The sequence below is a fragment of the Microvirga terrae genome (assembly GCF_013307435.2).
GTDB lineage: Bacteria > Pseudomonadota > Alphaproteobacteria > Rhizobiales > Beijerinckiaceae > Microvirga > Microvirga terrae.
This window is the reverse complement of the sequence record NZ_CP102845.1, coordinates 2,055,001-2,110,838: the sequence shown is the minus strand read 5'-3', so window position 1 is coordinate 2,110,838 and position 55,838 is coordinate 2,055,001. Positions and strand designations below refer to the sequence as shown.

General features: G+C 65.0%; 50 protein-coding genes, 3 tRNA genes and 2 rRNA genes (2 of these 55 only partly in view). 28 read left to right on the top strand and 27 right to left on the bottom strand.

Annotation, left to right across the window (positions count from 1 at the left end):
- Positions 1–1,195: the 5' portion of a glycosyl transferase family protein gene (locus HPT29_RS10025; RefSeq protein WP_173946546.1), read on the bottom strand. It extends 272 nt beyond the left edge of the window; only the first 1,195 of its 1,467 coding nucleotides appear in the window; the start codon lies at positions 1,193–1,195; the stop codon falls past the left edge of the window.
- Positions 1,196–1,517: 322 nt separating this feature from the next.
- Here HPT29_RS10025 and HPT29_RS10020 point away from each other — a divergent pair, with 322 nt between their 5' ends.
- The 7 genes from HPT29_RS10020 (at position 1,518) to HPT29_RS09990 (ending at position 9,390) form a co-directional block, all read left to right on the top strand.
- On the top strand, positions 1,518–3,641 hold the full coding sequence (locus tag HPT29_RS10020) for a TonB-dependent receptor domain-containing protein (protein ID WP_259060532.1): 2,124 nt from the start codon (positions 1,518–1,520) through the stop codon (positions 3,639–3,641).
- Between the two features lie 107 nt (positions 3,642–3,748).
- On the top strand, positions 3,749–4,681 hold the full coding sequence (locus tag HPT29_RS10015; RefSeq protein WP_173946566.1) for a siderophore ABC transporter substrate-binding protein: 933 nt from the start codon (positions 3,749–3,751) through the stop codon (positions 4,679–4,681).
- 104 nt (positions 4,682–4,785) lie between these two features.
- Positions 4,786–5,748: an ABC transporter permease gene (locus HPT29_RS10010; protein WP_173946545.1), complete on the top strand. Its 963-nt coding sequence runs from the start codon at positions 4,786–4,788 to the stop codon at positions 5,746–5,748.
- Between the two features lie 16 nt (positions 5,749–5,764).
- On the top strand, positions 5,765–6,703 hold the full coding sequence (locus HPT29_RS10005) for an iron chelate uptake ABC transporter family permease subunit (RefSeq protein WP_173946544.1): 939 nt from the start codon (positions 5,765–5,767) through the stop codon (positions 6,701–6,703).
- On the top strand, positions 6,700–7,458 hold the full coding sequence (locus tag HPT29_RS10000) for an iron ABC transporter ATP-binding protein (protein WP_173946543.1): 759 nt from the start codon (positions 6,700–6,702) through the stop codon (positions 7,456–7,458). The genes HPT29_RS10005 and HPT29_RS10000 overlap by 4 nt, the downstream gene beginning before the upstream one ends.
- An 82-nt stretch (positions 7,459–7,540) precedes the next feature.
- Positions 7,541–8,395 carry an alpha/beta fold hydrolase gene (locus HPT29_RS09995; RefSeq protein WP_173946542.1) on the top strand — a complete coding sequence of 285 codons (855 nt, stop codon included), beginning with the start codon at positions 7,541–7,543 and terminating at the stop codon, positions 8,393–8,395.
- Entirely contained in the window at positions 8,380–9,390 is a 1,011-nt protein-coding gene (locus HPT29_RS09990) for an ornithine cyclodeaminase family protein (RefSeq protein ID WP_259060531.1), read from the top strand. The genes HPT29_RS09995 and HPT29_RS09990 overlap by 16 nt, the downstream gene beginning before the upstream one ends.
- Positions 9,391–9,396: 6 nt before the next feature.
- Here the strand turns inward: HPT29_RS09990 and HPT29_RS09985 are convergent, their stop codons facing one another.
- The 8 genes from HPT29_RS09985 to HPT29_RS09950 form a co-directional block, all read right to left on the bottom strand.
- On the bottom strand, positions 9,397–10,293 hold the full coding sequence (locus HPT29_RS09985; protein ID WP_173946541.1) for a DMT family transporter: 897 nt from the start codon (positions 10,291–10,293) through the stop codon (positions 9,397–9,399).
- Between the two features lie 294 nt (positions 10,294–10,587).
- Entirely contained in the window at positions 10,588–11,481 is an 894-nt protein-coding gene (locus HPT29_RS09980) for an NAD-dependent epimerase/dehydratase family protein (protein ID WP_173946540.1), read from the bottom strand.
- Positions 11,482–11,539: 58 nt separating this feature from the next.
- Positions 11,540–12,694: a mandelate racemase/muconate lactonizing enzyme family protein gene (locus tag HPT29_RS09975; protein WP_173946539.1), complete on the bottom strand. Its 1,155-nt coding sequence runs from the start codon at positions 12,692–12,694 to the stop codon at positions 11,540–11,542.
- A gap of 12 nt (positions 12,695–12,706) precedes the next feature.
- The gene (gene manD, locus HPT29_RS09970; protein WP_173946538.1) at positions 12,707–13,915 is read right to left on the bottom strand and encodes a D-mannonate dehydratase ManD; all 1,209 of its coding nucleotides are present in this window, start codon (positions 13,913–13,915) and stop codon (positions 12,707–12,709) included.
- Positions 13,916–13,919: 4 nt separating this feature from the next.
- Entirely contained in the window at positions 13,920–15,620 is a 1,701-nt protein-coding gene (locus HPT29_RS09965; protein ID WP_173946537.1) for an ABC transporter ATP-binding protein, read from the bottom strand.
- On the bottom strand, positions 15,617–16,771 hold the full coding sequence (locus tag HPT29_RS09960) for an ABC transporter permease (protein WP_173946536.1): 1,155 nt from the start codon (positions 16,769–16,771) through the stop codon (positions 15,617–15,619). Before HPT29_RS09960 ends, HPT29_RS09965 begins: the two co-directional genes overlap by 4 nt.
- On the bottom strand, positions 16,768–17,754 hold the full coding sequence (locus tag HPT29_RS09955) for an ABC transporter permease (RefSeq protein WP_173946535.1): 987 nt from the start codon (positions 17,752–17,754) through the stop codon (positions 16,768–16,770). Before HPT29_RS09955 ends, HPT29_RS09960 begins: the two co-directional genes overlap by 4 nt.
- A 72-nt stretch (positions 17,755–17,826) precedes the next feature.
- A complete protein-coding gene (locus HPT29_RS09950) occupies positions 17,827–19,767 on the bottom strand; it encodes an ABC transporter substrate-binding protein (protein ID WP_173946534.1) in 1,941 nt (646 codons plus the stop codon).
- A 169-nt stretch (positions 19,768–19,936) separates the two neighbouring features.
- Here HPT29_RS09950 and HPT29_RS09945 point away from each other — a divergent pair, with 169 nt between their 5' ends.
- On the top strand, positions 19,937–20,635 hold the full coding sequence (locus tag HPT29_RS09945) for a GntR family transcriptional regulator (RefSeq protein ID WP_173946533.1): 699 nt from the start codon (positions 19,937–19,939) through the stop codon (positions 20,633–20,635).
- Positions 20,636–20,846: 211 nt separating this feature from the next.
- Here the strand turns inward: HPT29_RS09945 and HPT29_RS09940 are convergent, their stop codons facing one another.
- A complete protein-coding gene (locus HPT29_RS09940) occupies positions 20,847–21,623 on the bottom strand; it encodes a hypothetical protein (protein ID WP_173946532.1) in 777 nt (258 codons plus the stop codon).
- A gap of 136 nt (positions 21,624–21,759) precedes the next feature.
- Between HPT29_RS09940 and HPT29_RS09935 the strand changes: the two genes are divergently transcribed.
- Positions 21,760–22,770: a zinc-binding alcohol dehydrogenase family protein gene (locus HPT29_RS09935; RefSeq protein WP_173946531.1), complete on the top strand. Its 1,011-nt coding sequence runs from the start codon at positions 21,760–21,762 to the stop codon at positions 22,768–22,770.
- A 123-nt stretch (positions 22,771–22,893) separates the two neighbouring features.
- Here HPT29_RS09935 and HPT29_RS09930 read toward each other — a convergent pair whose 3' ends face one another.
- The gene (locus HPT29_RS09930) at positions 22,894–23,559 is read right to left on the bottom strand and encodes a class I SAM-dependent methyltransferase (RefSeq protein WP_173946530.1); all 666 of its coding nucleotides are present in this window, start codon (positions 23,557–23,559) and stop codon (positions 22,894–22,896) included.
- Positions 23,560–23,831: 272 nt separating this feature from the next.
- Here HPT29_RS09930 and HPT29_RS09925 point away from each other — a divergent pair, with 272 nt between their 5' ends.
- Positions 23,832–23,984 (top strand): hypothetical protein, encoded by a 153-nt coding sequence (locus HPT29_RS09925; RefSeq protein WP_173946529.1) that lies wholly within the window; start codon positions 23,832–23,834, stop codon positions 23,982–23,984.
- 37 nt (positions 23,985–24,021) lie between these two features.
- Complete coding sequence (locus HPT29_RS09920; RefSeq protein WP_371823179.1) at positions 24,022–24,174, top strand: DUF1127 domain-containing protein; 153 nt, start codon at positions 24,022–24,024, stop codon at positions 24,172–24,174.
- A 41-nt stretch (positions 24,175–24,215) separates the two neighbouring features.
- On the opposite strand, the gene HPT29_RS09915 is transcribed toward HPT29_RS09920, so the two are convergent.
- Positions 24,216–24,836 carry a class I SAM-dependent methyltransferase gene (locus HPT29_RS09915; protein ID WP_173946528.1) on the bottom strand — a complete coding sequence of 207 codons (621 nt, stop codon included), beginning with the start codon at positions 24,834–24,836 and terminating at the stop codon, positions 24,216–24,218.
- A 301-nt stretch (positions 24,837–25,137) separates the two neighbouring features.
- Here HPT29_RS09915 and HPT29_RS09910 point away from each other — a divergent pair, with 301 nt between their 5' ends.
- From HPT29_RS09910 to HPT29_RS09900, 3 genes are all read left to right on the top strand, one after another.
- On the top strand, positions 25,138–26,295 hold the full coding sequence (locus HPT29_RS09910) for a DUF2778 domain-containing protein (RefSeq protein ID WP_173946527.1): 1,158 nt from the start codon (positions 25,138–25,140) through the stop codon (positions 26,293–26,295).
- A gap of 186 nt (positions 26,296–26,481) precedes the next feature.
- Complete coding sequence (locus HPT29_RS09905) at positions 26,482–27,639, top strand: alginate lyase family protein (protein WP_173946526.1); 1,158 nt, start codon at positions 26,482–26,484, stop codon at positions 27,637–27,639.
- 1,042 nt (positions 27,640–28,681) lie between these two features.
- A complete protein-coding gene (locus HPT29_RS09900) occupies positions 28,682–29,938 on the top strand; it encodes an alpha/beta hydrolase (protein WP_173945502.1) in 1,257 nt (418 codons plus the stop codon).
- Between the two features lie 10 nt (positions 29,939–29,948).
- Here HPT29_RS09900 and HPT29_RS09895 read toward each other — a convergent pair whose 3' ends face one another.
- Positions 29,949–30,344 (bottom strand): DUF6455 family protein, encoded by a 396-nt coding sequence (locus HPT29_RS09895; RefSeq protein ID WP_173945500.1) that lies wholly within the window; start codon positions 30,342–30,344, stop codon positions 29,949–29,951.
- A 201-nt stretch (positions 30,345–30,545) separates the two neighbouring features.
- Between HPT29_RS09895 and HPT29_RS09890 the strand changes: the two genes are divergently transcribed.
- Both HPT29_RS09890 and HPT29_RS09885 read left to right on the top strand, forming a co-directional pair.
- Complete coding sequence (locus tag HPT29_RS09890) at positions 30,546–31,487, top strand: carbohydrate kinase family protein (RefSeq protein ID WP_173945499.1); 942 nt, start codon at positions 30,546–30,548, stop codon at positions 31,485–31,487.
- Positions 31,484–32,407 (top strand): pseudouridine-5'-phosphate glycosidase, encoded by a 924-nt coding sequence (locus tag HPT29_RS09885; RefSeq protein ID WP_173945498.1) that lies wholly within the window; start codon positions 31,484–31,486, stop codon positions 32,405–32,407. The genes HPT29_RS09890 and HPT29_RS09885 overlap by 4 nt, the downstream gene beginning before the upstream one ends.
- 5 nt (positions 32,408–32,412) lie before the next feature.
- On the opposite strand, the gene HPT29_RS09880 is transcribed toward HPT29_RS09885, so the two are convergent.
- The 3 genes from HPT29_RS09880 to HPT29_RS09870 are packed head-to-tail and all read right to left on the bottom strand — an operon-like array spanning position 32,413 to position 34,450.
- Positions 32,413–33,324, bottom strand: coding sequence for a histone deacetylase family protein (locus tag HPT29_RS09880; RefSeq protein WP_173945497.1), 912 nt, complete (start codon positions 33,322–33,324; stop codon positions 32,413–32,415).
- A 27-nt stretch (positions 33,325–33,351) separates the two neighbouring features.
- A complete protein-coding gene (locus tag HPT29_RS09875; RefSeq protein ID WP_173945496.1) occupies positions 33,352–34,242 on the bottom strand; it encodes an MYG1 family protein in 891 nt (296 codons plus the stop codon).
- 1 nt (position 34,243) lies between these two features.
- Positions 34,244–34,450, bottom strand: a complete 207-nt coding sequence (locus HPT29_RS09870) for a hypothetical protein (protein WP_173945495.1) — start codon at positions 34,448–34,450, stop codon at positions 34,244–34,246.
- Here HPT29_RS09870 and HPT29_RS09865 point away from each other — a divergent pair.
- The 4 genes from HPT29_RS09865 to HPT29_RS09850 all read left to right on the top strand — a co-directional run bounded on the left by HPT29_RS09865 (position 34,449) and on the right by HPT29_RS09850 (position 36,700).
- On the top strand, positions 34,449–34,661 hold the full coding sequence (locus tag HPT29_RS09865; RefSeq protein WP_173945494.1) for a heavy-metal-associated domain-containing protein: 213 nt from the start codon (positions 34,449–34,451) through the stop codon (positions 34,659–34,661). The two genes, HPT29_RS09870 and HPT29_RS09865, sit on opposite strands and share 2 nt — an antisense overlap.
- Before the next feature lie 92 nt (positions 34,662–34,753).
- Positions 34,754–35,134, top strand: coding sequence for a CopM family metallochaperone (copM, locus tag HPT29_RS09860; protein WP_173945493.1), 381 nt, complete (start codon positions 34,754–34,756; stop codon positions 35,132–35,134).
- A gap of 135 nt (positions 35,135–35,269) precedes the next feature.
- Positions 35,270–35,572 carry a hypothetical protein gene (locus tag HPT29_RS09855; RefSeq protein WP_173945492.1) on the top strand — a complete coding sequence of 101 codons (303 nt, stop codon included), beginning with the start codon at positions 35,270–35,272 and terminating at the stop codon, positions 35,570–35,572.
- A gap of 117 nt (positions 35,573–35,689) precedes the next feature.
- A complete protein-coding gene (locus HPT29_RS09850) occupies positions 35,690–36,700 on the top strand; it encodes a ribonuclease Z (protein ID WP_173945491.1) in 1,011 nt (336 codons plus the stop codon).
- A 4-nt stretch (positions 36,701–36,704) separates the two neighbouring features.
- Here the strand turns inward: HPT29_RS09850 and HPT29_RS09845 are convergent, their stop codons facing one another.
- On the bottom strand, positions 36,705–37,166 hold the full coding sequence (locus tag HPT29_RS09845; protein WP_173945490.1) for a DUF2726 domain-containing protein: 462 nt from the start codon (positions 37,164–37,166) through the stop codon (positions 36,705–36,707).
- 146 nt (positions 37,167–37,312) lie between these two features.
- Between HPT29_RS09845 and HPT29_RS09840 the strand changes: the two genes are divergently transcribed.
- Positions 37,313–38,020 carry a L,D-transpeptidase family protein gene (locus tag HPT29_RS09840; RefSeq protein WP_173945489.1) on the top strand — a complete coding sequence of 236 codons (708 nt, stop codon included), beginning with the start codon at positions 37,313–37,315 and terminating at the stop codon, positions 38,018–38,020.
- 306 nt (positions 38,021–38,326) lie between these two features.
- On the top strand, positions 38,327–39,358 hold the full coding sequence (locus HPT29_RS28705; protein ID WP_349774719.1) for a YcbK family protein: 1,032 nt from the start codon (positions 38,327–38,329) through the stop codon (positions 39,356–39,358).
- Here the strand turns inward: HPT29_RS28705 and HPT29_RS09830 are convergent.
- Positions 39,339–39,770, bottom strand: coding sequence for an RNA polymerase sigma factor region1.1 domain-containing protein (locus HPT29_RS09830; RefSeq protein ID WP_173945487.1), 432 nt, complete (start codon positions 39,768–39,770; stop codon positions 39,339–39,341). The two genes, HPT29_RS28705 and HPT29_RS09830, sit on opposite strands and share 20 nt — an antisense overlap.
- Positions 39,771–39,937: 167 nt before the next feature.
- Positions 39,938–40,195, bottom strand: a complete 258-nt coding sequence (locus tag HPT29_RS09825) for a hypothetical protein (protein WP_173945486.1) — start codon at positions 40,193–40,195, stop codon at positions 39,938–39,940.
- A gap of 126 nt (positions 40,196–40,321) precedes the next feature.
- On the opposite strand from HPT29_RS09825, the gene HPT29_RS09820 reads away from it, so the two are divergent.
- Positions 40,322–42,289 carry a PhoX family protein gene (locus HPT29_RS09820; RefSeq protein WP_173945485.1) on the top strand — a complete coding sequence of 656 codons (1,968 nt, stop codon included), beginning with the start codon at positions 40,322–40,324 and terminating at the stop codon, positions 42,287–42,289.
- A gap of 139 nt (positions 42,290–42,428) precedes the next feature.
- Here HPT29_RS09820 and HPT29_RS09815 read toward each other — a convergent pair.
- From HPT29_RS09815 to HPT29_RS09785, 7 genes are all read right to left on the bottom strand, one after another.
- Positions 42,429–42,505 (bottom strand) — tRNA-Asp (locus HPT29_RS09815).
- 128 nt (positions 42,506–42,633) lie between these two features.
- Positions 42,634–42,858, bottom strand: coding sequence for a hypothetical protein (locus HPT29_RS09810; RefSeq protein WP_173945484.1), 225 nt, complete (start codon positions 42,856–42,858; stop codon positions 42,634–42,636).
- 35 nt (positions 42,859–42,893) lie between these two features.
- Positions 42,894–43,397 carry a peptide deformylase gene (locus HPT29_RS09805; protein WP_173945483.1) on the bottom strand — a complete coding sequence of 168 codons (504 nt, stop codon included), beginning with the start codon at positions 43,395–43,397 and terminating at the stop codon, positions 42,894–42,896.
- A gap of 40 nt (positions 43,398–43,437) precedes the next feature.
- Entirely contained in the window at positions 43,438–43,833 is a 396-nt protein-coding gene (locus tag HPT29_RS09800; protein ID WP_173945482.1) for a VOC family protein, read from the bottom strand.
- Positions 43,834–44,325: 492 nt separating this feature from the next.
- Positions 44,326–45,366, bottom strand: coding sequence for a hypothetical protein (locus HPT29_RS09795; protein WP_173945481.1), 1,041 nt, complete (start codon positions 45,364–45,366; stop codon positions 44,326–44,328).
- Positions 45,366–48,254: a penicillin-binding protein 1A gene (locus HPT29_RS09790; RefSeq protein WP_173945501.1), complete on the bottom strand. Its 2,889-nt coding sequence runs from the start codon at positions 48,252–48,254 to the stop codon at positions 45,366–45,368. Before HPT29_RS09790 ends, HPT29_RS09795 begins: the two co-directional genes overlap by 1 nt.
- A 207-nt stretch (positions 48,255–48,461) precedes the next feature.
- A complete protein-coding gene (locus tag HPT29_RS09785) occupies positions 48,462–49,220 on the bottom strand; it encodes an SDR family oxidoreductase (protein WP_173945480.1) in 759 nt (252 codons plus the stop codon).
- A gap of 197 nt (positions 49,221–49,417) precedes the next feature.
- On the opposite strand from HPT29_RS09785, the gene HPT29_RS09780 reads away from it, so the two are divergent.
- Positions 49,418–49,837 (top strand): DUF1236 domain-containing protein, encoded by a 420-nt coding sequence (locus tag HPT29_RS09780; protein WP_173945479.1) that lies wholly within the window; start codon positions 49,418–49,420, stop codon positions 49,835–49,837.
- A gap of 75 nt (positions 49,838–49,912) precedes the next feature.
- Here the strand turns inward: HPT29_RS09780 and HPT29_RS09775 are convergent, their stop codons facing one another.
- On the bottom strand, positions 49,913–52,459 hold the full coding sequence (locus tag HPT29_RS09775) for a DNA translocase FtsK (RefSeq protein WP_259060530.1): 2,547 nt from the start codon (positions 52,457–52,459) through the stop codon (positions 49,913–49,915).
- A 1,186-nt stretch (positions 52,460–53,645) separates the two neighbouring features.
- Between HPT29_RS09775 and HPT29_RS09770 the strand changes: the two genes are divergently transcribed.
- The 4 genes from HPT29_RS09770 to HPT29_RS09755 form a co-directional block, all read left to right on the top strand.
- A 16S ribosomal RNA gene (locus HPT29_RS09770) occupies positions 53,646–55,132 on the top strand.
- 167 nt (positions 55,133–55,299) lie between these two features.
- Positions 55,300–55,376: transfer RNA gene (locus tag HPT29_RS09765), tRNA-Ile, on the top strand.
- Positions 55,377–55,388: 12 nt separating this feature from the next.
- Positions 55,389–55,464: transfer RNA gene (locus HPT29_RS09760), tRNA-Ala, on the top strand.
- A 255-nt stretch (positions 55,465–55,719) separates the two neighbouring features.
- Positions 55,720–55,838: ribosomal RNA gene (locus HPT29_RS09755) — 23S ribosomal RNA — on the top strand; it runs 2,690 nt beyond the window's last position.
- The 16S and 23S rRNA genes sit together here with 2 tRNA genes alongside, the layout of an rRNA operon.

Below are 55,838 nucleotides of genomic sequence, written 5' to 3'. Positions count from 1 at the left end.
TGCTCGAGCGGAAGGGCGTCGACTCGGCCGTGTCGCGGCTCGATCCGAGAACGGTCATGGTTCCGCATCCGAGGAGCATTCCCGCATCCCGATGCAGCTCACGATAGGCGGGGCGTACGACCCCCATCATGGTCGTGGGTGCCCCGAACGGGTTGAGGAGCGGCATCAGGGAGTTGATCGGCGAGCGCGTCTCCAGCACGCCGTAGAGGGAAAGCAGCCGGTGGATCTGCGAGGACAGGGCCGCGACCGGAATGTAGGCGACCCCGTGCTCGGCAGCGGCGACGCCGGCAGCCGCCGGATTCGAGCAAATAGGGATGCCGATGCTCTGTGCCGCCGACACAAGGCTGCCCCGGATGCCGCCGCCTCCATCGCTGCCGTGAAGCAGGATGCGACGCCCCGACTGCGCAAGCAGCAATGCGGCCTGGAGAAACCAGGGCACTCTCCTGGACTTCGGCGAGATGTAGGCCGGCCAGTCCAGTTCCACGGACGATGACCCCGATCCTGCGACCCCAATGTGAGTGCGCGCAGCCTGAGCGAAACCGGCAAGTTCGGCGGCAGTCTCACCTCTGAAGTGCATGACGGTCAGCAGCGCCCCCACCTGTACAGGGTCCGCCTCGCCGTCGAGAATGACCGAGAACGCATCTTTCGCCTCGTCCATCGTCAGGGGTCGGCTGTGCCCGAGTCCGGCTCCGATCGTTGCGATGTGCTTTGCAAGCCGCTTCCGTCCGTCGTCGGCCCCTCCGATCACTGCGAGCTTGCGTGCGAAGGACTCGGGAAGCGGCTCGCCTTCGAGCAGAATGCTCCGCCTGGTCGTCAGCGGGGCTGCTTCGATCACCGGCTTGCCTGACCACGCCTCCGGGTCGATGTTCAAGCCATCCGGGGGTCGCTCCTGCGGTCGAAGAAGATCCTCGGCCTCCGCGGCCAGCGCACGAACGCGCTGTCGCATGCTTTCCGCAAACGGCGTCGGGATCAGGCGTCTCGCAGAGCGAACGAAGATTGGATCGCCATAGATCTCGCGGATCTGCCCGAGCAGCCTGCTCATGGCCGGCGTTCCCATCCCCATCCGTTCAGCCGCCCTGCTGACGCTGCCCTCCATAAGCAGGGCGTCCAGCGCCAGGAGGAGACGAAGCTGACCGAGTTTCAGAAAGGGTTCTTCAGGTGTGGAGGTCACAATGATGCTGTCGTCAAATCCCATTCGCACAACACCGGGCAATCATATGACTGTCTTTCGAGGCAGAATGGCTATTCCCCATTCCGACAGATCTTTCAAGCTGCACGCAACTACTTTAGAGCCGTTATAGTTTGCGTTTTTCTGAACTCAGAATGAGTCTGAAACATAGGCGTTGACCTCATTCTCCTGCAAAACCTAGTAGCTGCCTCACCATTCTGCGACGTGAGAGGCATGAGGACAGATGAGAGGCAACGACGCTTCGGCCAGCCGTGATTCAGCGACGGAACTCGCGAGCTCTAAAGTCTGCGCATTCAGCTCTCCAAAACCTGATCTCGCTGCGCATCGCATGAAGGGTGCTCGACGCCCCGTGCGCCGGCTGCTCGCTGTACTCTTTGCCTGCACCAGCCTGTCAACCGCGCTTCTCCTCATGCCGGACGCGGCCTTCGCGCAGGCGACCGACAGCACTGTGACGTCCGGTAACGACGATGCGATCAATCTGGATCAGGTCGTCGTGACGGCATCCGGCTTCGAGCAGACCGTGAAGGATGCTCCGGCGAGCATTTCCGTCATCACCCGCGAGGAGCTTGAGAAGGGCTCGTTCCGCGACCTGGCGGACGCCCTGCGGGAAGTCCAGGGCGTGACGGTGACCGGTGTCGCCAACGAGAAGGACATCTTCATCCGCGGCCTTCCGGGAACCTACACGCTGATCCTGGTCGATGGAAAGCGGCAGAGCACGCGCGACGCCCGCACCAACGGAAATTCGGGCTTCGAGCAGAGCTTCATCCCGCCGGTCACGGCGATCGACCGGATCGAGGTGGTGCGCGGCCCGATGTCCTCCCTCTACGGCTCGGACGCCATGGGCGGCGTCATCAACATTATCACCCGCAAGGTGTCCGACAGCTGGACGACCTCGGGCACGGCGGACGCCACGCTCCAGCAGCACGAATATTTCGGCAACTCGGCTCAAGGGTCGTTCTACACGAGCGGGCCGCTCATCCATCGCATGCTGGGTCTTCAGCTCTGGGGCCGCGGCTTCGGCCGTGCCGAGGACGAGATCCTGAGCGGCATCACGGGAGCGCGTGAAGGGAATGCGGGTGGACGGCTGACGTTCACACCGAACGAGAACCACGACATCATGCTCGAAAGTGGGTTCACGCGCATCCGCCGCAACGCGTCCAAGTGGGGCACGCTCGAGACATCCGCCAACGACACCTACAACGACAACGACCGCAAGTACTGGTCGCTGACCCACGAGGGACGCTGGGGTCGCACGACTTCGACCTTCTCGGTCCTGCAGGAATGGGCGGAGCGCAGGAATTACACGGAGAATCCACGCACCTCTGCATTCGCCAAGAATCCCCGTTCGCCCGAGATCCGGAACACGATCGTCGACGGCAAGTTCACGACGCCGTTCGACCTTCTGGGGACCCACACGCTGGTGACCGGCGGGCAGTTCACGAACGCCTCTCTAAGCGACCAGAATCCTGGTCGCCGAACGGGAATCGACGAGACGTTCTCCATCAACCAGTGGGCTCTCTTCGCCGAGGACGAGTGGCGTCTGACCGAGACGCTGTCGTTCACGAACGGGTTGCGCATGGATCATCACGAGATCTACGGCGCCCATTTCAGCCCCCGCAGCTACGCGGTCTGGCACGCCACCGAGAACCTGACCCTGAAGGGCGGCGTGTCGACCGGTTTTCGCGCGCCCGAGATCCGCCAGATCGCACCAGGCTACGCCTACACGACGGGCGGCGCAGGCTGCACCTACGGTCCCGACGGGACCTGCGGGGTGATCCTGGCGGATCCCAACCTGCAGGCGGAGACGAGCACCAGCTACGAGGTTGCGGCCCTCTGGGACAGCCTCGACGGCTTCACCGCGAGCGCGACCTATTTCTACACGGATTTCAGGGACAAGATCAGCAACGCGCTGGTGCTCGACGACGCCGGCAATCCGGTGCGGTGGTCCGAGGATCCGAACTACCGCCTCTGGTACAACTACAACATTGACGATGCGATCATCCAGGGTGTCGAGTTGGCGGCCAGCTGGAGGGCCACGGACACGATCTCGATCCGCGGCAGCTACACGTTCACGGATTCCGAGCAGCAGACCGGAGACTTCGCGGGCTTCCCCCTCACCCGCACGCCCAGGAACATGGCCAATGCCCGCATCGACTGGATCACGCCCGTGGTGGGTCTGTCGGCCTGGACGGCGGTGAACTACCACGGCTCCGAGATCGTCGGCGGTGCCCGCATCGGGACCAACGGCACACCGGTTCTCATCAACGACGTCACGGGACGGAAATACGATGCCTACGCCACGATGGATGCCGGCATCACCTACAACTTCACGGAAAAGCTCGCCCTGAACGCTGCCATCTACAACATCTTCGACAAGGAGATCGAACCCACCGACTACAACACGGTGGTGGAAGGACGCCGCCTCTGGCTGGGCATGTCCGCAACCTTCTGATCAAGGAATGGCGAATGAACACCCCGATGCAGGAGTGGCCACAACCACGAGGACGACTGAGCCCCCGAGCGGGCAGGATGATCGATAACAGGAGAATTGGAGTCATGATGACTGTCTCAGCCCGCTTCCCTCGCCGCATGGCAGCCCTCATTGCCGGAACCCTCGCCCTCGGGTTCCTGACGGTCGGCGCTCATGCGCAGGACCTGACGATCCAGCACAGCAAGGGCGTGACGAGCGTTCCGGCGAAGCCGAAGAAGGTTCTCGCCTTCGACTTGGCGTCCCTCGATACGCTGAACGCCCTGGGGGTCGAGGTGGCGGGCGTGCCGACCGCCCGCTTCCCCGAATATCTGGCGAAGTACGGCTCCGACAAGTACCAGAAGGTCGGCACCCTGTTCGAGCCGGATTACGAAGCCGTCAATGCGGCCGAGCCGGACCTGATCATCGTGGGCGGCCGTTCCAGCGCCAGATACGCGGATCTGGCCAAGATCGCCCCCACCGTCGACCTGACCGTCGATCCCAAGGACGTCATGGGCAGCGTGAAGCGCAACGTTCAGCTTCTCGGCAGGATCTTCGACAGGCAGGCCGAAGCCGACGCCCGGCTCGCGAAGCTCGAGACATCCATGGCCGACCTGCGTCAGGAGACGGCCAAGGCCGGCAAGGGTCTGCTCGTGCTGACGACGGGGGGCAAGATGAGCGCCTACGGGCCGGGTTCGCGCTTCGGCATCCTTCATGGCGAGTTCGGCGTGGTGCCTGCCGTGGAGGGGCTGGCCACCACCAACCACGGCCAAGCCGTGACGGCTGAATTCATTCTCAAGACCAATCCCGACTGGCTCTTCGTGATCGACCGCGACGTCGTGGTCGGGCGCGATGGCGGTGCGGCCAAGAAGGTCCTGGAGAACGAACTCGTGGCCCAGACCACGGCCTGGAAGAAGGGTCAGGTCGTATTTCTGGATCCCGTCAACTGGTACCTGACGGGCGGCGGCATCACGGCCCTGCAGGCCAGCGCTGACCAGATTGCCAAGGCGGTCGCGAAGAAGTAACCCGCTGCCCCGGATATCGATCGAGCGCGGATCGCCCCCTGGCGGTCCGCTTTCGCGTGTGAAACCCCGGGCCGGATGGCCCGCCCGAAGTTCTCTGAGCAACCGTGAGATCCCTCCTCCTTGCCCTGGCCGTCGTCGTGGTCCTGACCCTGATCAGCCTGCTGATCGGAGCCGGCGACCTGTCACTGTCCGCGCTCCTGTCACCGCAGGACGGAGACCGCTCCGCCCAGATCCTCGTGGTGTCGCGCATCCCCAGGACGGTCGCCCTCGTGCTGGCCGGGATGGCGATGGCGGTCGCCGGCTTGCTCATGCAGATGCTGACCCAGAACCGCTTCGTCGAGCCGTCCACGGCCGGCACGGTCGAGTCGGCGAGCCTCGGCCTCCTCGTCGTCACGCTGTTCGCCCCCGACATGCCGGTCTTCGGGAAAATGCTCGTGGCGACGGGCTTCGCCCTAGCTGGAACGGCCCTGTTCCTCCGGATCCTGCGGCTCGTCCCGCTGCGCTCCGTCCTGACCGTGCCGCTGGTCGGCATCATGCTGGGCGGCATCATCAGCGCGGTCACCACGTTCTTCGCCTATCGGTTCGACCTCATGCAGTCCCTGAACGCCTGGACGACCGGCGACTTCTCCGGGGTTCTGCGCGGCCGATACGAGCTGCTGTGGGTGACGTTCGCCCTGACCCTCCTGGCGTATCTGGCGGCCGACCGGCTCACCCTGGCCGGGATGGGGCGGGACTTCGCTACCAATCTCGGGCTCCACTGCCGCAGCATCGTGTCCTTCGGCCTCGTCATCGTGTCCATGGTGACGGCGACCGTCGTCGTCACGGTCGGCATGATGCCGTTCCTCGGCCTGATCGTTCCGAACGTCGCGAGCATGCTGGTCGGCGACAACATGCGTCGCGCCCTGCCCTGGGTGGCCGTGATGGGGGCCGGCCTCGTGCTCGTCTGCGACGTGGCAGGCCGGGTGGTGTACTACCCCTATGAGGTTCCCATCGGGACGATCATGGGGATTGTCGGCAGCGCCCTCTTCCTGGTCCTCCTGCTCAAGGGGCGCACGCGCCTTGCCTAGGACAGACCGGCGACCGATGCGAACGCTCCTGATCCTGGCCGCGATCGCGACCGGGGTGATCGTGCTGTTCACGACCCTGAATGCCAAGGGACGGTGGGACTTCATCCTTGCTTTCCGCGGCACGAAGATCCTGTCCATGGTGCTCGTCGCCCATGCGATCGCCGTGTCGACCGTGCTGTTCCAGACCGTGAGCCACAACCGGATCCTGACGCCCTCGATCATGGGCTTCGATGCGCTCTACGCGCTGATCCAGACCGGGCTGATCTTCGCCCTGGGGTCTGCCGGCGTGAGCGCCCTCGACCCGCGTCTGCTGTTCGGGGTCGAGGTTGCCGCCATGGTGGCGTTCTCGGGCCTGCTCTACCGGTGGCTCTTCTCCGGCAGCAGCCGCAGCCTTCACTTGCTCCTGCTCGTCGGCATCGTGTTCGGCGTGCTGTTCCGCAGCCTGTCGGGCTTCATGCAGCGGATCATCGATCCCAACGAGTTCGTGGTGCTGCAGGACCGGCTGTTCGCCAATTTCAACAGCGTCGACGGGAACCTGCTGACCATCTCGGCCGCCGCGGTCGTTGCCGTGTCCGTGGTCGGGTGGCGCCTGATGCACGCTTACGACGTGCTGGCTCTCGGCCGCGAGACCGCGATCAATTTGGGCGTCGACCACGGCCGGGTGACCACCATCGTGCTCATCCTGGTGGCGGTGCTCGTGTCCGTGTCCACGGCTCTGGTCGGACCGGTGACCTTCTTCGGGCTCCTTGTGGCCAATCTCGCGTACCAGATCGCCGGAACGCACAAGCACCGCTTCGTCCTGCCGGTCGCCAGCCTGATCGCGGTCATCTGCATCGTCGGCGGACAGCTCGTCCTGGAGCGGATCTTCGCCTTCGACACGGCGCTCAGCATCGTCATCGAATTCTTGGGCGGGATCGTGTTCCTCGCCCTCCTGATCAAAGGAACGACCCGTTGATCGAGATCTCGAACGTCAGCAAGGCCTATGGCGACACCATCGTGGTGCGCGACATCTCGCTGAACCTGCCCCGCAGCGGCGTCACGTCCATCATCGGGCCCAACGGGGCCGGCAAGTCGACACTCCTGTCGATGATCAGCCGTCTTCTGCCTCTGAGCACCGGCACGGTGGCGGTCGACGGGCTCGACGTGACGCAGACCCCCTCGGACGTCCTGGCTAGGCGGCTGTCGATCCTGCGGCAGGACAACCGCGTGACGTCCCGCCTGACGGTCCGGGATCTCGTCGAGTTCGGCCGCTATCCATATTCCAAGGGCCGGCTCACGCAGAAGGACCGGGCCCTCGCGGCCAAGGCCATCGGATATCTGGATCTCGAGCCGCTGGCCGACCGCTTCCTCGACGAGTTGTCCGGCGGCCAGCGCCAGCGGGCCTATGTGGCCATGGTGCTCTGCCAGGACACGGAATACGTGCTCTTCGACGAACCCCTCAACAACCTCGACATGAAGCACGCGGTCGGCATGATGAAGCTGCTGCGGCGGGCCGCCGACGACCTGGGCAAAACCATCGTCCTCGTGCTTCACGACATCAACTTCGCGTCCTGCTACTCGGACTACCTCGTCGCCATGCGCGACGGCGCCGTCGTCCGCCACGGCAGACCGGCCGACATCATGACGAGCGATGTCATCCGCGCGGTCTACGACATGGATGTCGAGGTGCAGGAGGTCCGCGGCTACAGGATCTCGAATTATTACCTGTGAGCCCGGGACGGTACCCGGCCTATCGAGCGTACAAAGCTCCAGTTTGGTGTAGACTGCGTGGGACCGTGGAGGCCTCGACCGCATGCCCAACCGCCTGATCGCAGACCGCGAACGCTTCGCGGCGCTCCATCCCGAACGGCGGATCCTCATCGGCGGCCGGGACTGGGGATACGTTGAGGCCGGCGACAGCGGCCCTGCGCTGCTGCTCATCCCGGGCACGCTCGGCCGCGGCGACATCTTCTGGCAACCCATCGAGGCGCTGAAGGACCGCGCCCGCATCGTTGCCGTCACCTTTCCGGCGAGCGGCGGCGTGATCGAGTGGGTGGGCGATCTCGCCGAGCTGTGCAGCCGGCTCGGCCACGACCGGGTCACCGTGCTCGGCTCGTCCCTCGGCGGTTACGTGGCGCAGTACTTCGCTGCAGCCCATCCGCACCTCGCCGAGCGTCTGATCGCCGCCAATACGCTCCATTCCGTCGCCGATGTCGGGTCCCGACCACCCTACTCCTCGGACCTCGACCATGCGCCCATCGAGGAGATCCGCGCCGGGTTCGGCCGCGGCCTCGGCGCCTGGCGCGAGAGACATCCCGAACAGACTGAACTGATCGACCTCCTGATGGCCGAAGTCGAGGGACGCATCCCTGAGCCGGAACTGCGCACGCGGCTGAATGCGTTGAAGCGCGGACCCGAACTGCCCCCGCTCGACCTGCCGTGCGACCGGATCGCGACGATCGAAGCCGCCGATGACCCGCTGATCCCACAGCCCATGCGCGACGCGGTGCGGGCGCGGTTGAAGCCATCGGTCGCCTATTGCTTCGAGTGGGGTGGACACTTTCCCTATGTCGTGCGACCGGAACTCTATGTCTCACTGCTCGAGGAGCAACTCGGCCTCCCTGTCACGGGCGACGGCTGGGACAACGGGGAATGGCGCTCACGATGATCGTACTTTCCGACAGGGACGTTCGGTCCCTCCTGCCGATGGCCGACGCCATCGAGATCGTTGAAAAGGCGATGATCGCCGTGTCCGCCGGGGCCGCCAACCTGCCGCTTCGGTCGGTGGTCGACGTGGGAGAGCCCAACAGGATGGGCGTCATGCCGGGCGCCCTCCTGCCGGGTCACGGACAGACCGAGGCGTGTTTCGGCGTCAAGCTCGTGAGCCTGTTTCCGGGCAATCCGGACGCCGGATTTTCGTCGCACCAGGGCGCGATCGTCCTGTTCGAGCCAGAGCACGGCTCGGCGATCGCCATGATGAATGCCGGCCTCCTGACGGCGATCCGCACGGCCGCCGCCAGCGCTGTTGCGACGCGGGCGTTGGCCCGGCCGGATTCCAGCACTCTCGCAATGATCGGAGCCGGCGAGCAGGCCGAGCACCATCTCGAGGCCATGCTCTGCGTGCGGCCCTCAATCCGGCACGTTCGGGTCGCCGGGCGCCGGCGCGAGAAGGCTGAGGCCTTCGCGGCCCATGCTGCGGAACGCCACCCCGGCGTCACGATCGAGGTCTTCGACGATGTCCGCTCGGCCGTCGGAAGCGCTGACCTCGTCTGCACGGTCACGTCGTCGTCGGAGCCGGTCCTGATGGGCGGGTGGGTGGCACCGGGCACCCATCTGAACGTGGTCGGCGCTTCGATCCCGTCGAAGCGCGAGATCGACGAGGAGATGGTGGCGCGTTCGCGGCTCTTCGTCGACTACCGCGCCTCCACCTTCGCCCAGGCCGGCGAGGTCATTCGGGCGATCGAGAGCGGCCGCATCGGACGCGACCACGTCCTGGCCGAGATCGGCGAGGTTCTCGCCGGCAAGGCAGCCGGCCGCGGTTCGGCCGACGACATCACGCTCTACCGCTCCCTCGGCATCGCCGCCCAGGACCTCGCCTGCGCGGGTCACTGCTGGCGTGAGGCGAGAGCCCGAGGCCTGGGCGTCGAGGCATCTCTCGATTGAGCGTCGCTACCGCTGGCGGTCCCACACGAGAGCCGCCAGGGGCATGACGTGGTTGCGCCTCAGGGTGATGATGAGCACGCCGCAGAGCGCGATGCCGGTGCCGATCGCCATCCGCAGATCGAAATGGTCGCCCGTGATGAGGATCCCCATGCCCACGGTCATCAGCGGGTTCATGATCGTCAGCGGCGCGATCAGGTTGGCCGGATACTTGCCGATCAGCCCGTAATAGATGGTGTGCGCCACGAGCGACACGATCAGGGCGGAGAACAGCAGGGCCGCCAGGAAGGCCCAGCCGGCATTCGTGGCCTTGAGAAACTGATTGGCTTCGAGCCCGGCCGACAGGAAGGTCAGCGGCAGCACGGAGGCGAGGCCGATCCAGGCCTGGAAGCGCAGCGGCTTCACGCCCTCCATCTGCTTCATCAGAACGGCCGCCAGCGAGCCCGCCGCGGCGGAGCCCAGAATGAGCGCGAGCCCTCCGGAAATGGGAAAGCCGCCCGCGGGATCCCACATGACGAGGACGCCCCCGATGAACGTGAGCGCGATGCCCAGGCCTCGCCTCCAGTAGACCTTTTCCCCGAGCAAGATGACCGACAGGAGCGTGGTGATCGGCAGGCCGAGCTGCGACACGATGGCGGCGCTCGAGGGGCTCGCCGTCCTGATGCCAAGGAAGAAGAGCGCGAATCCGCCGCCTCCCATCAGGAACCCGACCAGAAGGATGCGCCAGGTCGGACGCGGCATGGGCAGGAGCCAGGGCAGCGCCAGCATGGCGACGATCCCATAACGGATGGCCGCGTAGAACAGCGGCGGGATCGCCATGTCCGTCACGACGATCTTGCTTACCACCGTATGAGCCGCCCACAGCAGGCAGACCAGGATCATCAGGGAGAAATCACGCAGGGTCATGATGATGGATAACGTGGCCCCGGGCTTCGCCACAAATGCCGGTTCGGTAGGGCTGGCATGTCCTTCCGGGTTGGGGACGTTCACCCCACGGCAACGATTCCGCAGCCGGATCTCCCCCACGTCGGAACCTGCCCGAACATCCTCTCCTTCATCATCACCGGCCCTGTGCCGGTGATCTCGATCCGGAAGGCGCGGCACGCTTCGTATCGGGATGACCGGGACAAGCCCGGCCATGGCGGCGCGGATCGGTACACGAGGCCCGTCGGCCCCTGCCTCTCGATCCCGGACCGAGCCTCACCCGACATGATCCCAGATGTCGTCCTGCGGCTCATAGCCGATGAGCCGGCGGGTGGTCTCGATGTCCCAGGGCATGCCGCGATTCGCCGACATGCCGTTCACCACGATGCCGGGCTGCGCCCAGGATCCGGCGTCGGCGAGGAGCGCCCGCTCCATGACGGCCGTGAAGTCCCGGTTCGAGAGCCACATGTTGCGGAACCAGCGCAGATCCCGCTCCGTGTCCGGACCGACGTTCGGCTCCTCACCGGGCAGGCCGGACGTGTTGATCGTCTCCGGCCGGTTCTCCCCCGGCTGGCACCAGCCGATCCGCACGCAGACGGCGGTCAAAGCGCCGTTCGAGCGATGCGCCTCGGCCAGGCAGGCGCGCTCGCCCATCAGCTTGGACGCCGCATAGGCCGTGCCCTGGAGCATCTCCCGACCGTTGAACCAGCGCGTTCCGGGCCCCGGCTGCAGGGACGTCGTCAGACTGCCGGGCGTTAAAGTGTCGGCGAGAGGCGCATCCTTGTACTGCCCCATCACGTGGTTCGACGAGGCGAACACGATCCGCCGCAGGCCTGCCCGTCCGGCCGCTCCAAGCAGGGCCAGGGTCATGTCGAAGGACGCGCAGGCATCGCTCCAGGGCGCATCCGGATAGGGGTTCTGCGCGGAGAAATGCACAGCAGCATCGATCCCGGCCAAAGCTCGATGCCATTGCGTGTCAGAGGGATCGGCAAGGTTGCCTGCGACCCATTGCACCCGGTCCTCGGAGGGGGGCGCTGCAGGCACCGAGCGATCGAGCGCGACGATCCGCTCGCACCATTCCTGTGTCAGGAGATGCGCGATGAGCTTCCGGCCGAGATTGCCGCCCGCGCCCGTGATGAGGACCGAGCGGACTGGTTTTGAGGACGTCATGATCGAGCGGACCCTCCGGGATGGTCGAACGTCAGTATCGCGCTGCGGCGTCCGCGTGTCACCAATTGGTCACCGAGCCGTCCCGCCGCCTCAGATGCGGCGCCTCCCAGAACTCGAAGCTCTGGCGGGCGATCAGTTCCTCGTTCACCTCGATTCCGAGACCGGGCGCATCGGACACGATGTAATGCGCTCCCGCGAGCCGCGGCTGGACCGGGAAGAACTCCGAGTTGTCGAAGCCGAGATGCGTCTCCGCCGGGCTCGCACGGGTTTCGAGCCAGGAGAAGTTCGGCACCGCCGCCGAGAAATGGATGGTCGCGGCCGTGCAGACGGGCCCGAGCGGATTATGCGGCATCATGTCGACGTAGTGCGTCTCGCTCCAGGCGGCGACCTTCATCGACTCGGTCAGGCCGCCGACATTGCATACGTCGAGGCGGTTATACTGGTGGATGTCGCGCTCGATATAGGGTTGGAACTGCCACTTCGAGGCGAATTCCTCGCCGATGGCGAAGGGGATGTCGGTGAGGCGGCGCAGCGCTTCATAGGAACCCGGCGACTCGTCACGGATCGGCTCCTCGAGGAAGTCGAGGGTGCCGGACGGCATCTTCTGGCAGAAGCTCGCGGCTTCCGCGACGCTGAGGCGGTGGTGGTAGTCGATGCCGAGAACGACATCGTCGCCGAGCGCCTCCCGGGCCTTCACGCACCATTTCGCCGTGGCGGCGATGTGCTCGCGCGGCTCGTAGATGTCCTTGTTCTCATGGCCCGCGGGCGAGAGCCGCATGGCCGTCCAGCCGTGCTCGACGAGCATCTGCGCCTGTTCGATCATGGCCGGGCCGGGCTCCGCGAAGGTGGTCGCGAAGGTCGGGATCCGGTCTCGCTGCTTGCCGCCGAGCAGCTCGTAGACCGGCACCTCGAGGGCTTTGCCCTTGATGTCATGAAGCGCGATGTCGATGGCCGAGATCGCCGCCTGCAGCACGCGGCCGCCCTCGAAATACTGGCTGCGGTACATCTCCTGCCACAGGGCCCCGATCCTGAACGGATCGCGCCCGCGCAGGAACTCGGCGTAGTGTTCGAGCGCGCCGACGACGGCCTTCTCGCGGCCGGACAGGCCGCTCTCGCCCCATCCGAAGATGCCCTCGTCGGTCTCGACCTTCACCAGAAGCTGGTTGCGGATGCCGACCTTGACGGCATAGCTCTTGATCGCGGTGATCTTCATCGTGTCCTCGGTTTACCAATGCCACAGGGTGCCGTCTTCGAGACGGTTCACCGGCAGATAGGCGCGCTGGTATGGGTATTTCTCGGCCAGTCTCTCGTCGATGTCGACGCCATGGCCAATCGCCTCGCCGGGATGCAGGTAGCCGTCGGATAGGCTCCAGGCGCCCGGGAAAACCTCGAGGATCTCCGGCAGATAGCCGGAATATTCCTGGATGCCGAAATTGGGCACCCACAGGTCGAGATGCAGGTTGGCGCCGAGGCAGATCGGCGACATGTCCATGGCGCCGTGGCAGGCAGTGCGCACGTTGTAGACGCTGGCGAAATCCATGATGCGGCGCAGCGCCGTGACGCCGCCCGCATGCACGGTGGTCATGCGGATGTAGTCGATCAGCTGCTCCTCCATCAGAAGGCGCGCATCCCAGATGGTGTTGAACACCTCGCCGACCGCGAGGGGCGTCGTCGTGTGCTTGCGGATCAGCCGGAAGCCCTCCTGGTGCTCGGCCGCCATGGCGTCCTCAAGCCAGAACAGGCGTGCGAATTCCAGATCCTTGCCGAGCCGCGCGGCCTCGATCGGCGTGAGGCGGTGATGGGCGTCGTGCAGGAGCTCGACGTCCCAGCCATGGGCCTCGCGCACCGCCGTGAACAGCTCGGGCACGTAGCGCAGGTATTTCGACGTCGACCAGGTCTCCTCGTGCGGGACGGCGTCGTCGAGGGCGTTGTTCGTGACCGACTTCGCGCCCGTGCCGTAGACGTCCGGGAGCCCGGGGATGCCGACCTGGACGCGGATCGCCCTGTAGCCCTGCTCCTTGCGCCGTCCGACCGCCTCGACGGCCTCGGCGATGTCGCGGCCCTGGGCGTGGGTATAGCACAGCACCTTCTCGCGGCTCGCGCCGCCGAGGAGCTGATAGAGCGGCATGTTGGCCGCCTTGGCCTTGATGTCCCACAGCGCCGTATCGATGCCGGCGATCGCCGCCATGGTGACCGGGCCGCGGCGCCAGTAGGCGCCCCGGTAGAAGTACTGCCAGATGTCCTCGATGCGGCTCGGATCGCGACCGATCAGGAGCGGCGCGAGATGGTCCTTGAGGTAGGAGGCGACGGCGAGCTCCCGGCCGTTCAGCGTCGCGTCGCCGACCCCGGTCAGTCCCTCGTCGGTGACGATCTTGACCGTAACGAAGTTGCGCCCGGGCGAGCAGACGATGATTTTGACGTCGGTGATTTTCATCGGTTTATCCGTTGGCAGAAAGCGTGCGACCGGGTTCGTACCGGAAGCGGTTGTGCATGCGCCGATTGCTGGGATCGGGATGGGGAATGGCGGAGAGCAGCGCCCGCGTGTAGCCGTGCTCCGGATCGTTGACGACCTGGTCGGTGTCGCCCACCTCGACGATCTTGCCGCGATACATGACCGCGACGCGGTCGCACATGTAGCGGATCACCGACATGTCATGGGAAATGAACACGTAGGAGAGGCCGAGCTCGTCCTGCAGCTTCATCATGAGATCGAGCATCTGGGAGCGCAGCGAGACATCGAGCGCCGAGGTCGCCTCGTCGGCCACGATGAGGCGGGGTTTCAGCGCGATGGCCCGGGCGATGCCGATGCGCTGGCGCTGGCCGCCGGAGAAGGCGTGCGGATAGCGCTCGCGCCAGGCGGGCTCCAGCCCGACCTGCTGCATGAGGTCGGCGACACGCTCGTCGAGCGCCCTGCCCTTCACGCCGGCGATCTTGAGCGGCTCGGCGATGATCTGGCCGACGGTCTTGCGCGGGCTCAGCGACCCGACCGGGTCCTGGAAGATCATCCGGACCTCGCGGCGGACCTTCTCCAGGTCCGCCTTGTCGGCCGTGCGGATATCCACCGTCCGGCCGTCGGGGCGGCGGTAGTCGATGGCGCCTTCCTGCGCGTCGTAGATGCGCAGCAGGCAGCGCCCCATCGTGGTCTTGCCGGAACCGGACTCGCCCACGATGCCGAGCGTCTCGCCGGGCCGCACGGTCAGCGATACGTCGTCGACCGCTTTGACGCCCGACGGGAAGGTGAGCGAAAGGTTGCGCACCTCGAGCAGCGGCGGCGTCCCGGCCGGGATCGGACCGCGCGCCAGCCGGGCTTCCGCCTTCGTCTCCAGCTTGACGACCGACCCGATGAGCCGACGCGTATAGGCGTCCTGCGGGGCGTGGAAGATCTGCTCGACCGGTCCTCGCTCCATCACCTTGCCGCGATACATGACCAGGACCTCGTCGGCGATCTCGGCCACGACCCCCATGTCGTGGGTGATGAAGAGCACGGCCATGCCGTGGCTCTTCTGAAGCTTCTTGATGAGGTCGAGGATCTCGGCTTGCGTCGTGACGTCGAGCGCCGTGGTCGGCTCGTCGGCGATCAGCACCGACGGGTTGCAGGCGAGCGCCATGGCGATCATCACGCGCTGGCGCATGCCACCCGAGAACTCGAAGGTATAGCGGTCGATGGCCGATTCCGGACGCGGGATCTCGACCTGGCGCAGCAGCTCGAGGACGCGCTCGCGCTGCTCGTGCTTGGGCGTGCCGAAATGGATGCGCAGGGCCTCGCCGATCTGCGTGCCGATGCGGTGAACCGGCGAGAGTGAACTCATCGGCTCCTGGAAGATCATGGCGATCTCCTTGCCGCGCACGCCGCGGATCTCCCGGCCGCGCGGGTCGAGCTTGGCGAGGTCGGTCTTCGAGCCGTCGGGCCGGGTGAGCAGGATCGAGCCGCTCTCGATGCGGCCGGGCCGGTCGACGATCTGCAGGATCGACCGTGCCGTCACGGACTTGCCCGAGCCGGATTCGCCGACGACGCAGAGGGTCTGACCCCGCTTCAGGTCGAACGAGACCCCGTCCACCGCCTGGAAGAGGCCGGTGCGGGTCGGGAAGACCGTCTTCAGGTCCCTGACCTCCAGGATCGTGTCCATGGTCGTGCTCATGATACCGACTCGTAGGGATCGGCGGCATCGCGCAGGCCGTCGCCGAGGAAATTGAGGGCAAGGACCGAGATCACGATCGCGGTGGCCGGCGTGAACAGCAGCCACGGCGCCTGCGCAACCGCGCGGATGTTCTGCGCCTCCTGCAGGAGGACGCCCCAGGAGATGATCGGCGGCTGCAGGCCGATGCCCAGGAACGAGAGCGCCGTCTCGGCCAGGATCATCGACGGAATCGCGAGCGTCAGGGTGGCGATGATGTGGCTGATGAAGGATGGAACCAGATGGTGGAAGATGATGCCGATCTCGCTCATGCCGTCGAGGCGGGCGGCGATCACGAAATCTTCGTTCCTGAGCGACAGGAACTTGCCGCGCACCTCACGCGCGAGGCTCGTCCAGCCGATCAGCGAGACGATCAGCGTGATGACGAAATAGGTTCGCAGCGGCGGCCAGCCGACCGGAATCGCGGCTGCGAAGCCCATCCAGAGAGGAATGGTCGGGATGGAGCGCAGGAGTTCGATGAGGCGTTGGATCGCCAGATCGACCCAGCCGCCGAAGAAGCCCGAGATGCCCCCGATGGTCACCCCGAGGATCAGGCTGATGAAGACGCCCACGAGTCCGATGGAGAGCGAGATCTTGGCCCCGTGGACGACGCGCGAGAAGATGTCGCGTCCAAGCCGGTCGGCGCCGAAGACGTAGAGGCTGTCGCCGGGCTTCGGGTTCGCGAGGCCGAAGAGCTTGGTCTTCATCGGGATGAAGCCCAGGAGATAATAGGGCTGCTGCGCCGGCACGAAGAACGAGACCGGGAGCGGCTTCGTCGGATCGGGCGTGAACTCACGGCGCATCGACTCGGTGTTGAGCGTCATCTTGAGCTGGTTCACATGCGGCTGGAAGGAGCCGTTCGGGAACAGCGAGAGGCTTTGCGGCGGCGCGTAGGTGAAGCGCGAGTTCGTGGCGTTGGGATCGAGAGGCGCGATGAAGTCCGCGAAGGCCGCAACCAGATACATGAACACGATCACCACGAGGCTCAGAAGCGCGACCTTGTGCTTCTTGAACTTGAGCCAGAACAGGCGCCATTGGCCGGCGACGGCCATGTCCCGGCCGTGCAGGTCGAGCGACGTGGTGGTTTCGGGCGGAAGGCTGGTGATGTCGGTCATTGGAGCCGGATCCGCGGGTCTGTGATGGCGAGCAGGATGTCCGAGATCAGCGTGCCGATGATGGTGAGCACCGAGATCAGCAGGATCAGCGAGCCGGCGAGATACATGTCCTGGGCGAGCAGCGCCCGGAGCAGCAGCGGTCCCGTGGTCGGCAGGCTCATGACCACGGACACGATGATCTCGCCCGAGATGACGGCCGGCAGGATCCAGCCCAGGGTCGAGATCAGCGGGTTGAGGGCAAGGCGCACGGGATAACGCAGCAGGAGCTCCAGCTCCGACATGCCCTTGGCCCGGGCCGTGGTGACATAGGGCTTGGAGAGCTCGTCGAGCAGGTTGGCCCGCATGATCCGCACGAGCGCCGCGAGCGACCCGAGGCCGATCACGATCACCGGCAGCCAGACATGCTGGGCGAAGTCCACCAGTTTCCCGAAGCTCCAGGGAGCATCGACGTAATCGGGCGAGAACAGCCCGCCGACGCTCTGACCGAACCAGGCGGACATGATGTACATGGCCGAGAGCGCCATCAGGAAGTCGGGCACGGCCAGGAAGAAGAAGGCCAGGAAGGTCGCCGCATAGTCGGAAATCGAGTACTGGCGCACCGCCGACAGGATCCCGATCGGGATGGCGATCGCCCAGACGAAGCAGAGCGTCAGCACCGAGAGCAGCAGCGAGAAGCCCAGCCTGTTCCAGATGAGTTCAGTGACCGGCTTGCCGAGCTCGAACGAGATGCCGAAATCGCCCCTCGTCAAAATCCCGGCGATCCACTTGTAATATTGGAAGTAGATCGGCTGATCGAGGCCGTAGCGCTCGCGCATGGCCGCGACCGTGCCGGCTTCCACGGCGCCGCCCTGGCTGGCCCAGTCGGCCATGAGGGTCGTGAGATAGTCGCCCGGCGGGAGCTGGATGATGATGAAGGCCACGATGGAGACGGCGAACAGCGTCGGAATCGCGAACACCATTCGCTTGGCAATGTAGCGAAGCATGAACCTGACCGTTCGATGGAATCGAAGAGGGTTCCGGCGGCAGCGAACCTGCCGCCGGAACCGGACGGCGCCTTACTTGGCCGGCTTGTCGAAATACCACTGGGTCAGCGTCGGAGCCGGGTGCCAGAGGTTGCCGGTGATCGGAATGCCGTTGACGACGTTCTTCAGGTTGTTCGACGTCATCATGTATTTCGGCATGGGCCGCGAGATGCCGATGTTGAGGAAGTTGTCGGCCGACAGATTGAGGAACTCCTTCATCTTCTGGCGGCGGTCGTCGTCCGTGACGGCGGCGTTCACCTTGTCATAGGCGGCCATCAGGGCCTTGATCGATTCCGGCGGCTCCTCGCCTGTGGCGTGGTTCGAATACCACTCGCTCCACTTCATGGCGAAGAAGATGTCGGCCTTCTGGAACGGCATGTAGCAGCGCGGGTCCGTGTAGACCTCGGAGAGGCCGCCGACGCAGTTCCAGATATAGGCGTCCTGCTCGTTCGCCGACCACATGGTGTTGAGGCGTGCGCGGTCGGTGGTACGCAGCTGGATGTCAACGCCGACGTCCTTGGCATATTGCTGCACCATCTGCATCACGTCCGGGTAGGACAGGCCGAACACGTCCGCGACCATAAAGTTGATGGTGAAGCGCTTGCCCGTTTCATCGAGGCGGAAGCCTTCGGCGTCCTTCTTCGGCATGACCTTGTCGAGGATCTCGGCGGCGCGCTTGGGATCGTACTCGGTGTACTGCTTCGCCTCGCGCTCGTTGAAGAGCTCGTGCTCTGGCTGAACGGCCACCTGGGCCGGAGCGCCCTGCCCCACATAGACGAGATCGATGATCTCCTGCCGGTTGATGGCATGGCTGAGCGCGATGCGGAAATCCTTGTTCTGGAAGATCTTGCGCTTGACCGGATCGGTCGAGTTCAGGTTGAGCAGGAGGACCGCGTCGTTCGCCGGCAGGTCCTTCACGTCCACGAAATGGTAGTTGCCGGTCTTCTGGCCGTCGAAGAGCACAGACTTGAAGGTGGAGTTGTTGATGTGGCGGAATGCGAAATCGAACTCGCCCGAGGTCATCTTGAGCGCCATGAGCTGCGGGTCGTCGAGCTTCGCCCAGGTGATGCCGTCGATGTAGGGGAGCTGGTTACCGGCCGTATCGACCTTCCAGTAATAGGGGTTGCGGGTCGCGACCACGCGCTCGCTGTCCGCGTAGGGAACCGTCAGCACCCAGGGATTGAGAGTGGGCAGCGCGAGGTTCTGCCAATAGGGCGGCTGGAAGGTCAGCGAAACCTTGGAATTGAACAGCGCCACCCAGTCTCCGGCCGCCGGATTGGCCTTCAGCAGCGCCGGGATGCCTTCCTTGTTGTACTTCTCGTGGAACTGGCTGAGGTAGTGCTTGGGATAGATGACGGGCAGATGGCCCTGGCCGTAGGCGAGCTGCTGCAGGAAGAGCCCGTAGGGCGACTCGAACTTGAACTCCACCGTCAGGTCGTCGATCTTGGTCACCTTCACGGGCTTGCCGGCCACCGTGAAGGTCGGGTTCTTGGCGGGCGACAACGCGTTGTTCATGAACACGTCTTCGTACCAGAACATGATGTCGTCGGTCGTGAAGGGCTTCCCGTCGCTCCACTTCAGGCCCTTGCGGAGCTTGAACGTGTAGGTGGTCGCATCGTCGGAGGCCTTGAACTCCTCGGCGAGCGACGGCATGACCTTCTTCCATTGCGGATCCCAGCGCACGAGCAGCTCGTTGGCGATGGTGCGGGTCAGGTTGTACTGGTCGCCGTTGGCGAGGATCGTGGTACGCAGGGTGCCGCCGTACTTGCCGACGCCCTCGACCATGGTTTCCACATAAGGATGTTCGGGAAGGCGGCTCGCGACGTCGGGCAGCTTTCCTGCCTTGACCTGCTCGTCGAGCATGGGAGCCTGCTTGTAATCCGCCGCCCCGGCCGGGGACAGCGCGCCCAAAAGCATGGCGCCCAGCAGACCCGTCGACATGACGAGGCCGGGCAGCTTGTGCGGATAGCCCATCGCGTTTTCTCCTCTTGGCCGGCTTTCCGCCGGTTTCCTCCCGAACGGCCGCCTTGGAGCTGCCGTACCGGGAGGCTTTCAAATCGTACATTATTTGTCAATGCGAATGTATCGTTTATGATGTTTCGTCCTTGGCAGAGCCAGGAAATGCGAATAAAGAAACATGGCCATGAGAACGATCGCCAGCATCCGACAAGCCGCCCCTGAGCGTGACGACGAGGAGTCCGGGTCTTCGGTCTACGACCGCCTGCGGGACGACATCATCCATGGGCGCGTCAAGCCGAACGAGCGCCTCAAGGTGTCCGAGCTGGCGACCCGCATGGGTACGTCGACCAACCCCGTCAGGGAGGCCCTGCAGCAGCTGCGCGGGGAAGGCTTCGTCATCATGACGCCGAACCGCGGCGCACGCGTACGGCCCATCGACGAGGATTTCGTGCGGGACATCTGCGAGATCGAGGTCCTCATCGAGCCGGCCCTGACCCGCTGGTTCGTCGGGATCGTCACGAAGGCCGAGATCGAGGAGCTGGAGCGCATTCAGGCGGAGATCGAGGCGCTGAACTTCGGCGACGAGATGAAGCACTCCAATCTCGACCTCCAATTCCACCAGCTCATGTACGACCGGCACTACAACCGCCATGCGGTCGACCTGTGGGTGCGCCACCGGCAGATCCTCTGGGCGATCAGCCGGCGCTTTCCCACGTCGCTCAGCCGCCAATCGAACGTTCTCGACGAGCATCGCGAGCTGATTGCCTGCATCAAGGCGCAGGATGCCGAAGGCGCCGCCCAGGTGATCGCCCGGCACGTGGGCGGGTCCGGCCGTCACATCATGGAACGCATGCGCCTCGCCCGCCTGTCCACGCCGACATGAAAAAGCCCAGGCTCCGGGGCGAACGGGCAGGATGCCTTCGCATCTCCGCCTCGCGCACTACGGGCCTGGGCTAATGGGGTCCAGACGGGCGCCTGCATCGTCAGGCAAGCGCAGGAACGGACCATGCCGGAGTACATCCGTCCTGGCACGGTCCCATCGACGCTGGCGGTGACGCCCGCCGCTGTCGAAGTCCACAACAATGTCCGCTGGGTCAGCCTGATATGGGGATCGGATCGCCATCCGCAAGGGGCGCGGCGAACTCTTCTTCCAGGGTGGGTTCAAGCTCGGAAATCCGCCGCCTGGCCCGGCCCGCGGCCTCCTCGGCGTTCTTCTCCACATGCGCCGCCCGGTTGATCACCTGCAGGTTGGGCGCCCCCCAGAAGGAGAGCAGCGCCGGCCACGGCGTCGAGCGATGCTCGGACCAGATGGCGAAGAGCGGAACCCGGTGATCGACCTCGGCGGTCTTGAGCAGGCGGCGTCCGCTCGTCGCGCAGCGCCGCTGCTGGCGCAGCTTGAGGATCCGGAGGTGATCGGGCGGCGACGTCCAGAACTGCCAGGCGACCACGCAGGCGGCGTGCCAGGTGGCGTTGCGGTTCGGCTTGCCGTCATCCCAGAGGTCGCGATGCCAGCCCAGCCGGTAGACCGGCTGCCCGCACACGCAGCAATGCCCCGGTCCCCGGGCGAAGGCTGCTTCCCGATACGGCGCCGGCGGCGCGCGGAAGGACAGCGGCAGCCCGGTGTCCTTGTCGGAGCCGAGACGCCATTGCCAACCGGCCGGCTGGCCGCTCCGGGCCGCGAGCGCCCGGGCGAGCCGGTCGGCCAGGAGCGGGCGATGGCGCCAGTAGGATTCCACGGCGCGGCGCTGGGTCGGCGGAATCAGCGGCTGCCGCAGCGCGTGTGACAGGACGCAGGCGGGAAAGAGCGCCGAGAGGCGCTTCTCGAGTCGCGCCCTCGCCTTCTGGTTCTTCTCGTCTCGCCAGGTCGACATGCGGATGGCCGTCTCGTGTGAATCGCCACCCGTCTGTAGCGGCAAGACGCGTCGAGGTGAATATGGGCATTGCGCTTTGCCGCTCCCGCCATAAGCTCACGCAATACGAGCAAGAGACCCGCTGGGAGAGACGCCAATGAAAGCCCTACGCTGCGACGAGCCCGGACGCCTGAGCGTGATCCAGCGGGATGTCCCGAGCGCAGGCCCAGGCGAGGTGCTGGTGCGCATCCGGCGGGTCGGGATCTGCGGAACCGATTATCACATCGTCCAGGGCAACCAGCCCTACCTCGAATACCCGCGGGTGATCGGCCACGAGCTTGCGGGCGAGATCGCCGAGGCACCGAGCGGCAGCGCGTTCAAGACCGGCGACATCGTCTGCATCGAGCCCTACCTGTATTGCGGCACGTGCCGCGCGTGCCGCCAGGGCAAGACCAATTGCTGCCAGCACCTGCAGGTGCTCGGCGTGCATCGCGACGGCGGTGCCTGCGAGTACATCGCCGTGCCGGAGCGCAACGTGGTGCCGGTGACGGGCCTCGGCCTGGACGAGGCCGCCATGGTCGAATTCCTGGCGATCGGCGCTCACGGCGTGCGGCGTTCGGGAGCGGGCCCCGGAAGCCGCGTCGCCGTGGTGGGGGCCGGCCCGATCGGAATCGCGGCGGCGATCTTCGCGAAGGCCCGCGGGGCCGAGATTTCGGTGCTCGACATGAATGCCCTGCGGCTCGCCTTCTGCCGCGACGAGCTCGGCGTCGACCACGTGGTGGAGGTGTCGCCCGATGTAGGCGACCGCCTCAAGGCGATCACCGACGGCGACTTCTTCGATGTCGTCATCGACGCGACCGGGAACCCGAACGCGATGATGAAGGGCTTCTCCTATGTCGGCCACGGGGGCACCTACGTGCTGCTGTCGATCGTGCGCGCCGACATCACGTTCAACGACCCGGAATTCCACAAGCGCGAGACGTCGCTGCTCGGCAGCCGCAATGCCACGCGGCAGGATTTCGAGACCGTGCTGGACGTCATGCTCGGCGGCGGCGTGCCGACGGCCGCGCTGGCGAGCCACCGCGGCGGCCTCGACGACGCGCCGGGGCTCATTCCCCTGTGGTCGGCTCCCGAAGCCGGGGTCATCAAGGCGCTGGTCGAGATCTAGCGCATCGTGCGGAAAAGTGGATCCGGCTGTCCGCGCCCGATGATCCGCTCATTCAGAAAGAAGCATCGGACCCAAAAGTGCAAGTCCACTTTTGGGTCCGATGCTTTAGCCGGTCGCAGGAGATCAGGCCGGGTCCTTGAAGATCCGGCACTTAGGCGGATCGAACTCGAACGGGACCTTGCCCTTGGGGGCGAAGAACTCGTCGAACGCCTGCTTGACGCCGGGCCAGTGCGGATAATCGTCGCCGATGAGCACGCCGCCGGGCCGGATCATCGGCCACCATTCGCGCAGGTCCGACGTGACCGCGTGCTCGTCATGGCCGCCATCGATGTGGACCACGTCCGGCCGGACGTCGTTGTGCTTCAGCACATGCACGGCATTCACCGAGTCGAGCGGCAGGGGCAGCACGTAATCCTGCAGGCCTTCCCCGACGATGTTGGCCGCGAAGGTGTGGTAGAGCGCCGGATAGCCGTTGATGAAGTTCAGGTGTGCGAACCACTCGTCGTTGTTCCAGTGATCCCAGGCGCCGAGCCAGGTATCGACCGCGATCACGACCCCGTCGAGCTCCAGCGCCTTCATGGTCGAGGCGAGCGAGATGACCGAACCGCCCTTCCAGACCCCCACCTCGACCACCACCGACGGCCGCAGCGTCTCGATCGCGTCGGTCAGGTAGGGGTGCTGCGAGCCCCAGCCCTGCTGGTCCTGCCGGTACAGCCGGGCCGGAAAGTTCCGGAACGGATCCTGACCGCGCCACATCCGGTTCACCAGCGCCTCGCGGATCTGCGTCATTCCAGGCCTCGCTCCTCATGGATGGTGGGCATCCTGCCCTGCAGGAACAACAGCGTTCCTCCCGACAAGGTTCAGGAAGACCGGACGAGACGGTTGCACCCCGCTGCTCAACACCGAGGCAGTCTGCCTTCAGAACGGGCGCATGGCGCATAGCAAGAAAGCGTTTACCATTATAGCATGCGAACAGTGCATATCGATCATGCCGATAATCGGTCTTTTGCGGCGCACAAAAACATCCATATTACCTATACCAAAGTATGAGACACGGCTTCGTGGCTCGACCCACCGCCCGGCCGACCAGGCCCCTCGCTCAGGAGACCATGATGATCATCGTCAGCTTCCTTCGCCTCTTCCGCAGCATCCTGTCGGAGGCCCGCCAGATGCAGCGCGAGGCGGCTCGTCGTCACCCCGGGCTCGACTGGTAATCCGGAGAGCCGGAACACCCCTTACGGAGATACATCCATGATCACGTCCATGATCCTCGCCCGCCTCGCCTCCTGGCGCCGCTACCGCCAGACCTTCCGCGAACTCGAAGCGCTCAACGACCGCGAACTGGCGGATCTCGGCCTCGGTCGCCGCGACATCCGCGTCGTCGCCCGCCAGGCTTCCCGCTAGTCTCCGCCTCGGGGACCCTGGTCCCTGGCGCGGGGCTGCGCCTAGGCGGCCTGCGCGACGCCCTGGCAGAGGAAGCCGACCGGCCGCGGTGCGCCGTCGAGGTAATAGTGCTCGATGCGGCGGATCGTGAATCCGGCCTCGTCGAGAAGCTGCTGGACGGGACGGGTCAGGTTGCAGCCGACCGCCAGCCGGCGCCAGATCGGATTGAGCCGGTGCTGCCAGGTCGCCACGCCGGCATCGCTCGAGAGGCCGTGCTCCAGAAACAGCACGCGGCCATCGGGCTTCAGAACGCGCCGCACCTCGCGCAGTGCCTGGGCTGGATCCTCCACCGAGCACAGAGTATAGGTGATCACCGCCGTATCGATGATGCCGTCCGCGAGCGGCAGCGCCTCGGCCGGGGCCCGGATGACCTCGAGGGGAACCGGTGAATGGCGGCGGCGCTCGCGGCCCAGGTTCAGGAACTCCGCCATGGGATCGACCCCGATCACGCGGATCACGCGGGCCGGGTCGTAGAGCGGCAGGTTCAGCCCCGGACCGATCCCGATCTCCAGCACGACGCCCGAGGCCTGCGGAACGACCTTCTCGCGCTCGGCCGTGATGCCCTCCATCCCGCACAGGCAGCTGACGAAGCGCGGGCCGATGTGACGTGCATAGAACCCCATTTCGAGGTCTCCTGTTCGAAAAAATGGAAAAGCGCCGCTTGTCCTATCCATACCCCGCGCGCACAGGGGGATCTGTGAGCCAGCGCACGCCGTCTCGCAGCCGCGAATTGAGCAGAAGGGCGCCACACTCCGTCGACAGAAGCGCGCCCGGTTATCCCTAATTTAACCAAGCCGTCGTCTAATCAGGCTCGTGAAGATATTGCTTCACGCATGAACGCCCCGACCCGTCCGGCATCCGTTTCGCCGCCATCCCGGGCTCGACGCCGATCATGCGCAATCGAGTTGTTGCGTAGAGTTCGCCATGTTGCACACCTCCTATCCGTCGGGCGGCCGCGCCCCCCGCAGCCCGCGCAGAAAGCGGCGCAATCTCCTTCCGACGGCGGCTCTTGTGGCGATCTCGATGAGCCCTCTCGCCTACTTCGTCGATTTCGCCCGCCAGAGCGATGCGCCGGCGGTCGGACCCGTGAGCAGCGTCGCCGCCCCTGACACGGCTCGGGTGGCGGCCGTGGCGAACCTCGATCCGGCGCTGGTCAGCCCGACGCCTTTGATCACCACCGAGGCGCATCGCTTCGCCCGCAACACGCCGCTGCCGGCTGAGTTCGCAGCGCCCGTGCAGCGCCAGGCAAGCCTTGCGCCGGTCGCTCCCCCGCCGCCGGCGGGGCCCGCCCAGCCGGCACCGGTCCAGGATGTGGCGGAAGCCGTTCAGCCCGCGCCGGTCCCTCCGTCCGCACCCGTGCCGTTGCCCGTGCCGCGCCCGGCCGACCTGTTCCCCGCCAGGCCCGCGGCGGCCACCCAGATGGCGAACGCGCCGGTTCGCGCCCCGATGACGCAACGGGCCGCGATCGCCGCCAGCGCATCGGCCGCCGCACCCGCCGACACCCGCTCCTTCATTGAGAAATTCTTCGGCATCAAGCCCGCCTCCCCGCCGGCGGATGCGCTCAGCTACGCGTCCCTCGACAACGGCACCGGCAGCATCGCGCCGACATCGCGCTTCGTTCCCGCACCCGAGACCGGCGGCGGCACCGCCGTCTACGACATCAGCGCCCAGGTGGTGATCATGCCCAACGGCGAAAGGCTGGAGGCCCATTCCGGCCTTGGTGACATGATGGACAATCCGCGCCACGTGAACGTGCGGATGAGGGGCGCGACGCCGCCGGGCACCTACATGGTCACCGAACGCGAGGCGCTGTTCCACGGGGTGCGCGCGCTTCGCCTCACGCCGGTCGGCGGCAGCGCCGCCATCTACGGCCGCGACGGCATTCTCGCCCATACCTATATGCTCGGTCCGCGCGGCGACTCGAACGGCTGCGTGTCCTTCAGGAATTACGACCGCTTCCTGCAGGCCTACCTGCGCGGCGAGGTGAAGCGGCTGATCGTCACCGCCGGGCGCGGGCAGGATCTCGTGCCTCCTCTCGCCGCCAGGAGCCGCACGGCCCGGCGCTCCGACCGGGCGATTTGACGACGACCATCGTCGGTCTGTCATCGCATTGTATGGCCGGCACAAAGCCGGCCATGACGCGGGAAGGGTGTCGATGGCGCTGCTGCTCCCTCCATGACCCGCCGGGATCGGCCCACCCTACCCCCAATGGATCGTCTACCTCCGAAGGTTCGGCCGTCTGGCATTGCGCGGTCCTGCACCTAGTTCATGATCGCCCCCGCCGACCGGGGACGGCGCGACGGGGGTTTGCGAATGATGATGGAATGGGCTGTGTCGCGTCATGTGCTTCGACCCGTGCTCGCCGTCGCGGCTCTTCTTGGAGTGCTCTCGAGCATTGCACCGTCGCACGCGCAGGGCGCCGGCTATCTCGTTCCGGCACCCGCGAAGGACGCCGTGCAGGCCAAGCCGAAATACGAATGCGACGCGCCGGACGCACCGGTGATCACCCTCGATACCCAGAGCAAATACCGGCAGGACGACGCCCGGCGCGCGACCATCGACGAGGAGGCCGAGGAGGCCTATTCCGAGGCCGTCGAGCCCCTGCGCGCCTACGGCAAGACTTTGGCGCGGATCGCCAACGCCTATGTGAAATCCACCCCGAAGAACACGGCCGCCGCGGCCTGCGCGCTCACCTGGCTCGATCACTGGGCTTCGGCGAAGGCCATGACCGACCTGCGCTCCCGGCAGGCGCATTTCAATCTGGGCCAAGCGCTCGCCGGCTTTGCGCTGGCCTATCTGCAGATCCGCAACGCGCCCGGCCTCGACGACGAGCAGAAGAAGCGCGTCGAAGGCTGGCTCAAGGCGCTGGGCCGGCAGATCGCCGACGCGAAGGACGTGGGCAAGGGCGTTTCGGGCCGGAACAATCACCGGTACTGGGCGGGCCTGAGCGCCACGGCCGCCGGGATCGCCAGCGGCGACAGGCGGCTGACCGAGTGGGGCCTCGACAGCTCCCGGATCGGCCTCGCGCAGGTCACGCCCGACGGCACGCTCCCGCTCGAGATCAACCGCGGCAAGCGCGCCCGGGACTACCATGTCTTCGCCGTCGAGCCGCTGGTCGCCACCGCGGAGCTCGCGCACAGCCAGGGCGTCGATCTCTACGCGGAGCATGGCGGCGCCCTGTCGCGCCTCGTCAACCGCGTGGTGGAGTCGCTGGACGATCCGGCCTTCTTCGAGAAGGCCACGGGCACCCCGCAGGAGCCCTATTCCGGGGACGGCACCGTGCCACCGCATCGCATCGCGTGGCTCGAGATCCACGAGAACCGGCATCCCTCCCCGAAGGCCGCGGCGATCCTGAGCGCGAAACGCCCCGTCGCGTCCAGCGGCATCGGCGGCAACACGACGCTGCTGTTCCACGACGAGGATTGAGCGGGGTTCTGAGCGCAGGTTGATCCCGCACCTCCGGGCCGGCACTCCTCTCCCGTCTTCCCGCGGCCGTCCCGCCACCCTCGGCCCGTAATGGTACCCTCCCCTCGTCCCGACACCCTCCGTCCGTCCTGACACCCTCTGCCTGTCGCGCCCCCCTCCTCCCGTGTCATGGCCGGGCTTGTCCCGGCCATCCCGCTGCGGCGAGGCGAGGCGCGGCGCTCTTCCTCGCCACCTTCCGTCCGTCCTGACACCCTCACGTCATGGCCGGGCTTGTCCCGGCCATCCCGATGCGGAAGAGCAGTGTGCCTTACGGGTCGGGATCACCGGCACAGGGCCGGTGATGACGTGGGAGTGGTGGACAGGTGTGGGTGCGATGATGTTCCACCTTTGTTCTTGACAATCCTCCTAACCTGAGCTATATCATTACTCAGATCGGTTCCGACGAGGGGCGCGCTCGAGGCGTTCGCAGCGGAGGGAACCGGCACGGTCCTGCGACAGGCTTCGCAAACCTGGGCGCGCAGGAGGCCGACCTTGGGTTCTGCCCAGCTGGTCCGCCTGAAAAGAACCGTGCGCGAGGGGCGGTCCTGCTCTTCCATCCCACCCATAGCATCGAGCCGGGCCGCCACTCGCGCCACCCTCGATCATCCTGCAGGCTCGCAGCGCAAGCTGCGGGCCCGCTGGTGCTGGCTCTTTGACATCAGCATCGCCGCAGCCGTCCTGAGATCCTCTCACGTCATGGCCGGCCTTGTGCCGGCCATCCCGATCCGGAAGAGCGCCGCACCTCAGACAATCGAGATCGCCGGGACAAACCCGGCGATGACGGAGAAAGGATCAAGGCGGGCCCAAGGATCCGCTTGGTCGACACCTGCCGTTTCTGTGCTCGACAAGCAGGCCGACCTGATGAAGATAGGGTCAGGCGGAACAAGCGGGGAATGCGGGCCGAATGCGACGATCGGGACACGATGACTGCGTCATGGCCTCGGCCCTGGACGGCGGCCCCGCATGCGGGGCCGATCCGGCTCACCCGGATGGCGTGTCGCCCATGACGGGCGTGCGGAGGGCGTATCCGCGCGCTCTCGCCTCCTGCGCCCGCCACCTTGTGGCTCTGGCGGTCGCCCTCGGCCTGAGCGGTTGCGCCAGCAACAAGGGCGCCCTCCTGCCCGTGGCCGCGACGGTGCCCGGCGCGAGCACGGTGGACATGCTGGTCGCCACCACGCGGATGCGGGCCAGCGACCCGCAGGAATTCTATTCCGGCGGCCGCGGTCCCGAACTGTCCTTCGCCGAGTTCACGGTCTCCATCCCGCCGGCGGCCAACCGCACGCCGGGCGAGGTGCAATGGCCGCAGCGGAACCCCGGCAACCCCGCAACCGATTTCGTGACCCTCAAGGCCGATGTGATCGACCGGAAACAGGCGACCACCTGGTTTCACCGCACCGTTCGCACCGTGCCGCAGCGGCGCGTGCTGGTGTTCATCCACGGCTTCAACAACCGCTTCGACGACGCGGTCTTCCGCTTCGCCCAGATCGTGCACGATGCCGGAACCCCCGTCGTGCCCGTGCTGTTCACCTGGCCGTCCCGCGGCAGCATCCTGGCCTATGGCTACGACCGCGAGAGCAACACCTATTCCCGCAACGCCCTCGAGACCACCCTGAGGACATTGGCCAGCGATCCGGCGGTCGGCGAGATCTCGATCCTGGCGCATTCCATGGGCAACTGGGTCACCCTCGAGGCTCTGCGCCAGATGGCGATCCGCGATGGGCGCGTCGCCCCTAAGATCCGCAACGTGCTGCTGGCCGCGCCGGACGTGGATGTCGACCTGTTCCGCGAGGCCGTCGTGGACATGGGCCGGTCCCGCCCGAACTTCACCCTGTTCGTCTCCCAGGACGACCGGGCCCTGGCGGTCTCCCGCCGCCTCTGGGGCGATGCGGTGCGGCTCGGGGCGATCGATCCGGATCAGGAGCCCTATCGCAGCGAGCTCGAGACGTCAGGCATCACGGTCCTGAACCTGTCGAAGCTCAGGACCGGCGATCCCCTGAATCACTCGAAGTTCGCCGAAAGCCCGGAGGTCGTTCGCATCATCGGGCGCGAGTTGGCCGAAGGCCAGACCCTGACGGATTCCCGCGTCGGCGTCGGCGACCGGATCATCCAGGTCACGGCGGGCGCCGCGGCTGCCGTGGGCACCGCCGCAGGCCTCGCGGTCTCGGCCCCAGTGGCGGTCGTCGACCCGCGAACGCGCGAGAATTTCCAGGGTCACGTGGAGGGGCTCGGCCAGGCGGTCTCGGGAACGCTCACTCCTTGAGGATATCGGGTCAGGGGCGCGCCGATTCGGGCGCGGCCTCCTCCTGCAGGTCCAACAGGGTTCCGGCATTGGGGCAGTACGCGGCATAATGGGCGGGCGCTCGCTCGTGTTCGAGATCCTGCCGGCACCGGACCGCCGCCGTGCATCCCGAGCAGGTCAGGCTCATGTCGCGCATCAAGGCCGAGTGGATGCGCCTGATCCGGTCGGGATCGAGCGACAGAGCCTCCATGAGACGCGGCAGCTCCTCCGCCGCCCCGGGATCGCGTGCGGCCAGGAGCGGCAGCATGTCGGCCGAAACCCCGATGTCGCGAGCCAGCGCGTCCCTCTGGTCCCGATCGAGGGACTCGAGTTCATGCCGCTGCCTCCAGGTCTCCCGCCATCGCTTGATCGCCGCTCCCGGATCCATGATCGCCTCCATGCTGACCGAAGCCTATCGGATCGGCCCGCCCCGGCATTGATCGAGCGCAATTCGCCCGGGCCATTGCGAAGTGCGGCTTGGACGTGCGGCTTGGAGGCGCAAGGAAGCACCGGTCCCATTGCGGCCCGGACGCCCTTTCGGCATACCGTCCGTGCAGCAAGAGGGTGAATCGACGCCATGGAGCCGGGAATGAGCAGGGTCGTCTGCATCGGCGGAGCGGCCGTGGACCGCAAGTACCGCGCCTTGGCCACCATCCGCCCCGGCACGTCGAACCCCGTCGTGGCGGAGCGCTCGTTCGGCGGCGTCGCGCGCAACGTCGCCGAGAACATCGCCAGGCTGGGAACCCAGGTCTCGCTGGTGTCGATCGTGGGCGATGACGCCAACGGCCATGCTCTGATCGAGGACCTGAAGCGCCTCGACATCGACACCGGGCACGTGACCGTCTCGGAATCACACGCGACCGCCGAATACGTGGCCGTGCTGCAGCCCGACGGAGAACTGGCCGTCGGGCTTGCCCATATGGCGGTCTTCGACACGATCTCCCCGGCCCTGCTGCGCGCGATCGAGCCCCAACTCGGATCGGGCTGGATCTTCGCCGACTGCAACCTGCCGGCCGAGACCCTGAACGACCTCATCGGCCTTGCGCGGCAAAGAGCCCTCATGCTCGCTCTCGATGCCGTCTCGACCCCGAAGGTGATGCGCCTGCCGCCGGACCTGAACGGCGTCGGCATGGTCTTCCTCAATCTCGACGAGGCGCGGGTCTATCTCAACCGCCCTGAGGTGGCGCCGGAAGCCGCGGCGGAAGCCCTGCTCGCCCGGGGAGCGGAACAGGTCGTCCTGACCCTCGGGGACAAGGGCCTCGTCGCGGCGGATTCCTTCGGGATCCGGAAGGTCGCCGCGCTCAAGGCTAGGATCGTCGACGCCACGGGAGCGGGAGACGCGCTGATCGCCGCCACGCTCGTGGCCATGCTGAAGGACATGCCGTTAGACCAAGCGGCGCAGCTCGGCGCCGTCGCCGCGGCCTTGACCGTCGAAAGCCCGGTGAGCGTCCGGCCGGATCTGTCGCTCGCCTTGCTGGAATCCACATTGTCCCTTAGAGCCGGTTCGGTTGTGGAACGGGAGCCCTCATGACGAATGACACCGCCAAGCGCTTTCTCGACATCGCTCCCGAGGTCCAGGCCACCCTGGCTGCGGGCGGACCGGTCGTCGCGCTCGAATCCACCATCATCACCCATGGCATGCCCCATCCTCAGAACGTGGCCACGGCCCGCGACGTGGAGGCGGTCGTGCGCGACAACGGCGCCGTCCCGGCCACCATCGCGATCATCAATGGGCGCATCAAGGTCGGGCTGTCGGACGCGGAGCTCGACTGGCTCGGCACGGCCAGGGACGTGATGAAGTTGAGCCGCGCCGATCTTCCCTATGCCGTCTCGTCCGGACGGCAGGGAGCCACCACGGTGGCCGCGACCATGATCTGCGCAAGGCTCGCTGGCATCCGGGTCTTCGCGACCGGCGGCATCGGCGGGGTTCATCAGGGCGTCGAGGACACCATGGACATCTCGGCCGATCTGGACGAGCTGGCCCGGACCCCCGTGGCGGTGATCTGCGCCGGTGCGAAGGCCATTCTCGATCTGCCACGGACCCTCGAATATCTCGAGACCCGCGGCGTGCCCGTGGTCGGCTACCGGACGGACCGCTTCCCGGCCTTCTGGAGCCGGGCCAGCGACCTGCCTGTTCCCCTACGGGTCGATTCGCCCGACGCCCTGGCGGACCTCATTCGCACCAAGGAGGCGCTTGGTATCGAAGGCGGCGTGCTCGTGGCCAACCCCGTTCCGGATGCCGATGAAATCCCGGCAGGCGCGATGAAGACCTTCATCGACGCGGCCGTCGCCGAAGCGAAGGCGCGGGGCGTGACCGGCAAGGCCGTGACGCCGTTCCTCCTGTCTCACCTGTTCGAGGTGACGGGCGGCCGAAGTCTCGCCACGAACATCGCGCTGGTGAAGAACAACGCGGCACTGGCCGCGCAGCTTGCCGCAGCCCTGACGCGCTGACCGCCCTACTCCGTTTCGTTCCAGGCCGCCATCGCCTCGAACACGATGGCGTGCCGACGGGCGAGCGCGTCGATATCGGCCGAATAGCCTCCGCCGATCACCGCGACGAGCGGGATCCGGCGGCTGCGGGCCTGCTCGATCACATAGGCGTCGCGCCGGCGCAGGCCATCGTCGGAAAGGCAGAGCCGCCCGAGCTTGTCGTCCCGGTGCGGGTCGACTCCCGCGTTGAAGAACACGAGATCCGGCTCGATGGCATCGAGCAGGCGCGGCAGATGGGCGTGAAGAGCCGCCAGATAGGCCTCGTCCTCCAGGGCATCGGGCAGCCCGATATCGAGGTCGCTGGGAATCTTGCGCACGGGATAGTTCTTCTCCGCATGCATCGAGAAGGTGAAGAGATCCGGTTCGTCGCGCAGGCAATCGGCAGTGCCGTCGCCCTGATGTACGTCGAGATCGACGACGAGCGCGTTGTGGATCGCGCCCTCGGCATGGAGCGCCTTCGCCGCGATGGCGACATCGTTGAAGACGCAGAAGCCGGCCCCCGTCTCCCGCTGCCCATGGTGGCTGCCGCCGGCCGTCGTCCCTGAAAGCCCGTGCTGAAGCGCCAGTCTCGCGGCGAGCAAGGTCCCGCCGGCCGATGAACGGGCACGGCGCACCACGCTCTCACTCACGGGAAGGCCGATCCTCCGCTCGATCTCGCGGGGAACGGAACAGGCCAGGATCTGATCCACATAGGCGCGATCATGCGCCAGGGCGATCAGGTCGGCCGGCGCTTCCTCCGGTTCGACGAAGCCGTTCGATGCGAGCCCCATGTCGGCGACCACCTCGGCGAGGCGCCCGTATTTTCGCATGGGAAAGCGATGACCGTCCGGCAGGGCAGCCTGGTAGGCGGGATGAGAAACGATCGGCACCTGCTTCATGTCCCACCCTTTCCGGTCGAAGTCCGTCTATTGGCCGGCCGCTATCGCCTTCTCGGCCAGCATGACGGCGGATTCCTGCGAACGCGCTCCGCAGATGAACCCGCCAGGATGGCAGAAGACGCCATCGGCGATCCCGGCGATCCGGGAAAATTCCTCTTCCTGCAAGCCCCGCCACGCCTCCGGCAGGGACAGTCTCTGGCCGAAGGAATTGGGCTCCGGCGGAACGGTCCGGCAATACCAGGATGTGGTGTCCTCATTCGGGTAGATGATGAAGAGGAGGTCACGCAGCCCGCCCTCGAAGACCGCCTTCTCCCAGGGCAGCTTGCGATTGAGAACGATGATCCGCGGGTCCTGCGCCTTCCGGGCGGCGGAGAGCACGGAGGACTGCGCCTGAGCTTCCGCGTGGGCCTGCCGGCAGGCCCGGAACAGGATCCCTCTGGCGAAATCGGCCGCCTCGAGGAACGCATCGTCATAGGACTGATCGCCAGCCCAGGTGGGATTGAAGGCTTCGATCAGAAGCGACAGATGCCCCTGACTGACCGACGCGACGCCGTTGTCTGCCTGGTCGATGGCCAGAACGAAGCCGTTATCGATGTCCTGCCAGACCACGTCCAGCAGATCCTCATCGATCCCCGGAGCCAGATTCGGCAGGGCGTTGCGCCCGAAATCGCGCCAGATCAGGCCCACCGAGCTGTAGGGAGTACCATCGGGCCGGCGCGGGAGATCCCGCATGTGGTGATCGTAGCGTCCGCGGGCGATGTCGTAAACGCCGCCGACGTCGAAGACGAGGTCCGCGGCGTCGATCAAGGCCGTGTCACGGGTCCGGGTGAAATCGAAAGTCCCCAGGGCTTCCCGCAAAATCGAGAAGGCGAAGACATCGTCGGCATGGAATGTGCCGCTGTGGGTGACAACCTTCATTTTACTCGTGCCGACCACCGTCGGCTGCTCCTGACCAGTTCTGCATCTCGATCCGCGATAACAGAGCTACTCGAAGAAGATAAGCTGCTGCAATCACATCCTTTATGCTGACGGGAGGATAGCCTGAATAACCGCTCGATGGCGGCTTGACCTTGCCATCGTGGAAAGGTCCAAGAGTGTCGGGATCTTGAGAAAGGATCCCGATCATGCATCATTTCCACGTGCCGGACATCCATTGCGGCGGCTGTCTGAGAAGCCTTCGGCAGGCTCTTCAAACGCTCGATCCGCAAGCCCAGGTCGAGGGCGACCTGGAAAGCCGCGTCATCGCCGTCGCCACGAGCCGCGACGAATCCGCGATCCTGGTGGCCCTGCACAGCGCCGGCTACGCGGCCCGGGCTCTTTCGCAGCAGGATGCCTGACGGCAAAGCGATCGCAGAGAATCCCGGGCATCCGCGTGCCCAGTCCCGGAGCTTTACCCACTCAACGCGTTTCCTTTTCGCGAGCACCAACGATGAAAACCCATTCTCTTGTCCTGGCCGCACTCTTGATCGCCCTGCCTGCGGCCAGCCGGGCGCAGAGCGCGCACGGAGGCCACACGGGGCATTCCGCGACATCACCAGCGCAGGCCGTGGAGGCCCCTTCCACACAGGGCTACCGCCAAGCGAACGAGACGATGCACCGGAACATGGACATCCTGTTCAGCGGCGACCCGGATGTGGATTTCGTGCGCGGCATGATTCCCCACCACCAGGGCGCCATCGACATGGCAAAGGTGGCGCTTCAGCACGCCAAGGACGAGCAAATCCGGAAATGGGCGACCGACGTCATCCGGGAACAGGAGCGAGAGATCGCCGAAATGGAAGCCTGGCTGAAGAAGAAGGGAGTTCGGTAGGCCCGCTCCGTGCCGTCGATGGACCGGGCCTCCACCCGGTCATCTTCATGTCGCTTCATGTGCATATCCCTGCCACGAACGTGCGGGGTCGTGCGTTAGTGGGTATCCCTTGCGGGCGAATGGAAAGGACGAATCATGTTCACGCTGACGATTAGCGACAAGCCTGTCGCCATTACCAATGCCGAAGAGGACGAGGCCCGCGATCTCCTCATGAGCGAAGACTTCAAGGAAGATCTCAAGGTCCTTGAAAGCGAGGGCGCTCCCCTGTGGGACGGCTTCGCGACCCTGAACGTCCGGCCGGCGACCGACGAGGAAAAGACCGAGTTCGAGAACGCGGATTTCGATGACGACGAGGATGACGATGACGAGGAGGAAGGTCCTTACATCATGTTCCTGGTCGATGTGACCGATCCCGACGAAGTGGAGGACGAGGCCTGACCCGTTCCGTCCGGCTGTCGGGCGCTGCCGCTTCGTGATCATCCCGGGCCGGGTCCGCTCCATGCGGGCCCGGCCTTTCGCCGCGGAACATGCCCGGATCGGGCCCGTTGGCACCGGATGAGCTGGCTTGTACAACCCCGCCTCGTGAACGATCCGTTCGGCGACCCGGGCGTCTACCTGGATTTTCGTTACGGCCGCCGGGCGATTCTCTTCGATCTCGGCGATGTCAGCGCCCTCTCCTCCCGTGAACTGCTGCGCGTGAGCCACGTCTTCGTCTCTCACACGCACGTGGACCATATGGCCGGGTTCGATCGGCTGTTCCGGCTCTGCCTTCATCGTCCGCAACCACTGATCCTCATCGGACCGCCGGGCTTCGCCGCGCAGGTCGAACATCGGATCCGCGGGTTCACCTGGAACCTTCTGGATGAGAACTCGGTCGATTTCCGCCTCAGCGCCATGGACTACGACGGCCGACGCCTGGGTCGCGCGGCAGAGTTCCAAGCTCGTGAGGCCTTCGCCCGGCGGGAGGTCGAGCCACCGCTTTTCCTAGAGGGTATCGCCTGGATGGAGGGCGAGTTCAGGATCGAGGCCGTCGCTCTCGATCACGGGATCCCGTCCCTCGCCTTCGCCCTGAGGGAGGTCCTCCAGGTGAATGTGTGGCGAGGCGTCCTGAACGAACTTGATCTCCCGCCAGGACCCTGGCTCAACGAAGCCAAGCGGGCGGTCCGTCTCGGCATGCCGGACGATCATCCCGTTGCCGTTCCGGGTCGAGGAAGCATTCGCCTTGCGGACCTGAAGGGTCAGGCCTTGCGCGTCGCGCCGGGCCAGGCCGTCGCCTACGTCACCGACGCGGCGCCTCATCCCGAGAACCGCGCGAAAATCGTTCAGCTCGCCCGTCGGGCCGATCAACTCTTCATCGAAGCGGTCTTCCTGGAGCGTGATCGATCCCTGGCCCTCGCATCTCTCCACCTGACCGCCCAGGAAGCCGGATCGATCGCCCGGGAAGCGGAGGTCAGATCCGTCACGCCGTTTCACCATTCGGCCCGCTACCTGTCGGAGCCGGGCCTCCTGCCCCAGGAGGTGTTCGAGAGCTTCGGTACGCTCGGCGCGAGCGCGATGCCGGCCTGAACCTCTAATCGGGCCGGAAAACCGCCGCGTGGATCTGTCTGGGATCGGGCCTGCGGCTCGAGCTGAACCGGACCACGCGGTAGCCGCAGGATCTCAGGACCTTGTCGCGCTGCGCATCCTTGCGGGCATCATGGGAGCGATCGTCGAGCTCGACGACCGCCACGACCTCAAGGTCCCGAACGACGACCCAGTCGACGCGGGTGTTCGAAATGCGCTTGAAGGCGATCCAGAAGGCTCGGCTGCCTTCCTTGGCGTCTGGCCGGACGAGCGCCAGGATCGGAACCTGCGGCCAGATCTGGCACTCGGGGCAAGCGGCCAGAAGACGCTGATAAAACTCGCGCTCGTTGTCCGTCATGATCGCAGCACGCCGATAGCGCGGCTTGCGGGTCCAGAGAAGGACCAGAACGAACAGGACGCCCAGCAGGCCTACGCCTGCGAGCCACGACCACGGGAGGTTTTCGATCATCACAATAGACTGCCCCTGCCCTCGGCTCGCTCGAATGTGAACGGCCATGCTTCATCGTGCCTGTGAAGCATAGCAGCTAGCATGAAACCGAGACGGATGGTCCTGCGTCTTCTTATTGTCGAGTTAAGTCCGCCGGGGAGAGCACAATGGACCTCAGCCGCCGAACCTTCCTGCTTGGAGCCTCAGCCGCAGCCGTCGGCACCGGGCTGCCGAGCCACCCGAGCTTCGCCCAGTCGATGCGGGACATGTCCGCCTACCAGCGCATGTACGCTCCCGTCGATGACCTTTACCCGGTTCCGGGCATCGAGCTGTCGAGGATCAACCCAGCCTACCTGCGGCGTGTCGTCGAGTACCAGACCGCCGAGGCGCCCGGGACCATCGTGGTCGACCCGCGTTCGCGCTACCTTTACCTCGTCATGCGCGACGGCATGGCGGTGCGCTACGGGGTCGGCGTCGGTCGATCGGGGTTCAGCTGGTCCGGATCCGCCGTCATCAAGGACAAGCAGGAATGGCCGGACTGGTATCCGCCGAAGGAGATGTTCGGGCGGCAACCCGAACTGATGGAGCAGATGGGCGAACTGCCCGGCGGTCCCGGCATGCCAGGCGGCCCCGGCAACCCGCTCGGCGCCCGCGCGCTGTACCTCTGGCAGGGCAACAAGGATACGCTCTACCGCATCCACGGGACCTTCGAGCCCTGGACGATCGGCACGAATGTTTCATCGGGGTGCATCCGCATGATCAACCAGGATGTGATCGACCTTTACAACCACACCCCAGTGGGCACGAAGGTGGTCGTCCTGTCGTCGCCATCGGGTCGCCCGAAGCGGAATCAGACGGCGGCCCTGCCCGATTAAGCAAAAAGGCACGGTTCGCGCCTATTTTTGCCATGGTTAACGACCACACGTCGCTTCAAGGGACGCGGGAACCAACGAACCATGGCGCGAATACTCGCCCGATCCGATCGATCGGTTGGCGGATGCAGGTCAGCCCCTGCCTCCGAACGGAGCTGCCTGCCTGGCAGGAAGAGCCTATCCTGTCTGGCTGTCGGCCTCCTGGGAGCTGCCTCCTTCCTCCTCCTGGCGACGGCCCGCATTCAGGACGCTGCCGCGTTCGGAGAGACCCGCACCCTCACCTTCTTTCATACGCACACGCGCGAAAGCTTGACGGTCACCTTCCGCCGGAATGGGGATTACGACTCGGGCGCCCTGCAGCAGCTCAACTGGTTCCTCCGCGACTGGCGGGTTGAGAAGCCCGCGCAGATGGACCCGCGCCTGTTCGACATCATTTGGGAAGTGTACCGGGAATCCGGCTCGTCGCAGCCCATCAACATCATCTCCGCCTACCGGTCGCCGGAGACCAACGGCGCCCTGCGTCGGCGGTCGAGCGGGGTCGCCGAGCACAGCCAGCACATGCTCGGCAAGGCGATGGACATCCGACTGCCCGACGTGGACACGGCCCGCCTGCGCGCCATCGCGATGAAGATGCAATACGGCGGCGTGGGCTATTATTCGTCCTCAGCCTTCGTTCACGTGGACACCGGCAACGTCCGGGCCTGGCCGCGCATGACGCAGCAGCAGCTGGTACAGCTTTTCCCTGACGGGAAGACCCTGCACCTTCCCTCGAACGGCAAGCCGCTTCCCGGTTACGAGCTGGCGAAAGCCGAGATCCTGCAGCGCAATGCGGCTCTCGCCACCCAGGCCTCTGCCGGCAGCGGTCCTTCCATCGGCAATCTCTTCGCCAACCTTTTCGGCCGCAAGAACGCCGCGCCGGCGTCGCAGCCTGAGACACAGGCCCCGGGTCCATCGACGATGGTGGCGTCGGCCGATCCGGAAAGCGTCAGGGAAATCACTCTGGCGGTTCCCCTGCCGCCGCAGCGCCCGCCAGAGATCAAACTGGCGGCCGTTGCTTTGGCGGAGGCCGCAACGGACGCTGCTGAGGCGACCGTCTCACCAGCAAACTCAAGGATCGCTCCCGAGCTTGAAGCCATCATCGGGTACGATGAGACCGCGGCGGCCAAGTCCCTCTTCGATCCGAGAACGGCGTTCCTCGATCTCGGCTTCACGTCGGACACGCGGCATGACCTCAGCGTCACGCGCTTCAGCGGACCCGCGGTCAAACCGCTTCCGGTCGTCGGCGGGCAGGCTCAGGCTGAACTTGTGACGGGTGGCGAGATCAGACGCCCAGCATCATGACGAGGCCGACTAGGAGCACCAGGACCAAGAGCCCCGAGATGGCGACGGCCCAGTGCGCAGCCCGCCCACTCGGCCGTGCCGTTTTGGTAGCTTCAGACGGCGTTGGACCGGCCTTCTGAAGAGGCGCATTCCGACGCTTCATCTTGGCTGCGGCGGCGCGATCCGGGAACGGAATGATCTCGGCGCTTTTGACAGGTGCCGGGCTGGGCTTGGGATTCGGCGATGCGAGACTGTCGTCCAGCTCGACCGGAACGCCGGTCTCTTCCAGATGCACCACGATGAGGGCAATCTCCTCGGCGCTCATCGAGGCGATTGGAAGGTTGTCCTCAAGATCCTGGTTCGTGAGATGTCCCTGCTCGCGTCCGAGGGCGATCAAACGGTCTAAGGTGGTGCTGTCGAGCGCCGGCTGCATGAGGGCACGACCCTATTGTATCTGTTGGTCGGAGAAGCAGCTCGGGGCCGCTTCGGGGACTTCGCCGAGCTAACGCAACAATAACTCCAGATGTTGCACCTGGAAAACGCCCGAAGTGCGAATTTAATGGCGCTTTAGCCGTAAGTCGAATGTGCTGCGACGGGTGGCTAGTTCTTCGTCGCGCCCGAGGCCTCCTGCAACGCCTCCTTCTCCCGCCTGACCTGTTCCGACAACTGCTCGGCAATGGCGACAAGCTTGCTGGCGGTCTGGTCCTTGCCCTGGAGCTCCACATGGCCGGCGAGCCCGACCGTTAGCAGGGACTCGAAGACCATGTCGGCCGGGATTCCCTTGCGGATTAAGTCGATGGCGACCTTCTGCCACTGATCGGACAACTGTACGCGAAGCTCGGAGATATCGTTGCTCATGGTCCAACCATACATGATCCGGTGCAGGCTGTCCCGTGGACATCCTCGTTCCGGCTCCACTGTCACCAAGCTTACATAGAACCGTTCTAAGGCGCTTGTCGTCCCCGAAGAAATGGAGAAACCGATATGGACGAGCACAAGGGCCGCATTCGCTCGAGCGAACTGGAAGACTCAGGCGATGTCGGAATCAATCCGACGGAAAATCTCACCATGGGCGAGATCATCGCCACGCGGTTCAACCGGCGTGATCTACTGCGGGGCTCCCTCGCGGTTGCCGCCATCTCGGCGACGGTCGGCACCCGGGCTCTCGCGGCCAACGAGCAGCCTGCCAGGAAAAGCATGGCCGCCTCCTTCGACTTCAAGGAAATCGAGGCTGGGGTTGATCAGACCCACCACGTCGCCGAGGGTTACGACGCCCAGGTGCTGCTGCGCTGGGGCGATCCGATCTTCGCCGATGCACCCGAGTTCGATCCCATGAACCAGACGGCCGAGAAGCAGGCCCGCCAGTTCGGGTACAACACCGACTTCATCGGGTTCATCCCGCTCGACGGCTCGGCCGACCATGGCCTGCTCGTGGCCAACCATGAATACACGAACGAGGAATTGATGTTCCCGGGCGTCGGCATCCAGGACACGAAAGATGCCAATTTCTCCAAGATGACCAAGGATCTGGTCGATGTCGAAATGGCCGCCCATGGCGGCGCGGTCGTCGAGATCCGCCGCGTCGACGGTCGCTGGCACGTGGTCAAGGATTCCCGATATAACCGCCGCATCACGGCTACGACCCCCATGGAGATCACCGGCCCGGCGGCCGGACACGATCGCATGAAGACCTCGTCCGACGCCAGCGGCCGCAAGGTGAACGGCATGATCAACAATTGCGCGGGCGGGGTGACCCCCTGGGGTACCTGGCTCAGCTGCGAAGAAAACTTCAACGGCTATTTCTGGGGCAAGCTCGCGGACGATCACGTCGAGGCGAAGAACTACAAGCGCTACGGCATCGGCACGCCCGCCTACGCGTGGGGCAAGCACTACGACCGCTTCGACCTGACCAAGGAGCCTCAGGAGGCGAACCGCTTCGGCTGGGTGGTCGAGATCGATCCCTTCGACCCGAGCTTCGTACCTAAGAAGCGCACCGCCCTTGGCCGCACCAAGCACGAGGGCGCCGCCGGCATCACCAACGGGGACGGCCGCTACGTGATCTATCTCGGCGATGACGAGCGCTTCGACTATGTCTACAAGTTCGTGACGGCCGGAAAGGTAGACCCCGGGAACCGGGCGGCCAATCTCGGCCTGCTCGACGAAGGCACGCTCTACGTCGCCAAGTACGACCCGGACGGCAAGGGTTCCTGGCTGCCTCTGATCCACGGTCAGGGTCCGTTGACGGAGGCCAACGGCTTCAGGAGCCAGGCGGATGTGCTGATCGAGACCCGCCGCGCGGCCGATCTTCTCGGCGCGACCAAAATGGACCGCCCGGAGGACATCGAGGCAAACCCCCAGACCAACCGCGTCTACGTGATGCTGACGAACAACACCCGCCGCAAGGACGATCAGGTCGACGCTGCCAACCCGCGCGCCAACAACGCGTTCGGCCATATCGTCGAGATGATGCCGGAAGGCGGGAACCACGCCGCAACCGCCTTCACCTGGGAGGTGCTGGTGAAATGCGGCGACCCGTCCGTCGCTTCGGTCGGTGCGACCTTCTCGTCGGAGACCACCAAGAACGGCTGGTTCGGCATGCCGGACAACTGCGCCATCGACAGCCAGGGCCGCCTCTGGGTGTCCACCGACGGCAACAACGCCAGGGCAACCGGCCGTGCCGACGGCCTCTGGGCGATCGAGACGGAAGGCGAGAAGCGCGGCACCTCGAAGCATTTCTTCCGGGTGCCGGTCGGCGGTGAGTTGTGCGGCCCCTTCTTCACGCCGAACGACGAGTCGCTGTTCCTCGCGGTCCAGCACCCGGGAGAGGCGGAGGAAGGCACGACATCGACCTTCGAGAATCCGATCACCCGCTGGCCGGACTTCAAGGACAACCTGCCGACTCGCCCGTCCGTGCTGGTCATCACCAAGCAGGGCGGCGGCAAGATCGCCTGAAGCCTGCATGACATCGAAGCACCGAGACGGCAAAGGAGCCCATTGCGGCTCCTTTGTTCTTTCAGGGCACCGGGCCCCATCCTGCGATCATCGTCGATTGTCGGGAGCGGATGCTGCCATCGCGGCAGCGGGAGGAGAGTGGCGCGGGCGACGGGGCTCGAACCCGCGACCTCCGGCGTGACAGGCCGGCACTCTAACCGACTGAGCTACGCCCGCGCATTTCCTCGCATCGCGCGCTCGAAGGAAGCGTTTTTCGCGATGGAGGCGCGCAAGTACCGGTGAATAAGCGCAGTGTCAAATGATGTTTGGGTTATCCCCAGAACATCCTCCGCCGGAGCAGGAACCTAGTCTCTCGTACTGATCGAGAAGACCTCGTGCCCAGCGCCGTTCAGAACCCGCACGGCCTCCACCTCTGAGTCGCGCGACTGCGGGCGTCGCGCCAGAGAAAACACCTTCAAGGCCCGCTCCTTCGCCTTTTCGAGGGAATCGGTGCGCACCATGATGCGGCGGATGATTCCCCCGCCCGCCTCTTCAGACGCGACGGTTTCGATACGATAGATCTCGAACAAGACTTTCAAACTCCACTCTCAGAGCAACTCCACCATCACACCCTGATGCGCTGGAGCTTCTCGAACCGCTTGATCAGACGGTCCCGCTTCAATTTCGACAGACGGTCGATCCAGAAGATGCCGTCGAGCTGATCGATTTCATGCTGGAGGCAGACCGCCATCAGGCCCTCCGCCTCCTCTTCCCGTTCCGAACCATCGAGGCCCCTGTAGCGCACCCGAACCCGGGCGTGACGCTCGATTTCATCGGTCACTCCCGGCATGGAGACGCTGCCCTCCACATGCCGTACGCGGTCTGGAGAAGCCCATGTGATGTCGGGATCGATATAAATGTGCGGTTCGCGATCGGATTCCAGCTGAATGACCACGAGCCGCGCGGGAACCCCCACATGTGGCGCCGTGATGCCGATTCCGGGGGCGGCATGCATCGTGTCCGTCAGATCCCGGGCGAGCTCCCGCACCGTCTCGTCGATCATGCCGACCGGTTGCGCCTTCTGGCGCAGCCGGGGATCGGGAAAACGGACGATGGGACGAACGGCCACGTGATACCTCTTGAAGGCGGGGCGATGGAAAATTTTCCGACTACTTGTAGCGCCCGCCGCGCTGCAGCACCTCGATCTTGTATCCGTCCGGGTCCTGCACGAAAAAGAACCGGGCCGGAGGATTGCCCTCGAGCTTCAGCTCCTTCAGCGAGGTGGGAGTGAGCCCGGACGACTCGAACCGGGCATGCTCCGCCTCCAGATCGTCCACGGAGAAGGCCAGGTGCCCATACCCGTCGCCGAGCGAATAGGGCTCCGTCCGGTCGTGATTGATCGTCAGCTCCAGTTCGAATTCTCCGTGCTCGTTGCTCAGATAGACGAGCGTGAAGCTCTCGAAAGCCAGGCGCTCCGCCACCTTCAGTCCGAATGCCTTGTCGTAGAACATCAGGGAGCGCTGTTCGTCGAGCACGCGGATCATGGAGTGAATGGCCTTGGCCATGGAACGACACCTCTTCGGCATGAGCCAACCGCCGGCTCGGCGGGTGCGACAGGGACGGGTAGGACGCTCCGGGAGATAACAGTGCAGGACGGGGAACGGAAGGGTGCCCTTGCTCCACAGAGCCGCACCTGCCATGAGCCCCAACAAAAAGCCTTCCCTGGGTGAACCAGGGAAGGCAAGTTCGGGAGGAAGAAACGCTGACTGCTGGCCTCCAACAATGCGCGGGACCGTTTGTTACCCGCCTGCGGCGTTCCACCACATCCTTTGCCGGTAACCGAAAGGACCAATGGGCGGTCGGATCATGGCGCAATCAAGGAAAATTGATGCCTGCCAAGCTTCGATTTCGACATTTCCCAAGGAACATTGATCAAGCTAAACGCTTGGTTTCGTACGGAGGCACCATTCCCCGCAACCCCTTGTCGCCTCCGCACACTCAGCAGCCCCGTTCCGCCTGCTTGGAACGGGGCTTTTTCATGGGGTCTGCACCTCGACCTATCGGTCGAACTGCTCGGCAAGAGCGCGGATGCGGTTGCGGACATAGTCGGGAAGTCCGGCGCTGATGGAGTTCCCGGAGTTGAACGAGCTCTTGCCCATGAGCACCTGGGCAGGGATAAGGTTCCGCAGCACGGGAACGTTCTCGAACTCCTTCTTGCGCTCCAGAACGTCGGTTTCCACCGCGAGGGTCATGAACATAGTCGCCACGGTCTTACCGGCATCGGCCGGCGAAGGCTGCAGGACCGTCAGCAGCTTCCCGAACTGCATGACCTGGTTGACGTGGAAGATCGTTTGCTCCAGCACCCCAGCGACGGGAGCATCCAGGCCAGTGAGCCTGGCAAAGCCGCTCCGTTCGATCTCGTCCTGGGCAAGGGTGCGGATCTCCGTCTGGAACTCCATGAACTCCGAGATCTTCTTGCCGCCCTCTTCGAGCTTGTTGGCGAGCCTGATCCCGACCGGCAGCTTGCCCTCCAACGGATAGCGGGATTCGATGCAGAGGCTGCGCTCGGCTTCGCACCAGCGGCGTCCGGGGTGGCGGCTGTAGGCGTATTGCGGATCGGCCTGCGGGGCAGCCTGATCCACCGTGATGCGGCGATGCTTGATGGAGGGGTCAATCTTTTCGAGCACGTCGAGCTGGGTGTAGCGCCCGAGATCGATGGCGCCGGGTGCCTTGCCGATCAGAAACCGTGCCTCCACCACATACATGTGGAGCTTCTCGGTATAGGATTTCGCAATACCGTGGACCGAGACCCTGATGACCGGCTCCACATAGTCGGGAAAGGGGCTCAAGAGCTGCTTCTGGAGCGGCCTCTCGCGTGCCCAGTCCTCGAACCGGATCAGTCCCGTGCCAGGATCTGCCAGCTTGTCGTCGCGATGATCGCTGAACAAGATGGTCTTGGTCTTTAGCCTTGCCGGCGCGACCGACGTTACGGACGGCACTTCGTCGATCTTGAACTCTTGAGCCCGCAGGGCTCCGGCGGAGGCCAAAAGTGCGGCGAAGGCGGCCAGCATCCGTCCGAAAGGCTTCGTCGATGTCATCAGTAAACCTGTCCGTTGCGCCAGAAATAATCCGGATCCACACGCCGTGGCCGCCGGGGAGCCTCGTCTTCCCACCACCAGCGGAAACCCCGCTCAGGCTCGGCCTGGCGGCGTGACGGAAGGTTCTGCCGCAAGCTGTCGAGCCAGCCGGGGCCCTGCGCATACGGGCCCTCTTCGGGGTACTCAGGCCCGCCATTCGCCTCTCCGTCGCTCCACGGATCGGGATGACGGAACGCATAGACCTCCGACTGCGGCACCAGGCGGAACTGCGTCTCGCTCAACCGGCCGAACCAGCTCAGCCGGAAGTACTCCGTGAAGCCCCGCCCCTGCCCGTCTGTCAGCCGGTCGCCTGTGTTCAGATCGATCGGCAGAGCGATGAGCTGCTTGGCCGCCTGAGGCGATGGCGGGCTGAGCGGGGTCTTCGGCGCATGATGATCCCATGCGGCCTGAAGGATGGACTGGAAGATGGGAGCCGCGACCTTGCCGCCGGTCTGTCCGCGCCCGAGGGTCCGCCGCTTGCCGTCGGCATTGTCGTGCCCCACCCAGACCGCGATGGTGACGTCGTTCGTGAAGCCGACGAACCAGGCATCGTTCTCATCGTCAGAGGTTCCGGTCTTTCCCGCCGCGTAGGGCGCAAGCGCCTTCAGGGAGCGGGCCGTTCCGCGCTCCAGCACGCCTTGCAGCATGGTTTTGAGCTGGAAGAAGGAGGCCGGATCGGCGGAGCCGAGCCGGACAAGCGAATTGGCCTTACGGCTGTAGACATTGCGCCCGTTCTCCTCCACGGACTCGATGACATGGGGCACCGGCATGGCGCCCTCATTGGCCACGGCCGCGTAGAACGCGGCGAGATCAATCATCCGCACCGGCTGTGCACCAAGAACGAACGGGTAATGCGGCGTGCATTCGAGGTAGAGCTGCGCCTCGAGGGCAAGTTCGCAGACCCGTTTCAGGCTCTGCTCCGGAGAGGATTCAATGCCGCCGTCGAGCAGGCGCGCGGTCACCAGATTCTTCGAGTTTTCGAGTGCACGGCGCAGGGTGATGATGCCAGAGCGCCCGCCGTCGAAGTTCTTGGGGCTCCACGAATCGCCGCGAGCGGTGGCATCCCCGCCCACGGGGGGCAGCGTCACCGGGGCATCCCAGATCAGCGTATTGGGCTGCAGACCTTTCGACAGCGCAGCGAGATAAGTCAGTGGCTTGAAGGCGGAGCCCGGCTGGCGCTGTGCCTGCGTTGTCCGGTTGAGCTGGCTCAACGGATAGGAGAAGCCGCCGGCCATCGCGAGGATGCGGCCGGTCTTGTTCTCCAGGACGACCGCTCCGCCTTGCACCGCCGGCGGAGTCCGAAGATCGGCGCGAACGGCGCCTTTGCCCTTTTGCTCGATGACCTGAACGCGCACCACGTCATGGAGCTTGAGATCGCGACGGGCCGCCTCCCAGGCGTTCAGCGACAGAATGCGCCCATCCGCCAGACCGACGCGCAGAACATTGGCGCCCGTCTTCCGGTCCTTCCCCTTCTCGACCACGACAGCCGCGGGCCATTGGACGTCGTAAAGCGGCAGTCGCACCGCGCCCAGCGCCCGCCTCCAGGCAGGTGCCGTGTCCGGAACGCCTTCGAGCGACCTGATGGCCCCGGCGAGGTTCGCCTCGGCCCCCTGGTAGCGCTGCCGCCCGATGCTCAGTTCATATCGGGCGAGTCCCTCCTGCAAGGCTGCCTCGGTGGCCCGCTGTAGGGCCGGGTTGAGGGTGGTTCGCACCGTGTAACCGCCCGCGCTCAGGTTCTCGATGTCGGCGAGCGTGCGGGCGTCCCGGCTGACATGATCGACGAAGTAGAAGCCCGATGTGCGCTTGATGCGCTCGAAGGATACCCTCGACGGCAGGGCCGCGACGGCCTGCTGAACCTGATCGGCCTTCAGAAACCCGTCGTCCTGCATGCGGCTGAGCACGTAAGCCATGCGCTCCTGAGCGCGGTCAGGCTTCATATCGGGATTGTAATAGTTCGGCCCTTTCGCGAGACCGGCGAGCAGAGCTCCCTCGGAGACGGACAGCGCCCGGGCGCTCTTCCCGAAATAGCTCCGCGCCGCCATCTCGATGCCCCATGACGAGCGGCCGAGATAGATCGAGTTGAGATAGATCTCGAGGATCTCCGCCTTGCTGAGCACGCGCTCGATGCGCGAGGCAACGATCATTTCCCGCATCTTGCGATCGTAGGTCACATCGTCGCCGACGAGCAGGTTCTTGGCCACCTGCTGGGTGATCGTCGAACCGCCGGCCGGCCGGCCCGGGTTGGCGAGATTGCCCACGAAGGCGCGGATCACACCGCGTTCATCCACCCCTTTGTGCTGATAGAAGCGCTTGTCCTCGGCCGAGACGAAAGCCTGCTGGACGCTTTTCGGGATCTCCGACAGGGATACCCAGACGCGTCGGTGGTCTGGCTCGTAGACCTCGGCGAACCGCTTGCCGTCTCCATCCAGGATGACGCTCACTCCGGGGAGCTTGAGGTTTTTCAGCTTTCCGGCGTCCGGGAGCCCGGCGACCGCCGCATTGTAGGTGGAGATCACCTCGGCGAGATCGACCGGCGAAGGATCGACCTTCTCGTTCTTGCAGAATTGGCGATAACTTGCGTGGAGGTCGTTGAAGCTCAAGCCCTGCAACACCTTCATCTCGCCCGCGATGGCCTGGGGATCGTCCATGGCGGTGGCGATGAGATCGTCGAGGTTGATGTCCTCGATGTCGAAGGCCCGGCGCATATGAGCGCAGCCGTCCTTGAGGATCTGCGAGACCTGCTCCTGATCCCGCGCGGGATCGAAGCTCGTCCTGACCGTGTCCGGATCGGCGAGGACCTGGCTCAGGGTCAGGGCGGTTGCAAAGATCTTGACGAGGATCGCGCTCATTCCACCGCCGTCATCGGACAATCAATCTCCCGTGCGAAGCGACCGGCACGACCGTTCAGGCCGTGCCCTGCTGCCGGTTCGAATCCTGCCCGGGACAAGCTGAATGGGAACCGTACGGCGCGCCGGATGTGGGCTGCGCCATCCTGGTCAGATGGGGCAGTCGAGCTTACTTCCCAGGTGAACCCGCCCCCTTCACGGCAATGTGTCTCACCCCCGTCCGACGAACGGCATCTTCGTCGCCATGACGGTCATGGTGAGCACGTTGGCGTCCAGCGGCAGTCCGGCCATGTAGACCACGGCGTCCGCCACATGCTTGGGATCGATCCTCGGCTCGGGGGCGAGCGTTCCGTTCGGCTGGAGCACGCCTTCGGTCATTCGGGCCGTCATGTCGGTGGCGGCGTTCCCGATATCGATCTGCCCGCAGGCGATGTCGTAGGCCCGGCCGTCGAGGGAAGTGGACTTCGTCAGGCCCAGAACGGCATGCTTGGTGGCCGTATAGGGAGCCGATAGGGGGCGCGGGGCATAGGCCGAGACGGAACCGTTGTTGATGATCCGTCCACCCCGTGGGGTCTGGCTCTTCATGATCCGGAAGGCTTCCTGAGTGCACAGGAAAGTTCCGGTCAGGTTGGTCGCCACCACCTGTTGCCACTGCTCGAACGGGATGTCCTCGAGTGGAACGGCCGGAGACCCCATTCCGGCATTGTTGACCAGAACGTCGACTCGCCCGAAGGCCTGCTTGGCGGCGGCGAAGAGAGCCGCCACGGAGGCCGGGTTCGTCACGTCGGTCGGCACCAGAAGCGTGGAGGCGCTCGCGCCGGCGATCTCCCGCTGTGCGGCTTCCAGCGCTTCGCGGCGGCGTCCGGCCATCACGACGCTGTAGCCGGAGTTCAGGAGCCCTGCGCTGATTGCCCTGCCCACTCCCGTTCCCGCCCCGGTCACGATCGCAACCTTGGAACGTTCCACCATCCTATCCTCCCGACCCGTGCTTTGCCTCTGCCATGAGAGATGCATCTGAGGACCGGAACAGCAAGGACAAAAGCCGAGCCTGCACACACCTTTCGACCACGGAGCGCACCTGTTGGGCCAGGAAGCCTGTTGGGCCAGGGAGGGAACCGGCCAAGCTTTCCCGCGTTCGCATGGTGCTAACCGGAAAGGAATCCGCCATGCGCAATCACGTCCTACATTCGGCTGCCATCCTGACTCTTCTGGCTCTTCCGCTGGCCGCTTGCCAGAGCAGCACTGAAACCGGCGCCGCGACGGGCGCTGCAGGCGGAGCCGTGACCGGCGCGGTCATCGGCGGGCCGGTCGGGGCCGTGGTCGGCGGCGTCGCCGGAGCCGCCGTGGGGGGCGTTATCTCGGCTGAGGAATCGACCAGGGTCCGCACCTATGTGGTGGCCCAGCGCCGCCCGACGATGCGAGTCACCGAGGAAGTGGTCGTGGGCCAGCCGCTGCCGCCGCGCGTGCGGCTCTATGATGTTCCCCCGAGCGTCGGCCTTCGGGACAGTTACAGCTACACGATCGTGAACGACAGGACCGTGCTGGTCGATCCGCAGACCCGGACGGTCGTGCAGGTCATCCAGTAGTCCGAAGGCAAGCCCGCACAAGAAAAAGGCGGCTCGTGAGAGCCGCCTTCCGATCTTCGTCGCCGGATCGGGCGATCAATCGTCGATGTCGAGATGATTGATCAAGATCTCGCGTTTACCGGCGTGGTTGGCGGGTCCGACGATGCCCTCGTTTTCCATGCGCTCCATGAGCGAGGCGGCGCGGTTGTAGCCGATCTGGAGGCGGCGCTGGATGTAGCTGGTCGAGGCTTTCTTGTCGCGCAGCACCACCGCCACCGCCTGGTCGTACAGGTCCCCGCCCGGCGCCCCGAACTCGCCCTGGTCGAACACGGCCGCGTCGGGAGCCGCCCCGCCCTCGTCCTCCTCGGCCGTGACCGCCTCCAGGTACTGCGGCCGGCCCTGGCGCTTGAGATGCGCCACCACCTTCTCGACCTCCTCGTCCGAGCAGAACGGCCCGTGCACGCGCGTGATCCGCCCGCCGCCGGCCATGTACAGCATGTCGCCTTGCCCCAAGAGCTGCTCGGCGCCCATCTCGCCCAGGATCGTGCGGCTGTCGATCTTCGAGGTGACCTGGAACGAGATCCGGGTCGGGAAGTTCGCCTTGATCGTGCCGGTGATCACGTCCACCGACGGGCGCTGGGTGGCCAGGATCACGTGGATGCCGGCGGCGCGCGCCATCTGGGCCAGGCGCTGGATCGCCCCTTCGATCTCCTTGCCGGCCACCATCATCAGGTCGGCCATCTCGTCGACGATCACCACGATGTAGGGCAAGGGATCGAGATCCATCACCTCGTCCTCGTAGATCGCCTCGCCGGTCTCGCGGTCGAAGCCGGTCTGCACCGTGCGCGTGATGGTCTCGGCCTTCGCCTTGGCCTCGACCACCCGGGCGTTGAAGCCGTCGATGTTGCGCACGCCGAGCTTGGACATCTTGCGGTAGCGGTCCTCCATCTCGCGCACCGCCCATTTGAGCGCCACCACGGCCTTCTTGGGGTCGGTGACCACCGGGGTGAGCAGGTGCGGGATGCCGTCGTAGACGGAGAGTTCGAGCATCTTGGGATCGACCATGATCAGCCGGCACTCGGCCGGCGAGAGCCGGTAGACCAGCGACAGGATCATGGTGTTGATCGCCACCGACTTGCCCGACCCGGTGGTGCCGGCCACCAGCAGGTGCGGCATGCGGGCGAGATCGGCGATCACCGGCTCGCCGCCGATGGTCTTGCCGAGGCACAGGGCGAGCTTCTGCTTGGTGGCCTCGAAGTCCTGGGAGGCGAGCAGCTCGCGCAGGTACACGGTCTCGCGCTTGTGGTTGGGCAGCTCGATGCCGATGGCGTTGCGGCCCTGCACCACCGCCACCCGGGCCGAGACCGCGCTCATCGAGCGCGCGATGTCGTCCGCCAGCGAGATCACCCGCGACGACTTCGTCCCAGGCGCAGGCTCAAGCTCGTACAACGTCACAACAGGACCGGGGCGAACGTTGATGATTTCGCCCTTGACGTTGAAATCCCACAGCACGTTCTCGAGCGTCGCGGCATTCTCCTGCAGCACTTCCACCGGCACGTCGGCGCTGTCCCAGATCTTCGGCTCCGCCAGAAGATCCAGAGACGGAAGGTGGAACTCGAAAGAGGCTCTCACCGGCGCGGAGACGCCGACGGAAACTGACGCATAATTGTCGCGGCTCTCACGACGGAAGCTGTCGTTGGCCGGCACCGGCACGCTAGGAGCATGGCTGGCGCGCGGGGGTGTCACGACGGCTGCGCGCCGCGTCGGCACCCCGACAACGCTCTCGTCGATCGCGTCCTCGTCGTCGACAAGATCATCGCCAGGCGCCATCTGCAGATCGTCCACCTGCGCATCGACGTCGTCCTCGTCCCACGGCAGCAATTCGGGTGCGGCTGGAGGAAGTGGCGTCGGAACGGGCGCAGCGACGGCGACCGGGGGAGTCGCCTTCTTCACGGCCGGAGCTCTCTCCTCCTGCCTGGTCTCGATGGGCGCGGGCACGAGAGCCGAGGCCGAAGGGGTCGGCAGGGTCGGATCGAGCAGATACGTCCCCGGCTGCCACATGAAGCTGTAGGATTGCTGGATGGCGGGAAGTTCGTAAGGGGCAGGACTGCTCTTGACGGGCGGTGCAGGCGGCGTGACCGGGCGCGGCGAAGGAGCCGGTTCGGCTGCGGCGGGACCAGCCGGCACATGCCTCTGAGGCGCGTCTCCGCGCGGCCTGACCGGAGCGACCCGCCTGGTCTGGTCGGGAGCCTGCGGCGGTGTTCTGGTGAAAGCGCGCGTCGTGGCACTCCCAGTCTCCTGGGAAGCTGCTTTGCTTTGAAGGGCGCGCAGCCGTTCCTGAACGGCGGGAGCCGGATCCGCGGCCCTCATCGACGCGATCTCCCGGGCCTGCCTTTCGTCACCGTCGGTCGCCGGCTGTGCGGGTGTCTGCATTCTGCGCTCTTTGAGAACCCGCTCGGGGGTGCGCGTGAAGCGCACGTCCGGAGACATGGAGAACGACTGCTCCCAGACGTCGCCACGCGGCGCGCCGTTCGGCCCTCTGTCCCGAAGAGCGCGGCTGCTGTCGAACGCCTCTCGCGAGCCGGAGCGTGGATCAGCCGTTCTCGGCCTTCCGATGCCCGGCCGGGGATCGACGTTGCCCATGGGCGCACCTTCAGCCACTCGCTGCCGTTCGAACGACGGGAACGCCGAAGGGTTCGGACCGCTTGCCGCGATGGCAGGCTGCGGATGTTCGATCGGAGCGCCCGGCGGCACCTGATTGTCAGTATCGGGATGCTTTTCATCGTCCCGCGTGAGGGAGCCATAACCATGGGCGGCGGAAGATGGGGACCGTCGTTTGAAATTCATTGTCTGTTATGGTGTTGGGGCTGAACGAGTCGGCCCGAGAGGAGGTTCGATCCGATTACGCCCGTCAAAGGTAAAAAGAGGATTAGGAGGCGAGCACCGGTCTCCTTGCACCCGACTTGGCACCCGACTTGTCCCCAGCACGATATAGTGCATCAGGGTCTTCAAACCGGCCTCCAGCGACCCCATATTCTTCCTTGCACAAGGTATCCCCTCCCCTTCCAGCGCCGGCATTTGCGGTTCCTTTGAAGAAGTCGCTTGCAAAGTGTCTGGGAGGGTTTATATGAGCGCCTCCCTTGAGGGTGTTTTGCGGAAGCGGGGCTCTTGCGGGGTTTTTCCACCAGGACGGATTTTCCAGGGTTCAGGCCGTCAGGCCTGGGGCGGGTCGTCGGGTGTACGGGCTGGGTTTGATCTGGTCTGGGCCATGAGCGGTGCGGGTTCGAAGGGTCTTCGGGCGTGGTGAGCGGCTCCTCTGGCGGTTTTTTCCGGCATGGGCTGGGAGGTTTTGGCCTTCCGGCGGGGTTGACGCAGGCGCGGCAGCGTTTTTGCGAACGGGATGTCTTGGCCTTTACTTGAGAGAGGCTTGCGAGTGTTCCGGCAGATCTTCAGCGGCGGGTACGAAAGCTTGAAAAAACTTTCGGCGGGCGGTTGACAGGGGAAAGAACAGGGACTAAATCAGTCTCATCGGCGGCGGGGTTCGGCAACGGACTGGTCGCCTGGAGGCTTCGAGGTCTGCGCCTTCCGCGAGGGATGGCTGGACGGCTTGAGGTTCTTTTTGTGTCTCCCTGGCGAGGCACGTGCTCTTTGACATTGTTGAGAGGGAAGAGAAGCGTAGGCGGCGGTGTCCTTGCGCCGGTCCTTTGGGGCCGGATGGAATGAACATCGACCTGATCTATGCTTTGGTGAGTACACCGCTTCAGTGGCAACGCTGGAGATGGAGGTGCTCTGTCAATTTGCGTAGTGACATAGTCGAGATCAAATTCTTCAACTTGAGAGTTTGATCCTGGCTCAGAACGAACGCTGGCGGCAGGCTTAACACATGCAAGTCGAACGCATCCTTCGGGGTGAGTGGCAGACGGGTGAGTAACGCGTGGGAACGTGCCCTTCAGTTCGGAATAACCCAGGGAAACTTGGGCTAATACCGGATACGTGCGAGAGCAGAAAGATTTATCGCTGAAGGATCGGCCCGCGTCTGATTAGCTAGTTGGTGAGGTAATGGCTCACCAAGGCGACGATCAGTAGCTGGTCTGAGAGGATGATCAGCCACATTGGGACTGAGACACGGCCCAAACTCCTACGGGAGGCAGCAGTGGGGAATATTGGACAATGGGCGCAAGCCTGATCCAGCCATGCCGCGTGAGTGATGAAGGCCTTAGGGTTGTAAAGCTCTTTCAGTGGGGACGATAATGACGGTACCCGCAGAAGAAGCCCCGGCTAACTTCGTGCCAGCAGCCGCGGTAATACGAAGGGGGCTAGCGTTGTTCGGAATCACTGGGCGTAAAGGGCGCGTAGGCGGCTTTGTAAGTCGGGGGTGAAAGCCTGTGGCTCAACCACAGAATTGCCTTCGATACTGCATGGCTTGAGACCGGAAGAGGTTAGTGGAACTGCGAGTGTAGAGGTGAAATTCGTAGATATTCGCAAGAACACCAGTGGCGAAGGCGGCTGACTGGTCCGGTTCTGACGCTGAGGCGCGAAAGCGTGGGGAGCAAACAGGATTAGATACCCTGGTAGTCCACGCCGTAAACGATGAATGCCAGCCGTTGGCGAGCTTGCTCGTCAGTGGCGCAGCTAACGCTTTAAGCATTCCGCCTGGGGAGTACGGTCGCAAGATTAAAACTCAAAGGAATTGACGGGGGCCCGCACAAGCGGTGGAGCATGTGGTTTAATTCGAAGCAACGCGCAGAACCTTACCAGCCTTTGACATGTCCCGTATGGATCCTGGAGACAGGGTTCTTCAGTTCGGCTGGCGGGAACACAGGTGCTGCATGGCTGTCGTCAGCTCGTGTCGTGAGATGTTGGGTTAAGTCCCGCAACGAGCGCAACCCTCGCCCTTAGTTGCCATCATTCAGTTGGGCACTCTAAGGGGACTGCCGGTGATAAGCCGAGAGGAAGGTGGGGATGACGTCAAGTCCTCATGGCCCTTACGGGCTGGGCTACACACGTGCTACAATGGCGGTGACAAAGGGCAGCGAACCCGCGAGGGGGAGCTAATCCTTAAAAGCCGTCTCAGTTCAGATTGCACTCTGCAACTCGAGTGCATGAAGGCGGAATCGCTAGTAATCGTGGATCAGAACGCCACGGTGAATACGTTCCCGGGCCTTGTACACACCGCCCGTCACACCATGGGAGTTGGTCTTACCCGACGGCGCTGCGCCAACCGCAAGGGGGCAGGCGACCACGGTAGGGTCAGCGACTGGGGTGAAGTCGTAACAAGGTAGCCGTAGGGGAACCTGCGGCTGGATCACCTCCTTTCTAAGGATGTTCTCTTACTGGGGGCATCTGTTCGTCTCGAACAGGCTGTCGCTCATATCGGAACACTTGGAACAATAGGGTCAGTCAGACCCTGCTATGCGGGACGCTGCCGTCTTCGCTTCTCTTCTCAATTCCGGATACATCGGTCGAGGCTCGCGCTTCGATTGGGGCCTGTAGCTCAGGTGGTTAGAGCGCACCCCTGATAAGGGTGAGGTCGGACGTTCGAGTCGTCCCAGGCCCACCATCTTATCTTGACGGGGCCTTAGCTCAGCTGGGAGAGCGGTAGCTTTGCAAGCTTCAGGTCGTCGGTTCGATCCCGACAGGCTCCACCATTTTTTATGGGTATCCGGATGTCAAAGGAATTCGCCTCCCCTGCTTTGCGGGGGAGCGCGGATGTTTGAAATCGTAAAGAGGCGGCATATTCGACCAGCGGACGACCTAGTTCCGCGAACCAGCCACGGCCCGCAGCCGTGTGCGTCGGATATGCTTGGCAAGCAAAAATCGTCTTCAACGTGTGACGCGTTGAAGACAGGTCTTTCTTGAAGGTCATGTCCGGTCTTTGCCGAGCGGACATTGATCATGAGAGTAATCAAGTGTCGTAAGAGCATCTGGTGGATGCCTTGGCGCTGAGAGGCGATGAAGGACGTGGTACGCTGCGATAAGTCTTGGGGAGCTGCGAACGAGCTTTGATCCAGGAATCTCCGAA

Excerpts from the sequence above, each read along its gene's own strand:
- HPT29_RS10020 (WP_259060532.1), top strand. The coding sequence starts at position 1,518 with ATGAAGGGTGCTCGACGCCCCGTGCGCCGGCTGCTCGCTGTACTCTTT.
- HPT29_RS09995 (WP_173946542.1), top strand. The coding sequence starts at position 7,541 with ATGCCCAACCGCCTGATCGCAGACCGCGAACGCTTCGCGGCGCTCCAT.
- HPT29_RS09890 (WP_173945499.1), top strand. The coding sequence starts at position 30,546 with ATGAGCAGGGTCGTCTGCATCGGCGGAGCGGCCGTGGACCGCAAGTAC.
- HPT29_RS09885 (WP_173945498.1), top strand. The coding sequence starts at position 31,484 with ATGACGAATGACACCGCCAAGCGCTTTCTCGACATCGCTCCCGAGGTC.
- HPT29_RS09960 (WP_173946536.1), bottom strand. The coding sequence starts at position 16,771 with ATGACCGACATCACCAGCCTTCCGCCCGAAACCACCACGTCGCTCGAC.
- HPT29_RS09850 (WP_173945491.1), top strand. The coding sequence starts at position 35,690 with ATGAGCTGGCTTGTACAACCCCGCCTCGTGAACGATCCGTTCGGCGAC.
- HPT29_RS09955 (WP_173946535.1), bottom strand. The coding sequence starts at position 17,754 with ATGCTTCGCTACATTGCCAAGCGAATGGTGTTCGCGATTCCGACGCTG.
- copM (WP_173945493.1), top strand. The coding sequence starts at position 34,754 with ATGAAAACCCATTCTCTTGTCCTGGCCGCACTCTTGATCGCCCTGCCT.
- HPT29_RS09905 (WP_173946526.1), top strand. The coding sequence starts at position 26,482 with ATGATCGCCCCCGCCGACCGGGGACGGCGCGACGGGGGTTTGCGAATG.
- HPT29_RS09920 (WP_371823179.1), top strand. The coding sequence starts at position 24,022 with ATGATCACGTCCATGATCCTCGCCCGCCTCGCCTCCTGGCGCCGCTAC.
- HPT29_RS09910 (WP_173946527.1), top strand. The coding sequence starts at position 25,138 with ATGTTGCACACCTCCTATCCGTCGGGCGGCCGCGCCCCCCGCAGCCCG.
- HPT29_RS09915 (WP_173946528.1), bottom strand. The coding sequence starts at position 24,836 with ATGGGGTTCTATGCACGTCACATCGGCCCGCGCTTCGTCAGCTGCCTG.
- HPT29_RS09975 (WP_173946539.1), bottom strand. The coding sequence starts at position 12,694 with ATGAAGATCACCGCGATCAAGAGCTATGCCGTCAAGGTCGGCATCCGC.
- HPT29_RS09790 (WP_173945501.1), bottom strand. The coding sequence starts at position 48,254 with ATGAGCGCGATCCTCGTCAAGATCTTTGCAACCGCCCTGACCCTGAGC.
- HPT29_RS09840 (WP_173945489.1), top strand. The coding sequence starts at position 37,313 with ATGGACCTCAGCCGCCGAACCTTCCTGCTTGGAGCCTCAGCCGCAGCC.
- HPT29_RS09965 (WP_173946537.1), bottom strand. The coding sequence starts at position 15,620 with ATGAGCACGACCATGGACACGATCCTGGAGGTCAGGGACCTGAAGACG.
- HPT29_RS09875 (WP_173945496.1), bottom strand. The coding sequence starts at position 34,242 with ATGAAGGTTGTCACCCACAGCGGCACATTCCATGCCGACGATGTCTTC.
- HPT29_RS09775 (WP_259060530.1), bottom strand. The coding sequence starts at position 52,459 with ATGGGCAACGTCGATCCCCGGCCGGGCATCGGAAGGCCGAGAACGGCT.
- HPT29_RS09985 (WP_173946541.1), bottom strand. The coding sequence starts at position 10,293 with ATGACCCTGCGTGATTTCTCCCTGATGATCCTGGTCTGCCTGCTGTGG.
- HPT29_RS09800 (WP_173945482.1), bottom strand. The coding sequence starts at position 43,833 with ATGGCCAAGGCCATTCACTCCATGATCCGCGTGCTCGACGAACAGCGC.
- HPT29_RS09895 (WP_173945500.1), bottom strand. The coding sequence starts at position 30,344 with ATGGATCCGGGAGCGGCGATCAAGCGATGGCGGGAGACCTGGAGGCAG.
- HPT29_RS09950 (WP_173946534.1), bottom strand. The coding sequence starts at position 19,767 with ATGGGCTATCCGCACAAGCTGCCCGGCCTCGTCATGTCGACGGGTCTG.
- HPT29_RS09830 (WP_173945487.1), bottom strand. The coding sequence starts at position 39,770 with ATGCAGCCGGCGCTCGACAGCACCACCTTAGACCGTTTGATCGCCCTC.
- HPT29_RS09845 (WP_173945490.1), bottom strand. The coding sequence starts at position 37,166 with ATGATCGAAAACCTCCCGTGGTCGTGGCTCGCAGGCGTAGGCCTGCTG.
- HPT29_RS09795 (WP_173945481.1), bottom strand. The coding sequence starts at position 45,366 with ATGACATCGACGAAGCCTTTCGGACGGATGCTGGCCGCCTTCGCCGCA.
- HPT29_RS09855 (WP_173945492.1), top strand. The coding sequence starts at position 35,270 with ATGTTCACGCTGACGATTAGCGACAAGCCTGTCGCCATTACCAATGCC.
- HPT29_RS10005 (WP_173946544.1), top strand. The coding sequence starts at position 5,765 with ATGCGAACGCTCCTGATCCTGGCCGCGATCGCGACCGGGGTGATCGTG.
- HPT29_RS09870 (WP_173945495.1), bottom strand. The coding sequence starts at position 34,450 with ATGATCGGGATCCTTTCTCAAGATCCCGACACTCTTGGACCTTTCCAC.
- HPT29_RS09980 (WP_173946540.1), bottom strand. The coding sequence starts at position 11,481 with ATGACGTCCTCAAAACCAGTCCGCTCGGTCCTCATCACGGGCGCGGGC.
- HPT29_RS09935 (WP_173946531.1), top strand. The coding sequence starts at position 21,760 with ATGAAAGCCCTACGCTGCGACGAGCCCGGACGCCTGAGCGTGATCCAG.
- manD (WP_173946538.1), bottom strand. The coding sequence starts at position 13,915 with ATGAAAATCACCGACGTCAAAATCATCGTCTGCTCGCCCGGGCGCAAC.
- HPT29_RS09900 (WP_173945502.1), top strand. The coding sequence starts at position 28,682 with ATGACGGGCGTGCGGAGGGCGTATCCGCGCGCTCTCGCCTCCTGCGCC.
- HPT29_RS09880 (WP_173945497.1), bottom strand. The coding sequence starts at position 33,324 with ATGAAGCAGGTGCCGATCGTTTCTCATCCCGCCTACCAGGCTGCCCTG.
- HPT29_RS09825 (WP_173945486.1), bottom strand. The coding sequence starts at position 40,195 with ATGAGCAACGATATCTCCGAGCTTCGCGTACAGTTGTCCGATCAGTGG.
- HPT29_RS09780 (WP_173945479.1), top strand. The coding sequence starts at position 49,418 with ATGCGCAATCACGTCCTACATTCGGCTGCCATCCTGACTCTTCTGGCT.
- HPT29_RS09940 (WP_173946532.1), bottom strand. The coding sequence starts at position 21,623 with ATGTCGACCTGGCGAGACGAGAAGAACCAGAAGGCGAGGGCGCGACTC.
- HPT29_RS09820 (WP_173945485.1), top strand. The coding sequence starts at position 40,322 with ATGGACGAGCACAAGGGCCGCATTCGCTCGAGCGAACTGGAAGACTCA.
- HPT29_RS10015 (WP_173946566.1), top strand. The coding sequence starts at position 3,749 with ATGACTGTCTCAGCCCGCTTCCCTCGCCGCATGGCAGCCCTCATTGCC.
- HPT29_RS09990 (WP_259060531.1), top strand. The coding sequence starts at position 8,380 with ATGGCGCTCACGATGATCGTACTTTCCGACAGGGACGTTCGGTCCCTC.
- HPT29_RS09930 (WP_173946530.1), bottom strand. The coding sequence starts at position 23,559 with ATGACGCAGATCCGCGAGGCGCTGGTGAACCGGATGTGGCGCGGTCAG.
- HPT29_RS09785 (WP_173945480.1), bottom strand. The coding sequence starts at position 49,220 with ATGGTGGAACGTTCCAAGGTTGCGATCGTGACCGGGGCGGGAACGGGA.
- HPT29_RS09865 (WP_173945494.1), top strand. The coding sequence starts at position 34,449 with ATGCATCATTTCCACGTGCCGGACATCCATTGCGGCGGCTGTCTGAGA.
- HPT29_RS09945 (WP_173946533.1), top strand. The coding sequence starts at position 19,937 with ATGAGAACGATCGCCAGCATCCGACAAGCCGCCCCTGAGCGTGACGAC.